The organism is Microbacterium foliorum (assembly GCF_003367705.1).
GTDB lineage: Bacteria > Actinomycetota > Actinomycetes > Actinomycetales > Microbacteriaceae > Microbacterium > Microbacterium foliorum.
The window spans coordinates 2,268,988-2,326,658 of sequence record NZ_CP031425.1 but is presented as its reverse complement, the minus strand read 5'-3'; the positions used below and the strand labels follow the sequence as shown (position 1 = coordinate 2,326,658).

Annotated in this window: 51 protein-coding genes, 1 tRNA gene, 3 rRNA genes and 1 pseudogene (1 of these 56 running past the window's edge); 38 read left to right on the top strand and 18 right to left on the bottom strand. The window is 66.4% G+C overall.

Annotated elements, in window-relative coordinates:
- From DXT68_RS10965 to DXT68_RS10950, 4 genes are all read left to right on the top strand, one after another.
- On the top strand, positions 1-371 hold the 3' portion of the coding sequence (locus tag DXT68_RS10965) for a SatD family protein (protein ID WP_045252698.1). Its footprint begins 274 nt before the window's first position; 371 of the gene's 645 nt are visible here — the last part of the coding sequence; its start codon lies beyond the left edge, outside the window; its stop codon occupies positions 369-371.
- Positions 368-1,228, top strand: a complete 861-nt coding sequence (locus DXT68_RS10960; protein ID WP_045252699.1) for a hypothetical protein — start codon at positions 368-370, stop codon at positions 1,226-1,228. The genes DXT68_RS10965 and DXT68_RS10960 overlap by 4 nt, the downstream gene beginning before the upstream one ends.
- A gap of 65 nt (positions 1,229-1,293) precedes the next feature.
- On the top strand, positions 1,294-2,595 hold the full coding sequence (gene tyrS / locus DXT68_RS10955; protein ID WP_082068771.1) for a tyrosine--tRNA ligase: 1,302 nt from the start codon (positions 1,294-1,296) through the stop codon (positions 2,593-2,595).
- A gap of 91 nt (positions 2,596-2,686) precedes the next feature.
- Positions 2,687-3,484 carry a DUF4184 family protein gene (locus tag DXT68_RS10950; RefSeq protein WP_045252700.1) on the top strand — a complete coding sequence of 266 codons (798 nt, stop codon included), beginning with the start codon at positions 2,687-2,689 and terminating at the stop codon, positions 3,482-3,484.
- Here DXT68_RS10950 and DXT68_RS10945 read toward each other — a convergent pair.
- A complete protein-coding gene (locus DXT68_RS10945) occupies positions 3,469-4,812 on the bottom strand; it encodes a CoA transferase (RefSeq protein ID WP_244268080.1) in 1,344 nt (447 codons plus the stop codon). The two genes, DXT68_RS10950 and DXT68_RS10945, sit on opposite strands and share 16 nt — an antisense overlap.
- A 598-nt stretch (positions 4,813-5,410) precedes the next feature.
- Between DXT68_RS10945 and DXT68_RS10940 the strand changes: the two genes are divergently transcribed.
- From DXT68_RS10940 to DXT68_RS10825, 25 genes are all read left to right on the top strand, one after another.
- A 16S ribosomal RNA gene (locus DXT68_RS10940) occupies positions 5,411-6,935 on the top strand.
- 405 nt (positions 6,936-7,340) lie between these two features.
- Positions 7,341-10,445: ribosomal RNA gene (locus DXT68_RS10935) — 23S ribosomal RNA — on the top strand.
- A 105-nt stretch (positions 10,446-10,550) separates the two neighbouring features.
- Positions 10,551-10,667 (top strand): 5S ribosomal RNA (gene rrf, locus DXT68_RS10930).
- Together the 16S, 23S and 5S rRNA genes form the textbook arrangement of a ribosomal RNA operon.
- Positions 10,668-10,908: 241 nt before the next feature.
- Positions 10,909-12,048 (top strand): hypothetical protein, encoded by a 1,140-nt coding sequence (locus DXT68_RS10925; RefSeq protein WP_162829119.1) that lies wholly within the window; start codon positions 10,909-10,911, stop codon positions 12,046-12,048.
- A complete protein-coding gene (locus DXT68_RS10920) occupies positions 11,952-12,956 on the top strand; it encodes a hypothetical protein (protein ID WP_082068772.1) in 1,005 nt (334 codons plus the stop codon). The genes DXT68_RS10925 and DXT68_RS10920 overlap by 97 nt, the downstream gene beginning before the upstream one ends.
- A 2-nt stretch (positions 12,957-12,958) precedes the next feature.
- A complete protein-coding gene (locus DXT68_RS10915; RefSeq protein ID WP_045252707.1) occupies positions 12,959-13,996 on the top strand; it encodes an HAD-IIA family hydrolase in 1,038 nt (345 codons plus the stop codon).
- Positions 13,997-14,052: 56 nt separating this feature from the next.
- A complete protein-coding gene (locus DXT68_RS17085) occupies positions 14,053-14,229 on the top strand; it encodes a hypothetical protein (protein WP_167541575.1) in 177 nt (58 codons plus the stop codon).
- On the top strand, positions 14,226-15,023 hold the full coding sequence (locus tag DXT68_RS10910) for a TlyA family RNA methyltransferase (protein WP_045252708.1): 798 nt from the start codon (positions 14,226-14,228) through the stop codon (positions 15,021-15,023). The genes DXT68_RS17085 and DXT68_RS10910 overlap by 4 nt, the downstream gene beginning before the upstream one ends.
- Complete coding sequence (locus DXT68_RS10905) at positions 15,020-15,934, top strand: NAD kinase (RefSeq protein ID WP_045252709.1); 915 nt, start codon at positions 15,020-15,022, stop codon at positions 15,932-15,934. The genes DXT68_RS10910 and DXT68_RS10905 overlap by 4 nt, the downstream gene beginning before the upstream one ends.
- Positions 15,931-17,622: a DNA repair protein RecN gene (gene recN, locus DXT68_RS10900; protein ID WP_045252710.1), complete on the top strand. Its 1,692-nt coding sequence runs from the start codon at positions 15,931-15,933 to the stop codon at positions 17,620-17,622. The genes DXT68_RS10905 and recN overlap by 4 nt, the downstream gene beginning before the upstream one ends.
- Positions 17,623-17,639: 17 nt before the next feature.
- Positions 17,640-19,337: a CTP synthase gene (pyrG, locus tag DXT68_RS10895; RefSeq protein WP_045252711.1), complete on the top strand. Its 1,698-nt coding sequence runs from the start codon at positions 17,640-17,642 to the stop codon at positions 19,335-19,337.
- A gap of 13 nt (positions 19,338-19,350) precedes the next feature.
- A complete protein-coding gene (locus DXT68_RS10890) occupies positions 19,351-19,929 on the top strand; it encodes an NUDIX domain-containing protein (protein WP_052677582.1) in 579 nt (192 codons plus the stop codon).
- Between the two features lie 2 nt (positions 19,930-19,931).
- Positions 19,932-20,834 (top strand): site-specific tyrosine recombinase XerD, encoded by a 903-nt coding sequence (gene xerD, locus DXT68_RS10885; RefSeq protein WP_045252713.1) that lies wholly within the window; start codon positions 19,932-19,934, stop codon positions 20,832-20,834.
- Positions 20,835-20,965: 131 nt separating this feature from the next.
- Entirely contained in the window at positions 20,966-21,982 is a 1,017-nt protein-coding gene (locus tag DXT68_RS10880) for a hypothetical protein (protein ID WP_045252714.1), read from the top strand.
- Position 21,983: 1 nt separating this feature from the next.
- Entirely contained in the window at positions 21,984-23,603 is a 1,620-nt protein-coding gene (locus DXT68_RS10875; protein WP_052677578.1) for an efflux RND transporter periplasmic adaptor subunit, read from the top strand.
- 11 nt (positions 23,604-23,614) lie between these two features.
- A complete protein-coding gene (locus DXT68_RS10870) occupies positions 23,615-24,331 on the top strand; it encodes an ABC transporter ATP-binding protein (protein ID WP_045252733.1) in 717 nt (238 codons plus the stop codon).
- Positions 24,331-25,677, top strand: coding sequence for an ABC transporter permease (locus tag DXT68_RS10865; protein WP_082068773.1), 1,347 nt, complete (start codon positions 24,331-24,333; stop codon positions 25,675-25,677). Before DXT68_RS10870 ends, DXT68_RS10865 begins: the two co-directional genes overlap by 1 nt.
- Before the next feature lie 143 nt (positions 25,678-25,820).
- Positions 25,821-26,654, top strand: a complete 834-nt coding sequence (locus tag DXT68_RS10860; protein WP_045252735.1) for a ParA family protein — start codon at positions 25,821-25,823, stop codon at positions 26,652-26,654.
- Positions 26,638-27,459 carry a segregation and condensation protein A gene (locus DXT68_RS10855; protein WP_045252715.1) on the top strand — a complete coding sequence of 274 codons (822 nt, stop codon included), beginning with the start codon at positions 26,638-26,640 and terminating at the stop codon, positions 27,457-27,459. Before DXT68_RS10860 ends, DXT68_RS10855 begins: the two co-directional genes overlap by 17 nt.
- A complete protein-coding gene (gene scpB, locus DXT68_RS10850; protein WP_045252716.1) occupies positions 27,449-28,051 on the top strand; it encodes an SMC-Scp complex subunit ScpB in 603 nt (200 codons plus the stop codon). Before DXT68_RS10855 ends, scpB begins: the two co-directional genes overlap by 11 nt.
- A complete protein-coding gene (locus DXT68_RS10845) occupies positions 28,048-28,836 on the top strand; it encodes a pseudouridine synthase (RefSeq protein ID WP_045252717.1) in 789 nt (262 codons plus the stop codon). The genes scpB and DXT68_RS10845 overlap by 4 nt, the downstream gene beginning before the upstream one ends.
- Positions 28,833-29,978 carry a prephenate dehydrogenase gene (locus DXT68_RS10840; protein WP_045252718.1) on the top strand — a complete coding sequence of 382 codons (1,146 nt, stop codon included), beginning with the start codon at positions 28,833-28,835 and terminating at the stop codon, positions 29,976-29,978. The genes DXT68_RS10845 and DXT68_RS10840 overlap by 4 nt, the downstream gene beginning before the upstream one ends.
- On the top strand, positions 29,971-30,645 hold the full coding sequence (gene cmk / locus DXT68_RS10835; protein WP_045252719.1) for a (d)CMP kinase: 675 nt from the start codon (positions 29,971-29,973) through the stop codon (positions 30,643-30,645). The genes DXT68_RS10840 and cmk overlap by 8 nt, the downstream gene beginning before the upstream one ends.
- Positions 30,638-32,176 carry a ribosome biogenesis GTPase Der gene (gene der, locus DXT68_RS10830; RefSeq protein WP_045252720.1) on the top strand — a complete coding sequence of 513 codons (1,539 nt, stop codon included), beginning with the start codon at positions 30,638-30,640 and terminating at the stop codon, positions 32,174-32,176. Before cmk ends, der begins: the two co-directional genes overlap by 8 nt.
- Positions 32,177-32,351: 175 nt before the next feature.
- On the top strand, positions 32,352-33,287 hold the full coding sequence (locus tag DXT68_RS10825) for an NUDIX domain-containing protein (RefSeq protein WP_045252721.1): 936 nt from the start codon (positions 32,352-32,354) through the stop codon (positions 33,285-33,287).
- Between the two features lie 27 nt (positions 33,288-33,314).
- Here DXT68_RS10825 and DXT68_RS10820 read toward each other — a convergent pair whose 3' ends face one another.
- Both DXT68_RS10820 and DXT68_RS10815 read right to left on the bottom strand, forming a co-directional pair.
- Positions 33,315-33,701: an RNA-binding S4 domain-containing protein gene (locus DXT68_RS10820; RefSeq protein WP_045252722.1), complete on the bottom strand. Its 387-nt coding sequence runs from the start codon at positions 33,699-33,701 to the stop codon at positions 33,315-33,317.
- Between the two features lie 64 nt (positions 33,702-33,765).
- Positions 33,766-34,221 carry a hypothetical protein gene (locus DXT68_RS10815; protein ID WP_045252723.1) on the bottom strand — a complete coding sequence of 152 codons (456 nt, stop codon included), beginning with the start codon at positions 34,219-34,221 and terminating at the stop codon, positions 33,766-33,768.
- 214 nt (positions 34,222-34,435) lie between these two features.
- Here DXT68_RS10815 and DXT68_RS10810 point away from each other — a divergent pair.
- Positions 34,436-34,509: transfer RNA gene (locus DXT68_RS10810), tRNA-Pro, on the top strand.
- Positions 34,510-34,697: 188 nt separating this feature from the next.
- On the opposite strand, the gene DXT68_RS10805 is transcribed toward DXT68_RS10810, so the two are convergent.
- From DXT68_RS10805 to DXT68_RS10775, 7 genes and pseudogenes are all read right to left on the bottom strand, one after another.
- Positions 34,698-35,870: a tyrosine-type recombinase/integrase gene (locus DXT68_RS10805; RefSeq protein ID WP_341853345.1), complete on the bottom strand. Its 1,173-nt coding sequence runs from the start codon at positions 35,868-35,870 to the stop codon at positions 34,698-34,700.
- A 40-nt stretch (positions 35,871-35,910) separates the two neighbouring features.
- Positions 35,911-36,120 carry a helix-turn-helix transcriptional regulator gene (locus DXT68_RS10800; RefSeq protein ID WP_045252725.1) on the bottom strand — a complete coding sequence of 70 codons (210 nt, stop codon included), beginning with the start codon at positions 36,118-36,120 and terminating at the stop codon, positions 35,911-35,913.
- Complete coding sequence (locus DXT68_RS10795; protein ID WP_052677579.1) at positions 36,117-36,803, bottom strand: hypothetical protein; 687 nt, start codon at positions 36,801-36,803, stop codon at positions 36,117-36,119. The genes DXT68_RS10800 and DXT68_RS10795 overlap by 4 nt, the downstream gene beginning before the upstream one ends.
- A gap of 126 nt (positions 36,804-36,929) precedes the next feature.
- Entirely contained in the window at positions 36,930-37,421 is a 492-nt protein-coding gene (locus DXT68_RS10790; RefSeq protein ID WP_045252737.1) for a single-stranded DNA-binding protein, read from the bottom strand.
- Between the two features lie 89 nt (positions 37,422-37,510).
- Positions 37,511-39,276: pseudogene (locus DXT68_RS10785) on the bottom strand (type IV secretory system conjugative DNA transfer family protein).
- 84 nt (positions 39,277-39,360) lie between these two features.
- Positions 39,361-39,837 (bottom strand): hypothetical protein, encoded by a 477-nt coding sequence (locus DXT68_RS10780; RefSeq protein ID WP_156149230.1) that lies wholly within the window; start codon positions 39,835-39,837, stop codon positions 39,361-39,363.
- Positions 39,838-39,902: 65 nt separating this feature from the next.
- Positions 39,903-40,232: a hypothetical protein gene (locus tag DXT68_RS10775; RefSeq protein ID WP_045252727.1), complete on the bottom strand. Its 330-nt coding sequence runs from the start codon at positions 40,230-40,232 to the stop codon at positions 39,903-39,905.
- Between the two features lie 230 nt (positions 40,233-40,462).
- Between DXT68_RS10775 and DXT68_RS10770 the strand changes: the two genes are divergently transcribed.
- Together DXT68_RS10770 and DXT68_RS10765 are read left to right on the top strand one after the other, a co-directional pair.
- On the top strand, positions 40,463-41,359 hold the full coding sequence (locus tag DXT68_RS10770) for an NADP-dependent oxidoreductase (protein ID WP_082068774.1): 897 nt from the start codon (positions 40,463-40,465) through the stop codon (positions 41,357-41,359).
- 147 nt (positions 41,360-41,506) lie between these two features.
- Positions 41,507-41,980: a MerR family transcriptional regulator gene (locus DXT68_RS10765; RefSeq protein ID WP_082068775.1), complete on the top strand. Its 474-nt coding sequence runs from the start codon at positions 41,507-41,509 to the stop codon at positions 41,978-41,980.
- On the opposite strand, the gene DXT68_RS10760 is transcribed toward DXT68_RS10765, so the two are convergent.
- From DXT68_RS10760 to trpS, 8 genes are all read right to left on the bottom strand, one after another.
- Positions 41,967-42,749: an SDR family oxidoreductase gene (locus DXT68_RS10760; protein ID WP_045252729.1), complete on the bottom strand. Its 783-nt coding sequence runs from the start codon at positions 42,747-42,749 to the stop codon at positions 41,967-41,969. The genes DXT68_RS10765 and DXT68_RS10760 overlap by 14 nt on opposite strands.
- A 47-nt stretch (positions 42,750-42,796) precedes the next feature.
- Positions 42,797-43,912, bottom strand: coding sequence for an alcohol dehydrogenase catalytic domain-containing protein (locus tag DXT68_RS10755; protein WP_045252730.1), 1,116 nt, complete (start codon positions 43,910-43,912; stop codon positions 42,797-42,799).
- A 518-nt stretch (positions 43,913-44,430) separates the two neighbouring features.
- Complete coding sequence (locus DXT68_RS10745) at positions 44,431-45,636, bottom strand: MFS transporter (RefSeq protein ID WP_045252731.1); 1,206 nt, start codon at positions 45,634-45,636, stop codon at positions 44,431-44,433.
- A gap of 512 nt (positions 45,637-46,148) precedes the next feature.
- Positions 46,149-47,437, bottom strand: a protein-coding gene (locus DXT68_RS10735; RefSeq protein WP_115760493.1) for an IS3 family transposase whose coding sequence is annotated in 2 segments (ribosomal slippage) — positions 46,149-47,164 and positions 47,164-47,437 — 1,290 coding nt in all. Because the reading frame shifts where the segments join, the coding sequence is not laid out codon by codon here.
- Positions 47,438-47,875: 438 nt separating this feature from the next.
- Positions 47,876-48,409, bottom strand: coding sequence for a hypothetical protein (locus DXT68_RS10730; RefSeq protein ID WP_045253691.1), 534 nt, complete (start codon positions 48,407-48,409; stop codon positions 47,876-47,878).
- A 38-nt stretch (positions 48,410-48,447) separates the two neighbouring features.
- Complete coding sequence (locus DXT68_RS10725; protein WP_045253692.1) at positions 48,448-49,284, bottom strand: leucine-rich repeat domain-containing protein; 837 nt, start codon at positions 49,282-49,284, stop codon at positions 48,448-48,450.
- Between the two features lie 277 nt (positions 49,285-49,561).
- Positions 49,562-50,842, bottom strand: a complete 1,281-nt coding sequence (locus DXT68_RS10720) for a heparan-alpha-glucosaminide N-acetyltransferase domain-containing protein (RefSeq protein WP_244268161.1) — start codon at positions 50,840-50,842, stop codon at positions 49,562-49,564.
- A 291-nt stretch (positions 50,843-51,133) separates the two neighbouring features.
- The gene (gene trpS, locus DXT68_RS10715; protein WP_045253693.1) at positions 51,134-52,168 is read right to left on the bottom strand and encodes a tryptophan--tRNA ligase; all 1,035 of its coding nucleotides are present in this window, start codon (positions 52,166-52,168) and stop codon (positions 51,134-51,136) included.
- A 244-nt stretch (positions 52,169-52,412) separates the two neighbouring features.
- Between trpS and DXT68_RS10710 the strand changes: the two genes are divergently transcribed.
- The 6 genes from DXT68_RS10710 to DXT68_RS17080 all read left to right on the top strand — a co-directional run bounded on the left by DXT68_RS10710 (position 52,413) and on the right by DXT68_RS17080 (position 57,646).
- A complete protein-coding gene (locus DXT68_RS10710; protein ID WP_045253694.1) occupies positions 52,413-52,961 on the top strand; it encodes a hypothetical protein in 549 nt (182 codons plus the stop codon).
- A gap of 733 nt (positions 52,962-53,694) precedes the next feature.
- Positions 53,695-55,983: an Ig-like domain-containing protein gene (locus DXT68_RS10705; RefSeq protein WP_045253695.1), complete on the top strand. Its 2,289-nt coding sequence runs from the start codon at positions 53,695-53,697 to the stop codon at positions 55,981-55,983.
- Between the two features lie 171 nt (positions 55,984-56,154).
- Positions 56,155-56,580, top strand: coding sequence for a hypothetical protein (locus DXT68_RS10700; RefSeq protein ID WP_045253696.1), 426 nt, complete (start codon positions 56,155-56,157; stop codon positions 56,578-56,580).
- A gap of 50 nt (positions 56,581-56,630) precedes the next feature.
- Entirely contained in the window at positions 56,631-56,930 is a 300-nt protein-coding gene (locus tag DXT68_RS10695) for a DUF7882 family protein (protein WP_045253697.1), read from the top strand.
- 95 nt (positions 56,931-57,025) lie between these two features.
- Positions 57,026-57,370, top strand: coding sequence for a hypothetical protein (locus DXT68_RS10690; protein WP_045253698.1), 345 nt, complete (start codon positions 57,026-57,028; stop codon positions 57,368-57,370).
- A 105-nt stretch (positions 57,371-57,475) separates the two neighbouring features.
- Positions 57,476-57,646, top strand: coding sequence for a hypothetical protein (locus DXT68_RS17080; RefSeq protein WP_167541590.1), 171 nt, complete (start codon positions 57,476-57,478; stop codon positions 57,644-57,646).
- Positions 57,647-57,671: the final 25 nt, after the last annotated feature.

Genomic DNA, 57,671 nt, shown 5'->3' with positions numbered 1-57,671 from the left:
CCGTGCACGGTGAGCTCGCCGACGGGCCGGGCTGGTATGCCGCACGCGCCGCGATCGAGATCGTGCATGCGCGAGAAGGTCGCGCCGTGCCGCGCACCCGCACCTGGATTGTCGGAGCCCCCGGGCAGGATGAGGTCATGGAGAGCACGATCGCGGCATCGAACGCCTACCTCCTCGTCCGCGACGAACTGGTCGGGGTGATGAACGAGCGGGAGCGACGGCTGACGTACGGGCGTCTGCTGGGGCGGTCGCAGCACGATCTCGCCGCCGAGGAGGGCATCTCGCAGCCCAGCGTCTCCAAGTCGCTGCGCAACGCCGGAAGCGCCGCACTCCTCGAGGGACTGGCCGCGCTCCGGGGAGGCACCGCATGATCCTCGCCGGATTCGTCCTGCTCGCTGTGGGCGCCGCCGATCTCGTGCGGCAGTTCGCACCCCGTCGGTGGATCGGCTACCTCGCGGCCGGCATCATCCTGCTGCTGCTCGGCAGCGTGAGCGACGCGCTGCTGCCGATGATCGCAGGGCTCGTCATCGGCGCCCTGTGGGTCTGGAGCATGCCGTCCGAGCGGCCCGCTCCTCTCGGTTTCTGGCCTGCCGTCCTGCTCGCGCTCGTCGCCGTCGGATCCGTGGTGTGGTTCCCGGCGCGCGTCGATTCCGGGATGATCGGAGCGGTCTGGAGCCTGCGTTCGCCGTTCGGCGACATCCCCTTCGATCTCGCGATGCTCTCCCTCGGAGCGGGCGTGTTCCTTCTCGAATCCTCGAATCTCGTCGTGCGCGCCGCGCTCGACGGCGAACATACGTGGCGACCCATCGATCGCGGTGCGAGCACCGACCCGACCGCCGTGGGCAGCGCGGTCGCACCGGCCGGCGACGGGCAGTCGGTCGCGGGGGTGGCCACGGATGACGCTCGGCCCGACACGGCCACGCCCCTCTCCGCCCCGATCCTCGGTGCGCCGGCAGAGGCGACGCCGACCCGCGACCCGCGCGCGGGGTTCCAGGGCGGGCGACTGATCGGCCCGCTCGAGCGCATCCTGGTGATGATCCTCACGCTGGCGGCCGCTTATCCGATCCTCGCCGCGATGCTCGCGGCCAAGGGCATCGTCCGATTCCCCGAGATCTCCCGCGACGGTGAGACCGGAGCGCGCGCCGAGTACTTCCTCGTCGGCAGCCTCGTCAGCTGGGTCATCGGGCTGAGCGCCGCATTCCTGGTGTGGTGGGCCGCGCACAGCTGACGCAGCGCGCGATCCGTCCGTGGGGCGGCGAAGCGACGGCATCCGCCGCTGATAGCCTGGTGCGCGTGTCGAATACCGATCTGACGACCGCCCCACCGGCGATCGACCCCACGTTCGAGAACGTGTGGGACGAACTGCTGTGGCGCGGGCTCGTCCATGTGTCCACTGACCAGGAGGCGCTGCGCGCCCTTCTCGCCGGGGACCCGATCACGTATTACTGCGGCTTCGACCCGACCGCACCCAGCCTGCACCTCGGCAATCTGGTGCAGCTGCTGACGCTGCGACGGATCCAGCTCGCCGGGCACAGACCGCTCGGTCTCGTCGGCGGCTCGACGGGTCTGATCGGCGACCCTCGGCCCACGGCGGAGCGCACGCTCAACACGCGCGAGACCGTCGAAGAGTGGGTGGGGCGACTGCGCGCGCAGGTCGAGCGCTACCTCAGCTTCGAGGGCGACAACGCCGCCCGTATCGTCAACAACCTCGACTGGACGGCGCCGCTGTCGGCGATCGACTTCCTGCGCGAGATCGGCAAGCACTACCGCGTGGGCACGATGCTCAAGAAGGATGCGGTCGCGGCGCGGCTGAGTTCGGATGAAGGCATCAGCTACACGGAGTTCAGCTACCAGATCCTGCAGGGCATGGACTTCCTCGAGCTGTACCGCCAGTACGACTGCGTGCTGCAGACGGGCGGGTCCGATCAGTGGGGAAACCTGACCAGCGGCACCGACCTCATCCGTCGGTCCGAAGGCGTCGCTGCGCATGCGATCGGCACGCCGCTGATCACCAACAGCGACGGCACCAAGTTCGGCAAGAGCGAGGGCAATGCGATCTGGCTCGACCCGGAGATGTGCAGTCCGTACCGGATGTACCAGTTCTGGCTCAGCACGGCGGACGCCGATGTGATCGAGCGCCTCAAGGTGTTCACATTCCTCACCCGCGCGGAGATCGAGGAGTACGAGGCGCTCGTGGAGTCCGAGCCCTTCCGGCGTGCCGCGCAGAAACGTCTGGCGCTCGAGGTCGTCGCCACCGTGCACGGCATCGATGCGACAGCCGCCGTGATCGCGGCATCCGAAGCGCTGTTCGGCCAGGGCGACCTGACCGCGCTCGATGCCTCGACGCTGCGCACCGCGCTCGAAGAGCTCCCGCACGCCACGGCCGAGGCCGGCTCGTCCGTCGTCGACGCGCTCGTCGCGACGGGGCTGGTCTCGAGCACGTCCGAGGCGCGACGCGCGATCGGTCAGGGGGGAGTCTCTCTCGACGGCGAACGCGTGCAGGACGACACGGTCACGGTGCGAGGAACCCTCCCGGGTGGGGTGTCGGTGCTCCGCCGGGGCAAGAAGACCCTCGCCGGTATCTTCCTCGCCTGACGGCCGACCGCTCGCCTGACGGCGGCCGACCGAGCGGCTTTCGGTCGGTCGCCGTCGTGCATCATCCCGCCGATTCGACAGGAGACAGCCGATGCCGTTCACCCCGAGCCACGCGGTGGTCGCTCTGCCGTTCGTCCGCACACCGCTCGTGCCCGCGGCGATCGCGATCGGAGCGATGACGCCGGATCTGCCGTTGTTCCTTCGCGGAGTGGGCCTGCGCTACTCGTTCACCCACACTTTCGAGAACGTGCTGTGGACCGCGCTGGTCGCCTTCGTGCTGTTCCTCCTGTGGCGGGTGCTGCTGCGTCCGGCCGTGGGCGAGCTCTCTCCGCTGCCTCTGGCGCGACGGCTGCCGGCGGAGTGGCAGCAGACCGGCATCACCGCTGCGAGATCGGCGGTCGGTGTCGGCGAGCCGCGTCGGGCATACCCGGTGCTGCTCGCGGTGTCGCTGATCCTCGGGGTCCTGAGCCACATCGTCTGGGATCTCTTCACCCACGAAGGACGGTGGGGTGTCGAGATCCTCCCCGCGCTGGGCACGATGTGGGGGCCGCTGACGGGGTTCAAGTGGCTTCAGCACGGATCCAGCGCGGCGGGTCTGCTGATCCTCGGCGTCTGGGCGTGGCGACGACTGCGCGACGCCTCGCCCCGCGTCATCTCCGAGCGGGCAGTGCCCGCGGGCGTGCGCCTCGCCTGGTGGTCGTCGTTGCCGGTGATTCTTCTCGCCGCGATCATCATCGGGTACCTCGCCTACGGGCCTTTCACCGCGGAGTTCACCGCCCAGCATCTCGCTTATCGCGTGCTGCCACCGGCCTGCGCGCTGTGGGGTGCGCTCACGCTGGCCCTGTGCCTGACGATCCCGCTGCTCCGCCGACGTCACCAGACGGGCTGATCGGAACCCCAGAGGTGCGGGGCGGCGAACTCCGCGCCGGGAAGAGCGGGTCGTGCCGTCGACACCCGATGTCCGCCCACCTCGAATGCGGCGGTGTGTGCAGAGAGATCGATCTCCGGCTCCACCGCGGGGCGTCGGTTCCGCGGCAGTCCGAGCAGCTCGGCCGCGATGCGCCGCAGGGATGTGCGCACGACCCACGAGTCGCCGTCGCGCCGTTCCCGGTCGAGCAGGTTGATCACCGCCGCGGCGAGCAGGTAGCCGGCGCTGTGATCCAGAGCCTGGGCCGGTAGAGCGCCAGGACGCTCGCCGTCCGCTGATTCGATCATGGCGATGCCGGACTCGGCCTGCACCAGACTGTCGAATCCCGCCCGATGCGGCTCGTCGTCGCCCCACGCGCTGAGCTGGGCGATGACGAGACCCGGATGCCGAGCCACCAGGTCCGACGGCGAGAGACCGAGCCGCTCGAGTGCGGCGGGTCGGTATCCCAGGACCACGACGTCTGCCGCGGCGAGCAGCTCCTCGAATCGTCCGCTGCGTGCATCGAGCACCGCGGACCGTTTGCCGTGACCGGTGTCCAGGTGCTGCCACTCAGGTTCGGCGAGGTGGGGCGGGTCGATGCGCAGCACGTCGGCGCCGAGCAGCGCGAGGGTGCGCGTGCAGACCGGCCCGGCGATCACGCGAGTGAGATCCAGCACCCGGACGCCGGCGAGCGGCATCGACACGATGCGGCCGGATCCGCGGCGACGGTGAGTGTCGGGACTCGAGCGGGGCGTGGGGGAGGGCATGTGCTCGACGGCGAGCAGGGGAGCGGTGCGCCGTCGCTCGTCATCGCGCGGATCCTCCTCGCGTACCGGCACGGCGAGCCCGCGCGCGACGGTGATCCGGTCGACCGCTTCGTGAGAGGTGAGGGCGAGGAGCGCGGCGCGGACGCTGTGCGCATCGGCGTCCGTCCCCAGCCCGAGCCCGTCGCGCAGTCGACGGGCGTGGTGCGGGTAGTTGCCGTGGGTGCGGACCCAGCCGTCCGCGGTGCGCCAGAAGCCCGAGTACACCGACCACACGTCCGGCGGCGTTCCATCGACGGTGAGCACGCGATCACTCCGGTACGCGACGGCGACCCGTTCGGGGTCCGGCAGGCCGCCGATGTCCGCGACCAGCCCGCACGCGCGAACACTGGCCCACGCGAGATCTCCTACGGCGAGACGCGAGGGGAGGGGAACGACACCCGGGATGACGTCGCCGTCATCGTGCCCGCTCTCGGCGATGCCGAGGTCCGCGCGTACACGTCGAAGGATCGAGGCGGCGGGGGAGACGGAGGGGGTTCGAATCACGGTGCGATCGTACCCGTGCGGGTCCTCGGCGGGAATAAGTACCCGTGGCCTGGGCAAAGCACGCCCACAACGGCACGCGACACGCCCGGCGGGCGGGCGGGATTTGCCGGAACCCCGGAATCCACGTAACTTATTACTTGTTCGCCCCACAGGGAAGCGGAGAGGCCGAGAGCTTCACCCCCCTCAAGCGGAGAACCACCTCCCACATCCTCTCACTTGTGAGAACAGGCGCGTGCGTCTAGGATGGGAGTTTCCACCCCTTCTGCGGCTGTCCACAGCTGCGCAGCGGATCTCAGATCTGCACGGCGCGCTGATTTGACAAGCGGGATCGGGTGGCTAAGATAGAGAAGTTGCCCTTCGGGCCTGGTTGTGATGACTGGGTCGTGGGAGCATCCGATCCTTGAGAACTCAACAGCGTGCACTTGTCAAATGCCAAATTATCCTCGTCTAGCTTCGGCTGGGTGAGAATTCCTTTGGATCAAAGACCAACTCCTTTCGGGGGGTTGGCATTCGGATGAAGTCAGCAATGAATTTGTCTCTTTGGTCAGCATCAAACTCGCTGCGTCACCGTTTTCCCGGTGGGGTATGCATTTCTTTTTTTACGGAGAGTTTGATCCTGGCTCAGGATGAACGCTGGCGGCGTGCTTAACACATGCAAGTCGAACGGTGAACACGGAGCTTGCTCTGTGGGATCAGTGGCGAACGGGTGAGTAACACGTGAGCAACCTGCCCCTGACTCTGGGATAAGCGCTGGAAACGGCGTCTAATACTGGATACGAGTAGCGGCCGCATGGTCAGTTACTGGAAAGATTTATTGGTTGGGGATGGGCTCGCGGCCTATCAGCTTGTTGGTGAGGTAATGGCTCACCAAGGCGTCGACGGGTAGCCGGCCTGAGAGGGTGACCGGCCACACTGGGACTGAGACACGGCCCAGACTCCTACGGGAGGCAGCAGTGGGGAATATTGCACAATGGGCGGAAGCCTGATGCAGCAACGCCGCGTGAGGGATGACGGCCTTCGGGTTGTAAACCTCTTTTAGCAGGGAAGAAGCGAAAGTGACGGTACCTGCAGAAAAAGCACCGGCTAACTACGTGCCAGCAGCCGCGGTAATACGTAGGGTGCAAGCGTTATCCGGAATTATTGGGCGTAAAGAGCTCGTAGGCGGTTTGTCGCGTCTGCTGTGAAATCCGGAGGCTCAACCTCCGGCCTGCAGTGGGTACGGGCAGACTAGAGTGCGGTAGGGGAGATTGGAATTCCTGGTGTAGCGGTGGAATGCGCAGATATCAGGAGGAACACCGATGGCGAAGGCAGATCTCTGGGCCGTTACTGACGCTGAGGAGCGAAAGGGTGGGGAGCAAACAGGCTTAGATACCCTGGTAGTCCACCCCGTAAACGTTGGGAACTAGTTGTGGGGTCCATTCCACGGATTCCGTGACGCAGCTAACGCATTAAGTTCCCCGCCTGGGGAGTACGGCCGCAAGGCTAAAACTCAAAGGAATTGACGGGGACCCGCACAAGCGGCGGAGCATGCGGATTAATTCGATGCAACGCGAAGAACCTTACCAAGGCTTGACATATACGAGAACGGGCCAGAAATGGTCAACTCTTTGGACACTCGTAAACAGGTGGTGCATGGTTGTCGTCAGCTCGTGTCGTGAGATGTTGGGTTAAGTCCCGCAACGAGCGCAACCCTCGTTCTATGTTGCCAGCACGTAATGGTGGGAACTCATGGGATACTGCCGGGGTCAACTCGGAGGAAGGTGGGGATGACGTCAAATCATCATGCCCCTTATGTCTTGGGCTTCACGCATGCTACAATGGCCGGTACAAAGGGCTGCAATACCGCGAGGTGGAGCGAATCCCAAAAAGCCGGTCCCAGTTCGGATTGAGGTCTGCAACTCGACCTCATGAAGTCGGAGTCGCTAGTAATCGCAGATCAGCAACGCTGCGGTGAATACGTTCCCGGGTCTTGTACACACCGCCCGTCAAGTCATGAAAGTCGGTAACACCTGAAGCCGGTGGCCTAACCCTTGTGGAGGGAGCCGTCGAAGGTGGGATCGGTAATTAGGACTAAGTCGTAACAAGGTAGCCGTACCGGAAGGTGCGGCTGGATCACCTCCTTTCTAAGGAGCATCTGACTCTTCGGAGTCCAGAACCCAGATCAGAGCGTTCGTCTCTGCTGGGAGCTCATGGGTGGAACATTTGACATGGTGCGAAGGATGAGGGCTTCTCTTAGTACACCGCTTGCGGTGGGAACGGGGAGGGTTTCGGATGTCGCACCTGCACGCTGTTGGGTCCTGAGGGACCGGATGCGATCTTCGGATCGTTTTTCGTACCTCTGGGCCTCTTCTGGTTTCCCCTGTGGGGGTTGCTGGTAGGGGTACCGCCCGTACTTTGAGAACTACACAGTGGACGCGAGCATCTTGCAGCCGGCTTCGGTCGGTTGCACAAGATGATCTTAAAGATCATTAGTCAATTTCATGTGGATCCTTCGGGGTTCACGTCGATTCTGATTCAAACTCATGTGATTTCAAGTCTTTAAGAGCAAACGGTGGATGCCTTGGCATCTGGAGCCGAAGAAGGACGTAGCAATCTGCGATAAGCCTCGGGGAACTGATAAGCAAGTTTTGATCCGAGGGTGTCCGAATGGGGAAACCCCGCTGGGCGGCGTGCCGACCTAGTGACTCCCGCCTGAATATATAGGGCGGGTAGAGGGAACGTGGGGAAGTGAAACATCTCAGTACCCACAGGAAGAGAAAGCAACCGCGATTCCGTTAGTAGTGGCGAGCGAAACCGGAACAGGCTAAACCTAGCGTGTGTGATAGCCGGCAGGCGTTGCACGTTGGGGGTTGTGGGACTTTTCAGTCATCTCTGCCGAGATGGCGGCGTTACACGATGGTATAGACGAACGGTCTTGAAAGGCCGGTCATAGAGGGTGCCAACCCCGTAGTCGAAATGCCAACCGTGGCGCGAAGAGTATCCCAAGTAGCACGGGGCCCGTGAAATCCCGTGTGAATCTGTCAGGACCACCTGATAAGCCTAAATACTCCCAGATGACCGATAGCGGACAAGTACCGTGAGGGAAAGGTGAAAAGTACCCCGGGAGGGGAGTGAAATAGTACCTGAAACCGTTTGCTTACAAACCGTTGGAGCAGCCTTAGTAGCTGTGACAGCGTGCCTTTTGAAGAATGAGCCTGCGAGTTAGCGATATGTGGCGAGGTTAACCCGTGTGGGGTAGCCGTAGCGAAAGCGAGTCTGAATAGGGCGATTCAGTCGCATGTCCTAGACCCGAAGCGAAGTGATCTATCCATGGCCAGGTTGAAGCGACGGTAAGACGTCGTGGAGGACCGAACCCACTTAGGTTGAAAACTGAGGGGATGAGCTGTGGATAGGGGTGAAAGGCCAATCAAACTTCGTGATAGCTGGTTCTCTCCGAAATGCATTTAGGTGCAGCGTTGCGTGTTTCTTGCCGGAGGTAGAGCTACTGGATGGCCGATGGGCCCTACAAGGTTACTGACGTCAGCCAAACTCCGAATGCCGGTAAGTGAGAGCGCAGCAGTGAGACTGTGGGGGATAAGCTTCATAGTCGAGAGGGAAACAACCCAGACCACCAACTAAGGTCCCAAAGCGCGTGCTAAGTGGGAAAGGATGTGGAGTTGCCTTGACAACCAGGAGGTTGGCTTAGAAGCAGCCACCCTTGAAAGAGTGCGTAATAGCTCACTGGTCAAGTGATTCCGCGCCGACAATGTAACGGGGCTCAAGCACGCCACCGAAGTTGTGGCATTGACATTATTGGTAGGCCTTCGTGGTCCAGCCGTGTTGATGGGTAGGAGAGCGTCGTGTGGCCAGCGAAGCGGCGGTGTAAACCAGCCGTGGAGGCTACACGAGTGAGAATGCAGGCATGAGTAGCGAAAGACGTGTGAGAAACACGTCCTCCGAAAGACCAAGGGTTCCAGGGTCAAGCTAATCTTCCCTGGGTAAGTCGGGACCTAAGGCGAGGCCGACAGGCGTAGTCGATGGACAACGGGTTGATATTCCCGTACCGGCGAAGAACCGCCCAAGCTAATCCAGTAGTGCTAAGTGTCTGAATCCCAGTGACTGATCCCTTCGGGGTGACGCTCTGGGCCTAGCGCACGACCCCATTCTGGTGCGGTTAGCGTATTAACAGGTGTGACGCAGGAAGGTAGTCCAAGCCAGGCGATGGTTGTCCTGGTGCAAGTGCGTAGGCCGAACGGTAGGCAAATCCGCCGTTCACGTAGGCTGAGACACGATGCGGATAAAAAGTGGATGATCCTATGCTGCCAAGAAAAGCATCGACGCGAGGTTCTAGCCGCCCGTACCCCAAACCGACTCAGGTGGTCAGGTAGAGAATACCAAGGAGATCGAGAGAATCGTGGTTAAGGAACTCGGCAAAATGCCCCCGTAACTTCGGGAGAAGGGGGGCCATCCGCGTATAGGGACTTGCTCCCAAAAGCGTGTGGTGGCCGCAGAGACTAGTGGGTAGCGACTGTTTACTAAAAACACAGGTCCGTGCCAAGTCGCAAGACGATGTATACGGACTGACGCCTGCCCGGTGCTGGAAGGTTAAGAGGACCGGTTAGCCGCAAGGCGAAGCTGAGAATTTAAGCCCCAGTAAACGGCGGTGGTAACTATAACCATCCTAAGGTAGCGAAATTCCTTGTCGGGTAAGTTCCGACCTGCACGAATGGCGTAACGACTTCCCAACTGTCTCAACCGCGAACTCGGCGAAATTGCATTACGAGTAAAGATGCTCGTTACGCGCAGCAGGACGGAAAGACCCCGTGACCTTTACTACAGCTTGGTATTGGTGTTCGGTGTGGCTTGTGTAGGATAGGTGGGAGACTGTGAAGCATGGACGCTAGTTCGTGTGGAGTCATTGTTGAAATACCACTCTGGTCACTCTGGATATCTAACTTCGAACCGTAATCCGGTTCAGGGACAGTGCCTGGTGGGTAGTTTAACTGGGGCGGTTGCCTCCCAAAAAGTAACGGAGGCGCCCAAAGGTTCCCTCAACCTGGTTGGCAATCAGGTGTCGAGTGTAAGTGCACAAGGGAGCTTGACTGTGAGACTGACAGGTCGAGCAGGGACGAAAGTCGGGACTAGTGATCCGGCAGTGGCTTGTGGAAGCGCTGTCGCTCAACGGATAAAAGGTACCTCGGGGATAACAGGCTGATCTTGCCCAAGAGTCCATATCGACGGCATGGTTTGGCACCTCGATGTCGGCTCGTCGCATCCTGGGGCTGGAGTAGGTCCCAAGGGTTGGGCTGTTCGCCCATTAAAGCGGTACGCGAGCTGGGTTTAGAACGTCGTGAGACAGTTCGGTCCCTATCCGCTGCGCGCGTAGGAAATTTGAGAGGATCTGACCCTAGTACGAGAGGACCGGGTTGGACGAACCTCTGGTGTGTCAGTTGTTCCGCCAGGAGCACCGCTGATTAGCTACGTTCGGGATGGATAACCGCTGAAAGCATCTAAGCGGGAAGCCGGCCTCAAGATGAGATTTCCATACCTTCGGGTGAGAGGCTCCCAGCCAGACTACTGGGTTGATAGGCCAGATGTGGAAGTGCAGCAATGCATGCAGCTGACTGGTACTAATAAGCCGATGACTTGATAACACACCGTTTGTTGGTGCTACGCGTCCACTGAGTGGTTCTCGATGTACGGTCGAGAACCGCATGACAATGACTTTGTTATGTGTTTGATTGAAACATCTATAGTGTTTCGGCGGCCATAGCGTGAGGGAAACGCCCGGTTACATTCCGAACCCGGAAGCTAAGCCTCACAGCGCCGATGGTACTGCAGGGGGGACCCTGTGGGAGAGTAGGACACCGCCGGACTTCTTTTAAGCAAGTGGCCACCCATCGTTGGGTGGCCATTTTGCGTTAACACGATCGAGAACAGGGAGCATCATGCCGGAAGAGGAACAGCGCCGTCCGCGTCGCAATGACGACAATGGTTCGCGCGATAGTCGATCTTCCGGAGGTCGTTCCGACGGCCGCAGCGGCGGCCCCCGTCGCGAGGATGGATACTCCCGCGATAACCGTGATGGCGGTGCCCCTCGTTCGGGTGGGTACAACCGTGACAGTCGTGATGGTGGTGCTCCCCGTTCGGGTGGGTATAACCGTGATGGCGGCGCCCCGCGCACGGGCGGCTACAACCGTGACAACCGCGATGGTGGTGCTCCCCGTTCGGGTGGGTACAACCGTGACAGCCGTGATGGCGGCGCTTCTCGTTCCGCTGGCTACAGCCGTGACAGCCGTGACAGCCGTGATGGCGGCGCTCCCCGTTCGGGTGGGTACAGCCGTGACAGTCGTGACGGTGGTGCTCCCCGTTCGGGCGGCTACGACCGTGACAACCGCGATGGCGGTGCTCCTCGTTCGGGTGGCTACAACCGCGATGGTGGCGCTCCCCGTTCCGGCGGCTACAACCGCGACAACCGTGATGGCGGTGCTCCTCGTTCGGGTGGGTATAACCGCGATAGCCGTGATGGCGGTGCTCCTCGTTCCGGTGGGTACAGCCGTGACAGCCGTGATGGGGGCGCTCCCCGTTCGGGTGGCTACAACCGCGATGGTGGCGCTCCCCGTTCCGGCGGCTACAACCGCGACAACCGTGATGGCGGTGCTCCTCGTTCGGGTGGGTATAACCGCGATAGCCGTGATGGCGGTGCTCCTCGTTCCGGTGGGTACAGCCGTGACAGCCGTGATGGGGGCGCTCCCCGTTCGGGCGGCTACAACCGCGACAACCGCGACAGCCGTGACGGTGGTGCTCCGCGTTCGGGTGGATACAACCGTGATGCTGGTGCTCCGCGTACGGGTGGATACAACCGTGATGCTGGTGCTCCGCGTTCGGGTGGATACAACCGTGATGCTGGTGCTCCCCGTTCCGGTGGCTACAGCCGTGACAACCGTGACAGCCGTGATGGGGGCGCTCCCCGTTCGGGTGGGTACAACCGCGAGAACCGTGACGGTGGCGCTCCGCGTTCGGGTGGGTACAACCGTGACAGCCGTGATGGGGGCGCTCCGCGCTCCGGTGGCTACAACCGAGATGACCGCGCTCCTCGCCAGGATCGCGATTCCGGTCGTTCGTATCCGCAGCGCGGGGGAGCGGACCGCGAGCGCCCGGTGCAGGCGTCGGGCGATCGTCCGCGATTCAACGACCCGCACATTCCCGATGAGGTCACCGCGCGCGATCTGCACACCTCGGCCCGCAATGAGCTGAAGACCCTCAGCAAGGAGAATGCGGACCTGGTCGCTCGGCACCTGGCGATGGCATCACGTCTGATCGACGAAGACCCTGCGCTGGCGCACGAGCATGCTCTGGCTGCGTCCCGTCGAGCCGGTCGCATCGCGATCGTTCGAGAGACTCTCGGCATCACGGCATATGCGACCGAGGACTTCGCTCTCGCTCTGCGGGAGCTGCGCACCTACCGACGCATCTCGGGCAAGGACGATCAGATCGCCCTCATGGTCGACAGCGAACGAGGCATCGGCCGCCCCGATCGCGCACTCGAGACGGGTCGCGCGGTCGATCGCGCGGCTCTCACCACACCGGTCCGCGTCTCTCTCGCCATCGCGATGTCGGGGGCGCGCCTCGATCAGGGCGACCTCGAGCTCGCACTCGGCGAACTGGAGATCCCCGAGCTCGATCCTGACCGCGCGTTCGAATGGAGCCCCGCTCTGTTCGCTGCTCGTGCAGCGGTTCTCGAAGACCTCGGGCGCACCGACGAGGCCGAGTTCTGGGCGCATCGCGCCGAGGTCGCCGCCGAGGCACTGGGTGTCGACGAGGCCGGCGATGAGGAGATCATCATCGAGGACGGTCTCATCGAAGGCGACTTCGATGAGGATCAGGCTCTCGACGCAGACGCAGACGCAGACGCAGACGCAGACGCAGACGCCGACGCACACGCCGACGCACACGCCGACGCAGACGCAGAGGCGAAGAGCGACGCCGACGAGGCAGGCGTCATCGACTCCGAGCCGACGGTCGAGGACGAGGTCCGTGAGCTGCTCGACGAGGACGATGACGAGTCCGATGACGAGTCCGAGACGCCCGTCGAGGCCGACTCCGCCCGCGGTGCATCCCCGACAGACTCGAGCGACGATTCCGCGCGGTCCGAGGAGGTCTAGCAGTGGGGCTGTTCTCGCGGAACGTGCCGTCCCGGACTCCGCTCGATGGCGTCGACACGGTTCTGGCCGACCTCGACGGCGTCGTGTACGCGGGACCGGGCGCGCTGCCGCACGCGGTGGAGAGCCTGAACGCTGCGGCGCGAACAGCTCGACTCGGCTACATCACGAACAACGCGTCGCGCACCGATGCATCCGTCGCCGAGCATCTGTCGAGCCTCGGCCTCACGGTGGCGCCCGCAGACGTGATCACGAGCCCGCAGGCGGCGATGCGTCTGCTGGCGGGACTCGTGCCGGCTCCGGCGACTCTGCTGATCGTCGGAGGAGCCGGGCTGGTCGACGAGGCCGAGAAGGCGGGGTACACCGTCACCCGCAGCGCCGAGGACTCTCCGGATGCCGTGGTGCAGGGTTTTGCACCCGAGGTGGCATGGACCGACCTCGCCGAGGCCGCGTTCGCGCTCAAGCTCCCGGAGGACGAAGGGGGGATCCCCTGGATCGCCACCAATACCGACTGGACGATCCCGAGGGAGCGCGGTGTCGCCCCGGGCAACGGCACGCTGGTGTCTGCCGTGCATACGGCCATCGGTCGCCTCGCGACGGTGGCGGGCAAACCCGAGACGCCGATCTTCGACGAAGCGACCGAACGCTTCGGCGCGAAGAGGCCGCTGTTCATCGGCGATCGCCTCGACACCGACATCCTCGGTGCGGTGCGGGCCGGCATCGCGTCCGCCCTGGTGCTCACCGGCATCGACCGCCCCAAGCACGTGCTCGCGGCGCCCGAGGGATCGCGGCCCACCTTCATCCTCAGCGATCTGCGTGAGCTGCACGAACCGTACCCGGAGGCCACCGTGAAGGACGGCATCCACTCGGTCAACGGCGCCTCCGTGCGCGTGGTCGGGGCGGACGTCGAGATCCTCTCCGAGGGAGACCGCCAGATCGATCTGCTGCGAGCCGGTGCGGCCGCGATCTGGGCGTCCGGCACTCCCGTGTTCGTGCTGCGGGTGCCGGAGCGTCTGTACGACGATCCGTTCCACCGTCCCTGACCCGTCGCTCGGCCAGGCTCCGACCGCGAGTCCCTCGCTCCACGTACAGTAGAGACGTGAGCGATGAGACGACCGATGCGCCGACGGACGGCCTGTGGAGTCGCCTGCGCCTGATCGAAGGACAGCCGCTCGCGGCCAGGGCCGACGCGTACTCCGGGCTGCACGACGAGCTCTCCCGGCGACTCGAGAGCGGCGCGCGACTCGATCAGCGCGACGCACCGGGCACCCGATGACCCGACTCGACGCCGCCCTCGCACTCCGAGGACTCGCTCGTTCGCGCACCCATGCCGCGTCGCTGATCGCCGACGGCCTGGTCAGCGTCGCCGGGCGCCCCGTCATCAAGGCGTCCACGCCCGTGTCGGATGGGGCCGACATCTCCGTGGCCGGCGCCGACCACTACGTCGGGCGGGCCGCCCACAAGCTGATCGCCGCGCTCGACGGCTTCGCGATCCCGGTCGACGGACGTCTGGCCCTCGACATGGGCGCGTCCACGGGCGGGTTCACCCAGGTGCTGAGGGAACGCGGGGCACGACGAGTGCTCTCGGTCGACGTCGGGCATGATCAGATGGCACCGTCGATCGCCGCCGACCCCGGCGTCGTCGTGGTCGAGGGCTACAACGTCCGTCATATGACGACCGACAACCTCCGGAGCGTCACCGGAGAAGACGGCACGCTCGATCTCATCGTGGGTGACCTCTCGTTCATCTCCCTCGAACTCGTCCTCCCGGCGGTCGCCGGGGTCGCCGCACCCACCACCGACATCGTCCTGCTCGTCAAGCCGCAGTTCGAGGTCGGCCGCACGGCCGTGCGCGGCGGCCTTGTCACCGACCCCGCGACCCGGGCGGATGCCGTCGCCCGCACAGCCTGGAGCGCGTGGGATGCGGGACTCGGGATGCTCGGCATCCTGCCCTCTCCGATCCTCGGCACACACGGCAACACGGAGTACCTGCTGCATCTCGCTCCGGGGCGAGGCAGCGATCCGTCAGAATGGTCGGACCGCATCAACACATTGGCAGGGAGACGATGAACGAACGCAACATCCTGATCGTCGCCCACGCGGGACGCGAGGACACCGTCGCGGCAGCCCGGCGGGTCGTCGACTCGCTGCGCGATGCGGGGGTCCGCCCGGTGCTGGCCGCCGACGACAGCCTGGATCTGCGCGCCGTCGACTCCCACTTCGCCGACATCGACGTGCTCGGTGACACCGTCCAGCAGGAGGACCTCGAGCTCGCGGTGGTCCTCGGCGGCGACGGGACGATCCTGCGCGCCGCGGAACTCGTGCGAGGCTGCACGGCGCCGGTGCTCGGCATCAACATGGGCCACGTGGGCTTCCTTGCGGAGATCGACCGCGATGACATGGACGCCGCGATGCGCAAGGTCATCGACCGCGACTACGGCGTCGAAGAACGCCTCGCACTGTCGGTGCGGGTGAAGGACGCCGACGGCGTCGTCGTGTACGAGACGTTCGCGCTCAATGAGGCGACCGTCGAGAAGGCGAGTCGTGAGCGCATGATCGAGGTCGTGCTCGAGATCGACGGGCTGCCGCTGTCGAGCTTCGGATGCGATGGCATGGTCGTCTCGACCCCCACCGGGTCGACCGCGTACAACTTCTCGGCGGGAGGCCCCGTGATCTGGCCCAGCGTCGAGGCCATCGCGGTCGTGCCGCTCTCGGCCCACGCGCTGTTCGCCAAGCCGCTCGTCGTCAGCCCCGACGCGGCCGTCGCCATCGAGATGCTCGAAGGGACCTCGGGGTCGGGAATCCTCTGGTGCGACGGGCGCCGTTCCCACGACCTCCCTCCGGGTGCGCGCGTCGTGGTGCGTCGCTCCTCGCGGCCGGTACGCCTGGCCCGCCTGCATCCCACCGAGTTCACCAACAGGCTCGTGCGCAAGTTCCAGCTGCCCGTCGCCGGATGGCGCGGTCAGGGGGTCGTGTCGTGATCGAGGAGATGCGGATGCAGGGGCTCGGCGTGATCGCCGATGCCGTTCTGCCGCTCGGCGCCGGGTTCACGGCGATCACCGGCGAGACCGGAGCGGGAAAGACCATGGTCGTGACCGGTCTGGGCCTGCTGCTCGGGCAGCGTGCGGACTCGGGCGCCGTCCGAGCGGGTGCCGGGCAGGCATCCGTCGCCGGTGTGTGGATCGTGCCGTCTGCCGGCGAAGTGGCAGACATCGTGGCGGACGCCGGGGGAGAGCTCGAACCGGCCGGTGCCGGGGCCGCCGAGCTGTACGTCTCCCGCACCCTGAGCGCCGAGGGGCGCAGCCGGGCGAGCGTGGGCGGACGCGCAGCCCCCGCCGGGGTGCTGTCGGCCCTCGCCGAGGAGCTCGTGGTCGTGCACGGTCAGTCGGAGCAGCTGCGGCTGCGCTCCGCATCCGCTCAGCGCGACGCTCTCGACCGTTTCGGAGGCGCGGACATCGCCGTGCCGCTGCAGGCCTACGCAGAGGCGTTCGAGCGCTGGCGTGCGCTGGATGCCGAGATCATCGACATCACCGAGAATCGCGATCGTCGGGCCGAAGAGGCGACCCGCCTGAGGGACGCCCTGGCGCTCATCGAGGCCGCGGCGCCCGAGCCCGGCGAAGACGTCGAGCTGTCGGCACGGGCCGAGCGGCTGGCGAACGCCGAGGAGCTGCGCCTCGCCGCATCGCTCGCCCACACTGCGCTGTCGAGCGAAGAGGGCGAGCCGGATGCGTCTGCGCTCGTCGCCGAGGCGAGACGCGCCCTCGAGCGCGTCTCGGATGCCTCGCTCACCGACATCTCGGCCGCGTTGGCCGACATCGGCTATCGCATCGCAGACGTCGCGGGGCAGCTGTCGGCGTACCTCGCCGACCTCGACGAGTCCGGTCCGCACGAACTCGCCGCGGTCGAGGAGCGCCGGGCGGCTCTGGGCACTCTCATCCGGGCGCACGGCTCGCTCGACGACGCGCTCGAGCTCTGGCGCACCGGATCGGCGCGACTGGCCGAACTCGACGACGACGGCGAGCGGGTCGACCGACTCGAGGCCGAGCGCGATGCGGCACGCGCCGACCTCGATGCTCGCGCCGAGACGCTGACGGCCGCCCGCACGGCCGCCGCCGCGCGCCTCGGCGTCGCTGTGAGCGAAGAGCTGCATGCGCTCGCGATGCCCGATGCGACGCTGCAGGTCGCCGTCACCCCCGGCGCAGAGAGCACGCATGGTCATGACGATGTGGCCATCCTGCTGGCTCCGCACCCCGGCGCCGAGCCCCGCTCGGTGGCTAAGGGCGCATCGGGCGGAGAGCTGTCGCGAGTGATGCTCGCGATCGAGGTCGTCATCGCCGCGACCGACCCCGTTCCCACGTTCGTCTTCGACGAGGTGGATGCCGGCATCGGAGGCGCCGCGGCGATCGAGGTCGGGCGACGACTCGCCCGACTGGCAGAGAAGTCTCAGGTCATCGCCGTCACCCACCTCGCCCAGGTCGCCGCCTTCGCGACGAACCATCTGTCGGTCGTGAAGTCGCACGACGGGGCCGTCACCGCGTCGAGTGTGCGTCGATTGGAGGGACCGGAGCGCGAGGCCGAGATGGCTCGACTGCTGTCGGGACTCACCGATTCGGATGCCGCGATCACCCATGCCCGGGAACTTCTCACCCTCGGGGCCTCCACCGACTGATAGGATCGAAGCCCGTGATGAACTCTTCTTCTGCGGGGCCCAAGAACGACACGACCAAGCACATCTTTGTGACGGGTGGTGTCGTTTCGTCTTTGGGCAAGGGGCTCACCGCCGCCAGCCTGGGCAACCTTCTGACCGCGCGCGGACTCCGCGTCGTGATGCAGAAGCTCGACCCGTATCTGAACGTCGATCCCGGCACGATGAATCCCTTCCAGCACGGTGAGGTGTTCGTCACCGACGACGGTGCAGAGACCGATCTCGACATCGGACACTACGAGCGTTTCCTCGACATCAACCTGTCCCAGGCGGCCAACGTCACCACCGGTCAGATCTACTCGCAGGTCATCGCGCGCGAGCGGCGCGGCGAATACCTCGGCGACACCGTGCAGGTCATTCCGCACATCACCGACGAGATCAAGCGCCGCATGCGTCTGCAGGCGACCGAGGACCCCCGCCCCGACGTCATCATCACCGAGGTCGGCGGCACGGTCGGCGACATCGAGTCGCAGCCCTTCCTCGAGGCCGCTCGTCAGCTGCGCCACGAGCTCGGTCGCGACAGCGTGTTCTTCGTGCACGTCTCGCTCGTGCCTTTCATGGGCGCGTCCGGCGAGCAGAAGACGAAGCCGACCCAGCACTCGGTCGCAGCCCTCCGCCAGGTCGGCATCCAGCCCGACGCACTGGTGCTCCGCAGCGACCGGCCGGTGAGCGAGAGCAACCGGAACAAGATCGCCCTGATGTGCGACGTCGACGCCGAGGGCGTTATCAACACCGTCGACCTGCCGAGCATCTACGACATCCCGTCGACGCTCAACGACCAGGGACTCGACTCCTACATCGTCCGTCGTCTCGGCCTCGACCAGAAGGCTGCGGACGAGGTCGACTGGTCGCGCTGGAGCAAGGTGCTGCACGCGGTCCACAACCCCAAGCACGAGGTGACGATCGGCCTGGTCGGCAAGTACATCGACCTTCCCGACGCGTACCTCTCGGTGACCGAGGCGCTCAAGGCCGGCGGCTTCGCGCAGGAGACCAAGGTCAACATCCGCTGGATCCCCTCCGACCGCTGCGAGACGCCCGAGGGCGCGCGCGAGCAGCTCGCCGCGCTCGACGGCATATGCGTCCCCGGAGGGTTCGGGATCCGCGGCATCGAGGGCAAGCTGGGTGCGCTGAAGTTCGCCCGTGAGCAGGGGATCCCCACGCTCGGGCTCTGCCTCGGTCTGCAGTGCATGGTCATCGAGTACGCGCGGGACGTCGCCGGCATCGTCGACGCCTCCTCGAGCGAGTTCGACCCCGACACCACGGAGCCCGTGATCGCCACGATGGCGGAGCAGATCGAGATCCTCGACGGCGGTGACCTGGGCGGCACGATGCGCCTCGGGCTCTACCGGGCGGCTCTCGCCGAGGGATCCCTGGCTCGGGAGGTGTACGGCGCTCCGGAGGCCTCCGAGCGTCACCGTCACCGCTACGAGGTCAACAACGCCTACCGCGACCGTCTCTCCGACGCGGGCCTGGTGTTCTCCGGGCTCAACCCGGAGCTCGACCTCGTCGAATACGTCGAGCTCCCGCGCGACGTGCACCCGTACTACATCGCCACGCAGGCGCACCCCGAGCTGCGCTCGCGTCCGACCGACCCGCACCCGCTGTTCCGGGGCCTGGTGGGCGCGGCGATCGATCGGCACCGCTCGAGCGAGCTGTTCGACGTCGAAGCCGATGCCTGAGTCGACGAAGCCGATGCCTGAGTCGCCCGAGTTGCGCGACGAGCCCTTCCAGCCGGAGGTGCTCACGAGCGAGCTCGCGTTCGAGGGCGTCGTCTGGGACGTGCGCGATGATCGGGTGCGCTACGGCGACGGGGAGATCCGTCGCCAGTATGTGGCGCACACGGGGGCGGTGGCCATTCTCGCTCTCGATGACGACGGACGGGTGCTGCTCATCCAGCAGTACCGGCATCCGATCCGCCATCGCGACTGGGAGCTGCCGGCCGGTCTGCTCGACGTGCCGGGCGAGGATCCGCTCGAGGCCGCCAGGCGGGAGCTCGCCGAGGAGGCCGATCTCGTCGCCGCGCACTGGGAGCCGCTGGTCTCGTCGTGGACGACGCCCGGCGGCAACGACGAGGTCATCCACCTCTTCCTCGCCACAGGGATGTCCGCCGCGCCCACCGCGCATGATCGCGAGGACGAAGAGGCCGACATCCGCGTCGAGTGGATTCCGCTCGACGATGCGGTCTCCGCCGTGCTCGACGGACGCATGCGCAACGGCATCCTGACGATCGGCGTCCTCGCCGCCGCGCAGAGGCTGCGCGACCGGAGCTGAGCATGCGGCTCGATCGGGCGTTGGACGCCTATCTGCGTCACGTCACGATCGAGCGCGGACTCAGCGAGCACTCGATCGCGGCATACCGGCGGGACCTCACGGCGTACGTCGAATGGCTGGACGCAGAGGGCATCGCCGACACCTCGACGATCACGGCCGCGGTGGTCGGGCGCTTCATCGCCGACCGCTCGAGTGCCGACCCGGCGCCTGCCGCCTCGAGTCTCGCGCGTCTGCAGTCCTCGGTGCGCGGGTGGCATCGCTTCCTCGCCAGGGAGGGTATCGAGGTCGACGATCCGAGCGGCCGACTGCGTCCTCCGAAAGCACCGCAGCGTCTGCCGAAGGCCCTGACCATCGATCAGGTCGAGCGGCTGCTCGGCGCCCCGTCGGCTGAGGATCCGCTCGGCATCCGCGACCGGGCCCTGCTCGAGCTGCTCTACGCGACGGGAGCGCGAGTCTCCGAAGCGGTCGGCCTCGATGTCGACGACCTCGCGCACGGAGACGTCCTGCGGCTGCGCGGCAAGGGGTCGAAGGAGCGCATCGTGCCCGTCGGATCCTTCGCCCGGGCCGCCGTCGACGCGTATCTCACCAGGGTGCGCCCGGGACTCGCCGCCAAGGGGCGCGCCTCCGCTCGTCTGTTCCTCGGGGCGAGGGGCGCACCGCTGTCCCGCCAGAGCGCCTGGCTCGTCATCCGCGAGGCCGCCGAGAACGCGCACATCACGGCCGAGGTCTCTCCGCACACGCTGCGCCACTCGTTCGCGACCCATCTGCTGCAGGGCGGCGCCGACGTCCGCGTCGTGCAGGAGCTTCTCGGGCATGCCTCGGTCGCGACGACCCAGATCTACACCCACGTGTCGGTGGACACCCTGCGGGACATCTATGCGACGTCGCACCCACGCGCGCGCTGATCATAGCGGTGTGCCGCCCCGGTCGACGACCAGTTTTTGTCATCCTTTTGGGGGACGCGAGAAATTCCCCTTTCTCCCTAGGCTTACGGGAGACCTCGGATCACTCGGGTCGATCGACGAAGGAGTACGACATGCGTTCCACCGGACCTCTCGCGGCCCTCGCCGCCACCGCCCTGGCTGTGACGCTAGTGGGGTGCTCCACGGCCTCCGATGAGGGGCTCACCTACGAGGACTCCCCGCTGAGCACCTACCTCGCGTCCGCATACGGCGGCGACATGTCGCAGGAGGAGCAGCAGAAGCAGTACGAGGAGCGGCAGCGTGAGCAAGAGGAGCTGATGGCCGAGTGCATGGCCAAGGAGGGGTTCGAGTACACGCCGAACACCGACAACGGCGGCATGGTCTTCTCGGGTGACGACGTCGTCTGGGAGCCCGAGAAGAAGGACTGGGTCGAGAAGTACGGCTACGGGATCGTCAACAGTCCCTACAGCGAGGAGATGGGCGAGCAGACCGGGGAGGAGTACGTCGACCCCAACCAGGAGTACGTCGAGTCGCTCTCGGAGTCCGAGCAGACCGCGTTCTACGAGACCGCCTACGGTGCCGGCCCCACCGAGGAGGAGATGTCCGAGGACGGCAGCTACGAGTACAGCTGGGAGTCCGCGGGATGCCAGGGCTGGGCGCAGCACGAGCTCGAAGGCGACGACCCGTGGCAGTCGGATGAATTCGCCGACCTCCGCGACAAGATGAACGAGCTTTACACGTCGACGCAGGATTCCCCCGAGCTCAAGGAGCTCAACGCGGCGTGGGCCTCGTGCATGGACGACGCGGGTGAGCCCGGATTCTCTGCGCAGCTCGAAGCGCAGCAGTCGATCTCTGAGGAGCAGTCCGCCCTCTACGACGCCGCCTACGGCGACGGCTCGACCCCGGTCGACACCGAGTCACCCGACTTCGTCGACCCCAACGAGAGCCCCGAGATGGCGGCGCTCGGCGAGCGCGAGATCGAGCTCGCCCTCGCGGACCTCGAATGCCGCACCAAGACGTCGTACGCCGACGAATCGCTGAAGATCCAGTTCGCTCTCGAGGAGAAGTTCATCGCCGACAACAAGGCCGACCTCGAGGCCTTCAAGGCCGCCGCCGAGCAGAACAGCTGAAATGACGCGCGACGAGACACCCACGACACCACTCACAGAAGGCCCGTCGATCGCTGATGGACGCGCCCCCGCGCAGGCGACGGGAGTCGACGAGCTGATCCCGACGGACGAAGCGCTCCTCGACGAGGCGGACGACAGCGTCGACACCTCCCGCGTCAGCGGCTGGCGACGCATCCTCCGTGGCAATCGCACCCTCTGGATCGTCGCGCTCTGCGCGGTGCTCAGCCTGGTCGTGGGGCTGCTGGTCGGACGCTTCCTGATCTCGCCCGCCGAGGCCGGCGAGACTCCGGACCCGGGGCTGGTCACCGTGCCGGTCGAGTTCGGTCCTCTGAGCAACGACGTGACCCTGCGGGCCGATGTCGGATACGCGGATGCGGTCGATGTGACGATCGACACCACCGGGGGAGGCAGCGTCGTGACCGGCGCGGTGCCCGAGGTCGGAGCGACGCTCGACCCCCTCTCGATCGCGCTGGAGATCGAAGGCCGTCCGGTCATCGTCCTGCCGGGTGAGCTTCCCGCCTACCGCACGCTGCGCATCGGCGTCTCGGGCCCCGACGTGCTGCAGCTCAAGCAGTCTCTGGTCAGCATCGGGATCGATGCCGGCGATGTCACCTCGAACCTGTTCGACCAGGCCACCGCGAATGCCGTCGGACAGCTCTATGCGCAGGCGGGCTACCCTGCGCCGTCGCCCGAGGAGGGCGCGGAGGAGACGGTCCGCTCCGCGGAGGAGGGGGTGCGCGCCGCCGAGGACGGCGTGCAGCAGGCGCAGCAGGCGCTGAACCTCGCCGGTGCCGGCCCGAGCAAGCTCGAGAGCTGGCAGGCCGACGTCAACGTCGCCGCCGCTGAGCAGGCGCTGGCCGCAGCGAGGGCCGGAGCCGAAGGCACCAGTGTCCAGGAGGCGGAGTGGGCCCTGCAGACGGCGCGTCTCGAGCGCGACCAGCTGTGGGCGGCGAAGAACACCGGGGCGGAGAGCGCCGCGCTGGAATCGGCTCGCGCTCAGGTCGACTCGGCCGCGCAGACGCTCGAGACGGCGCGTCAGAGCGTTCTCCCGTTCCTGCCCTCGAGTGAGGTGCTGTTCCTCACGGAGCTGCCCCGCCGCGTCGACGCGGTCAACGTCTCGCGAGGCACCTCGATCTCGGGTGCGGTCATGACCGTGTCGGGAGCGACGGTGCGGCTCACGGGCGCCGCCGCCGAGGCGGACGCGCGTCTGCTCAAGGCGGGAGGCGAGGGCACGTTCGAACTGCCCGACGGCACCGAGCACCGGGCCGTCATCGTCGAACTCAACCCCGGCAAGGACAACAAGGCGCGATGGGAGGTGCTCTTCGAGCCCGACCCGCTCACGCCCGAGCAGATCACGCAGCTGCAGGGAGCGAACGTCCGCGTGCGCATCGCGGTCGGCGCCACCGAGGGCGATGTGCTGTCGGTGCCGTTGGCCGCGCTGACCGCTGGCCCCGGCGGGGAGTCGCGCATCGAGGTGGCGGAGTCGGATCCTCGCAAGGGGGACGACACCGAGACGCGGATCGTCGTGGTGGAGACGGGGCTCGCGGCGAAGGGTGCCGTGGAGGTCACGCCGGTGGACGGCGAACTCGACGAGGGCGACCTCGTGGTGGTCGGGAAGTGACCGACGCGGGGATCACCGCCGAGCTCGATCCCGAGGTCGGGGGAGGGGTCGCCGTCGCGCCACCGCTCGTCGAGCTCCGCGATGTGACGCGGTCCTTCCCCGGCCCGCCCGAGGTGCAGGCGCTCAAGGCGGCGACGCTGTCGATCGAGTCCGGCGACTACCTCTCGATCGTGGGGCCGAGCGGTTCGGGCAAGTCGACCATGCTCAATCTGCTCGGACTCCTCGACCGTCCGAGCGTCGGGGAGTACCGCCTCGCGGGATCGCTCACGGGTGACCTCACCGAGGACGAGCGCGCGGCCGTGCGTGCCCGGTTCATCGGGTTCGTGTTCCAGTCGTTCCACCTGCTCCCGCGGCGCACCGTCCTCGACAACGTGCTGCTGCCGATGCTGTACAGCGGCGTGCCCCGTCGCGAACGCGAAGCCAGAGCGCGCGAGGCGCTGTCCCGCGTCGGACTCTCGCACCGTGTCGACTTCTTCCCGAACTCGCTCTCGGGCGGAGAGCGACAGCGTGTGGCGGTCGCCCGCGCGGTCGTGAGCGGGCCCAGGCTGCTGCTGGCGGACGAGCCGACGGGAAACCTCGACCACCGGACATCCGGAGAGGTCATGGCGCTGTTCGAAGAGCTCAACGCCGACGGACTCACGCTGATCGTCATCACCCATGATCAGGACGTGGCCCGGCGCGCCCGCCGCCGCATCCAGATCTCCGACGGCCGATTGACGGAGCTGTGATGCGCGCGCTGCGGTGGCGACGCGGACAGCGCTCTCGGGAGGAGGCGACCACCGAGCAGGAGAACGGCGGTGCTGCAGCGGCCGGCGACACGGCGGCAGCCCCTCTCGTCCCGGCGATCACGCACGCGGACCGCTTCACCTTCCAGGACCTCGTCGCCGAGGCGACCGCGGACATCGGATCGCGCCCGGCGCGCCTCGTGATGACGATCATGGGAACGGTGCTCGGGATCGCTTCACTCGTCGCCACGCTCGGATTCGCGCAGACGGCGGCCGGCCAGATCGCCAGCCAGTTCGACGGAGCGGCGGCGACGCGGGTCGTGGTGACCGCGGCGACCGCGCAGTCGGGGGCGAAGAACACCACGGTCGCCGCCGGGCGGCTGCCCTGGGATGCTCCGGAACGCGTCGCACTGCTGGCCGGTGTCGAGAGCGCGGCGCTGCTGGGCGAGGTCGAACTCGCCGAGGGGGAGACGGTGACGGCTGTGCCCGTCAACGACCCCTCGGCGCCGGCGGTCGCCTCGCCGCGGCTGTTCTCCGCCTCCCCGGAGCTCGTCGACGCCGAGGAGGGCGAGCTGGTCACCGGGCGGTTCTTCGACCAGGGGCATGATGACCGGGCCGATCGGGTGGCGGTGCTCGGCGCACGCGCGGCCGAGCGCATGGGCATCAACCGGGTCGACTCGCAGCCCTCGGTCTTCGTCGCCGGCATCGCATATGCCGTGGTCGGAATAGTCGACGGCATGGAGAGGCGCAGCGAGCTCTCGGATGCGGTGATCATCCCGATCGGATCCGCGAGGGCGGACTTCGGGCTGCTCGCGCCGTCCGATCTCGACATCCGCATCGTCGTCGGTGCGGGCCCCCAGGTCGCCGAGCAGGCCGTTCTCGCGCTGCAGCCCGATGACCCGGACAGCCTGGAGGCGAACGCCCCCTCGGGCTCCTCCGACCTCAGCCAGAGCGTGCAGTCCGATGTCAACGTCGTCTTCCTGATCCTCGGTGTGATCGCTCTGCTGGCGGGAGGCCTCGGGATCGCGAACGTCACCCTGCTCTCGGTCATGGAACGCATCGGCGAGATCGGTCTGCGTCGAGCGCTCGGAGCGACCCGTCGGCAGATCGGCTCGCAATTCATGGTGGAGTCCATCGTCATCGGATTCATCGGCGGCCTGATCGGCGCGGCCCTCGGCGTGCTCGCCGTGATCGTGGTCGCCGTCGTGCAGGGGTGGACTCCGGTCGCCGATCCGCTCGTCGCCGTGGCGGGCGCCCTGCTCGGCGCCGTCGTCGGGTGGGGGTCCGGATGGTATCCGGCCCGGCGTGCGGCGAGGATCGAGCCGGTGGAGGCGCTCCGGGGCGGCTGAACGCGTGCGGCTGCTGCCGCGCGCCGGGGCACGTGTCGACAGGGCTCCCGCTAGACTCGTTCAAGCACGACGGAGCAGGAGAATCGGTGGCTGAGAACGCGGCGAAGTCCAGGGTGAAGACGTCGAAGACCGACGACACCCCCATGGGACCCACCGGGCGTCCCTATCACGGCTTCGCGACCCCCGAACCGCTGGCGTCGCACGGCCCGGCGCGCATCATCGCGCTCTGCAATCAGAAGGGCGGCGTCGGCAAGACGACCACCTCGATCAACCTCGCCGCTGCGCTGGCGGAGTACGGACGCAAGGTGCTCGCCGTCGACTTCGACCCGCAGGGGGCGCTGTCGGCCGGTCTCGGCATCCAGACGCACGACGTGCCGACCGTCTACGACCTGCTGCTCGACACCAAGCGCGACGCACACGACGCGATCGTCCACTCCGGTGTCGCGGGACTCGATGTGATGCCCGCGAACATCGACCTGTCGGCGGCGGAGGTGCACCTCGTCAACGAGGTCGCGCGTGAGACGATCCTCGCCCGTGTCCTGCGTCAGGTGGCGGGGGAGTACGACGTCATCCTCGTCGACTGCCAGCCCTCGCTGGGGCTGCTCACCGTGAACGCCCTCACCGCCGCGCACGGTGTCATCATCCCGCTCGAGTGCGAGTTCTTCGCTCTGCGCGGCGTCGCCCTGCTCATCGAGACGATCGACAAGGTGCGCGATCGACTCAACCCGTCGATCACGATGGACGGCCTTCTGGCCACGATGTACGACCCGCGCACGCTGCACTCGCGTGAGGTGCTGCAGCGCGTCGTCGAGGCCTTCGGCGACGATGTGCTGGAGACCGTCATCGGTCGCACCGTGAAGTTCCCGGATGCGTCGGTCTCGGGTGTGCCCATCACCGAGTTCGCTCCGGAGCACGCCGCCGCCCAGGCCTACCTGCGGCTGGCGCGGGAGCTGGTCGCCCGTGGCGCTGTCGCCTGACGAGAGCCTCGCACCTGACGACACGACGGGATTCCGGGTCTCGCTGTCGAACTTCGACGGCCCCTTCGATCTTCTGCTGAATCTCATCTCGAAGCACGAGATGGACATCACCGAGGTGTCGCTGAGCGCGGTCACCAATGAGTTCATCGCCTACCTCCGCGAGCTCGACGACGACGAGGAGCTCGACCAGGCGTCGGAGTTCCTGGTGGTCGCGGCCACGCTGCTCGACATGAAGGTGGCAGGCCTGCTCCCGCAGGGCGAGCTGGTGGATGCCGAGGCGGTGGCGCTGCTCGAAGCCCGTGACCTGCTCTTCGCACGGCTGCTGCAGTACCGGGCGTTCAAGGAGGTCTCGGCGTGGTTCGCCCGCTGCCTCCAGCGCGAGGACCGGCGGCATGTCCGCGCGGTGCGGCTGGACGAGAAGCACCGTCGCAAGACCCCGGAGCTGGTGTGGTCGCTGAGCGTCGACGACTTCGCCGCGCTGGCGCTGCTGGCGTTCGCGCCCAAGGAGATCCCGCACGTCGGGCTCGACCATCTGCACGCCCCGCTCGTCAGCATCCGCGAGCAGGCGGCGATCGTGGTGACCCTGCTGCGTGCCGCAGAGACGGTGAGCTTCCGCGAGCTGGTCGCCGGGGTGAGCGAGCCGGGGATCGTCGTCGCCCGCTTCATCTCCGTTCTGGAGCTGTACCGGCACGCCGCACTCTCGTTCGAGCAGCTCGAGCCGCTCGGCGAACTGACACTGCGCTGGGCGGCCGATTCGTGGTCGGACGAGACACTCGCGACCCTGGGAGCCGATTATGACCGATGATGTGACCGGAACCGTGGCGGATCCGGCGGCGACGGAGTCTCCGCTGGCGGAGCGGATCGAGGCGATCCTGCTCATCATCGACGAGCCGATCGGACTGATCGCACTGGCGGCGGCCGTGGGTTCGCCCGTGGCAGCGGTGCGTCAGACGATCGAGACGCTGGTCGACGACTACGACGGCAGAGGGGCCGGCCCGCGCCGCGGGTTCGAGCTGCGCGAGGTCGGGGGCGGGTGGCGGCTCTACGTGCGCGACGACCACGACGACCTCGTGGCCGAGTTCATCGGCGGCCAGGCGCCTGCACGCCTCTCGCAGGCGGCGCTCGAGACGCTCGCGGTGATCGCCTACAAGCAGCCGGTGACGCGCAGCCAGGTGGCCTCGATCCGCGCGGTGAACGTGGACTCGGTGGTGCGCACGCTGCTGGCCCGCGGCCTGATCACCGAGATGTTCGCGGACTCCGAGACCGGTGCGATCAACTACGGCACCACGGATGCGCTCCTGCAGCATCTGGGCATCAACTCGCTCGACGAGCTGCCCCCCATATCTCCTCTGCTCGACGACGGTGCAGACGGCTTCGACGAAGGGACCATCCGATGAGCGACTCCGAGGCACCCGAGGGCGTCCGCCTGCAGAAAGTCCTGGCTGCGGCCGGGGTCGCGTCCCGACGGGTCGTGGAGCAGTACATCGTCGAGGGGCGGATCAAGGTCAACGGCGAGACCGTGACCGAGCTCGGGCGTCGGATCGACCCCGAGACCGACCTCGTCGACGTCGACGGCACCGCCGTGCAGCTCGATGTGTCGAAGCGCTACGTGATCCTCAACAAGCCCACGGGCGTGGTCAGCAGCATGCGCGACGAGAGCGGACGTCCGGACCTGCGCCGATTCACCGACGACTACGAGGAGCGGCTCTACAACGTCGGGCGCCTGGATGCCGAGACCAGCGGCCTGCTGGTGCTGACCAACGACGGGGAGCTCGCGCACGTTCTCGCGCACCCCTCGTTCGGGGTCACGAAGGTCTACATCGCGAAGGTCGACGGAGCGGTGACGGCTCAGACGATCTCGCGGCTCACCAAGGGCATCGACCTCGACGACGGGTTCATCGCGGCCGACAAGGCGCGCCTGCTCGACACCTCGCGAGGGTCGAGCCTGGTCGAGCTGACGCTGCACTCCGGGCGCAATCGCATCGTGCGGCGCATGCTGGCCGCGGTCGGGCATCCGGTCACCGAACTCGTGCGTCGGCAGTTCGGTCCGCTGCACCTGGGAACGCTCCCGGTCGGGAAGAGCCGTGAACTGACTAAAATCGAACTGGGCGCGCTCTTGACTCTGTCGCGCCGTGATTCCGGTGTCGCCGCGGCGCCAGGCGAGCAGCAGGAGAACGAGTGACCGATACGACGAGTGCGCCCACGGGGGCTCGGAGTTCCGTCGCGCCGCGCACCGCGGCGAGGCTCTCCGGCACCGTGCGCGTTGTCGGCGCCGGCCTGCTCGGCTCGAGCATCGGCCATGCGCTCCGCGCGAAGGGCGTCGATGTCGTCCTCGCCGACACGTCGCCCGCGCAGCTGCGCCTCGCCGTCGACTACGGTGCGGGCCGTGCCGCCGCCGACGATGACGCCCCCGTGCTCGTCGTGGTCGCCGTCCCCCCGGATGTCACCGCAGACGTGATCGAGGCGGAGCTGACCCGTTTTCCGCGTGCGGTCGTCACCGATGTGGCAAGCGTCAAGCTGGAGCCGTTCCGCAGCCTGCAGCAGCGCGGCGTCGACCTCACCCGTTACATCGGATCGCATCCCCTCGCCGGCCGAGAGCGCGGCGGCGCGATCTCGGCACGCGCCGACCTGTTCATCGGTCGTCCCTGGGTCGTCTGCCGCGACGCGGACACCCGCGCGACGGACCTCGCGCTCGTCGAGGCGCTCGCGCTCGATGTCGGCGCCATGCCTCTCGAGATGACTCCCGAGGAGCACGACCGTTCCGTCGCGCTGACCTCGCACGTGCCGCAGGTGGTCGCGAGTCTGCTCGCCGGGCGACTCGCCGTGGCCGACGAAGGCGCTCTGCGGCTCTCCGGTCAGGGCGTGCGCGACACCACGCGCATCGCGGCATCCGCGCCCGAGCTGTGGGTGCAGATCCTCGGTGCGAACGCCGAGCCGGTCGTCGAGATCCTCGACGCGCTGGCAGCGGATCTCCGTGAGGTGTCGGAGGCGTTGCGTGCGCCGGAGGCGCCGGGCGCCCGGCGTGTGGTCGCCGAGACGATCAGGCAGGGCAACGACGGCGTCGAACGGCTGCCGGGCAAGCACGGACAGAACCAGAGGTTCGAGTCTCTCGTCGTCATGATCGACGACACCGCGGGGCAGCTCGGCCGGCTGTTCGGGGAGCTCGGCGAGCTCGGCGTGAACGTCGAGGACCTCCGCCTCGAGCACTCGCCCGGTGCGCAGTTCGGTCTCGCTGAGATCAGCGTCGACCCCGCTGCGCTGCACGGCGCGATCACCGGACTCCAGGAACGCGGCTGGCGGATTGCAGGTACGACCAATGACTGATTTCATCGCGATCGACGGACCCGCAGGTTCCGGCAAGTCCAGCGTGTCCAAGGCCGTGGCCCGCACGCTCGGATTCGGCTACCTCGACACCGGCTCCGCCTATCGCGCGCTCGCCTGGCACGTCCTCGATCGAGGTGCGGACACGGCGGATGCCGGCGCCGTCCTCGCCGCGGTCGCCGAATTCCCGGTGCGTCTCGGACTCGACCCCGATGACCGTGCCGTGCACGTCGGAGACGTCGACGTCACCGAGGCCATCCGCGAGCCGGCGGTCTCGGGCGCGGTGAGCGGTGTCGCCCGGGTGCCCGAGGTGCGAGAGCAGGTCAACCGTCTGTTCCGTTCCCTCGTCGCCGAGGCGCCGTACCCCGCGGTCGTCGTCGAGGGCCGTGACATCACCACGGTGGTCGCTCCGGACGCGCCTGTGCGCATCCTCCTGACGGCAGCCCCCGAGGTGCGCGCCGCGCGCCGCGCGGGCGAGCTCGCAGGGGAGAACGCCGAGGCCGTGGCCGCCGCACTGCACAAGCGAGACGCATCAGACAGCGCCGTCGTCGATTTCCTCAACGCCGCAGAGGGCGTGGAGGTCGTCGACTCGACGGAGCTCGATTTCCCACAGACCATCGACGCCGTTCTCTCGGTGATCGAACGAATCCGAGGAGTACACCATGGCTGACGACGAATACGACCCTTCGACAGGCTCAGGGACCGATGTCGATCGGCTCGCCGAGAAGATGGAGTCGCTCGACGAGCAGCTTGCCGAGGCGCGTGCCGAGACGCTGCGCGCCGGCCTCGCCGACTACGACCTGGACGATGAGGATGCCGCGCTCCTCGCCGGGATCACGATGGGCGAGGACGGCATCCAGTTCTTCCCCGCCCTGCCCGTCGTCGCGATCGTCGGTCGACCGAACGTCGGCAAGTCCGCGCTGGTGAACCGCATCCTCGGACGCCGTGAGGCCGTCGTCGAGGACACCCCCGGCGTGACGCGCGACCGTGTCACGTACAAGGCGGAGTGGGCGGACCGCCGGTTCTCGCTCGTCGACACCGGCGGATGGGAGCCCGACGCCCGTGGCATCGACCGCTCCGTCGCCGCGCAGGCGGAGGTCGCGATCGACCTCGCAGACGTGGTGCTCTTCGTCGTCGACGCGATGGTCGGCGCGACGTCGACCGATGAGCACGTGGTCAAGCTGCTGCGCAAGAGCGGCAAGCCGGTGTTCCTCGTCGCGAACAAGATCGACGACGCCCGCCAGGAGCCCGAGGCCGCGGCTCTCTGGAACCTCGGACTCGGTGAGCCGCATCCGGTCTCGGCCATCCACGGCCGTGGCGTGGCGGACCTGCTCGATCAGCTGCTGAAGACCCTGCCCGACGTCTCGGCCGTCGCGAAGGCGGAGATCGGCGGACCTCGTCGTGTCGCGATCCTCGGTCGACCCAACGTCGGCAAGTCGTCGCTCCTGAACAAGGCGGCGGGCGAAGAGCGCGTGGTCGTCAACGACCTCGCCGGCACCACCCGCGACCCGGTCGACGAGGTCGTGGAGCTCGGTGGCAAGCTGTGGCGCCTGGTCGACACCGCCGGCATCCGTCGTCGCGTGCACATGGCGCAGGGCGCCGACTTCTACGCCTCGCTGCGTACCTCGGCGGCGCTCGAGAAGGCCGAAGTTGCCGTCGTGGTGCTCGACGTGTCGGAGACCATCAGCGAGCAGGACGTGCGGATCATCGACCTCGTGCTCGAGTCCGGTCGCTCGCTCGTGCTCGCGTTCAACAAGTGGGATCGACTGAACGACGACGACCTCGAGAACGCCGACCGTCGTCGGTACCTCGAGCGTGAGATCGAGCAGGACCTCGCCCACGTGGCGTGGGCCCCGCGTGTCAACATCTCCGCGAAGACGGGTCGCCACCTCGACAAGCTCGTGCCTGCGCTCGAGACCGCACTCGAGAACTGGGATCGACGCATCCCGACCGGCAAGTTCAACGCCTTCCTCGCCGAGCTCGTGGCCGAGCACCCGCATCCGCTGCGTGGCGGCAAGCAGCCGCGCATCCTGTTCGGCACCCAGGCGTCGACGCGCCCGCCGACGTTCGTGCTGTTCACCACCGGCTTCCTCGACCCGGGATACCGCCGATTCATCCAGCGCCGCCTGCGCGAGCTGTACGAATTCGACGGCACGCCGATCGTGATCAACATGCGCGTCCGCGAGAAGCGCCAGCGCTGAGTCGGTCCGGCGCGACGTCATCGCCTCCATACGACACTGTGCCCGCGCGGATCCGCGCGGGCACAGCCGTATGCAGGCGGCGCCCTCGGCGTCGTTCGGGGCGCCGCGTCGTGCGGTGTTCCGATGTGTGTCCTGCGCACGTGCCGATGCCCGGATGCTGTGACAGGCTGAAGAGATGACTGTCGTACCCCCGGAGGCCGGTGAGCCTCGTCGCCCTGCAGGGCCTCGTGACCCCGGCGATGTCTGGGTGGTCGCGCCGTCGGGGGAGAAGTACTGGGGGCGGTTCGGTGCGGCAGGACTGCTCGCCTACGACCCCGCCCGAGGCATCCTGCTCCAGCACCGTGTCGCATGGAGCCACTTCGGCGGCACGTGGGGTCTCCCCGGGGGAGCGATGCACGAGGGCGAGAGCGCGATCGTGGGCGCCGTGCGAGAGGCCCAGGAGGAAGCGGGAGTGCCTGACGGTGCCGTGCGTCCTCGCTTCACCAGCGTTCTCGACCTCGACGTGTGGTCGTACACGACGGTGATCGCCGATGTCGTGCGGCCGTTCGATCCGGTGATCAGCGACCCCGAGAGCGTGGCGCTCGACTGGGTGCCCGTGAGTGACGTGGATTCGCTTCCGCTGCATCCCGGGTTCGCGGGTGCGTGGCCGACGCTGCGCGCGCTTCTCGACGTGCGTCCCGCGCTCGTGGTCGATGCGGCGAATGTGGTCGGGGCGGTGCCGGACGGTTGGTGGAAGGACCGCGCGGGGGCCACGACTCGTCTCGCGTCGCGCCTCGACGGACTCGCCGTCCCCGCAGGAGAGCTGGGGATCGGCGGAACCGTCTGGTTCCCCGAGCTCGCTCTCGTCGTCGAAGGTCGTGCTCGCGGCGCCGAGGCTCCGGTGCCGGACGTCACCGCGGAGCTGCTGCCGGCCGCCGTCGTGTCCGTCGTCGAGGCCGCCGGTGCGGGCGACGACGCGATCGTGTCGGAGGTCGACCGTCGTGTCCGAGATGGTCAGCGCGTGATCGCGGTGACCAGCGATCGTGAGCTGCAGTCCCGAGTGCTCGCTGCGGGCGCAGCGGGCGTGCAGACTGCGGGGTGGCTGCTGCGTCTTCTCGACGGCACGCCCTGAGCGCCTCGAGCGGTCGTGCCGGCTGAGCTATCCGCCGAAGATGCCGTCGTCCGCGGACGCGCGAGCACGGAGCTTGTCGATGTCGCGGCGCTCCCGTTTCGTCGGACGCCCGGCGCCTCGGTCGCGTAGACCGAGCGCGGCCTGCGGCTCCCGCTCGGGGGTCCGGTCTTCGTACGCGAGGGCCGCGAGAGGCGCGCCGACCCGCTTGACGAGCAGCTGGCGCACGAAGAGGATGCGATCGAAGCCGGCGATCCTGATCCGCAGCTCGTCGCCGATCTTCACATGCTGCGCGGCCTTCACCTTCTCGCCGTTGACCCGTACATGCCCCGCGCGGCATGCGGTCGTCGCGGCCGAGCGGGTCTTGTAGACACGGATCGCCCAGAGCCAGCTGTCCACGCGCGCGGCGTCGGCCATCAGCGTGCTCGCCTTCGCCTGGGCGCTGCCATGGCGGCGCGGGGGAGCGCGGAGTCTGCGGCGCTCAGGATTCCACCGTGACCTGTGTGATCTGGCCGTCGGCACCGAGATGCACGGCGGGCCAGTACCCTTCGGGAAAGTGCTCGCCGCAGGTGTCGATCAGGTGCAGCACGATCGTGCCGTCGGCCGACGCCTCGAGCGTCTCGAGAGCGAGATCGGAAGCGGCATCGTCGAGCTCATGCTGCTCGGGTGTGCCGGTGCTGAACGCCACGACGACAGCATCCGATGCCAGACGGCGCAGCACCCCGAGCGCCGCGATCGTCTCATGCACATGCGGAAGCAGTGCACGTGCCTCGTCGACGGTCGTCCCCTCGATCATGAGGTCGAGCGGCAGCCCGTCGACGACGGTGCCGCCCGCATACCAGTCATGTTCGAGGACGGTGCCGTCGGCCAGCTCGGTCGTCGCGCGCGCGAGCGTTCCGAGTTCCGCGTCATCGATGGTCGGATGCTCGTCGCTCATGTCTCCACGCTAGTCGTCGAGCGGCAACATCACACGGGCCAGATGGAGACGTGCCCGAGCGTACGCTCGGTTCGCGGAGCGCACCGGAGTGGGGCTAAGATAGGGGAGTTGCCTGCGCGAGAGTGCAGAACAACGGGCTGTGGCGCAGCTTGGTAGCGCACTTGACTGGGGGTTAGGTGCGGTAACGACTCGGTACGGCTCGAAAATAGAACAACGGGATGTGGCGCAGCTTGGTAGCGCACTTGACTGGGGGTCAAGGGGTCGCAGGTTCAAATCCTGTCATCCCGACAGAAAAGCCCAGGTGAGAGCAGGTTTCTCACCTGGGCTTCGTCGTCTCCGTTGTCCTTTTCGGAGTGGTTTATGGAAGCACCCGACCGCGGGTGTTGATATCAGCCGAGATGCTCCAATCGCGGCTGTTGCGACGAGCCGGGACCTGGCCGGGACCTGAAGCCCGCCTTAGCCGCGATCGGCAGCCTTCATCGACGCCGCGGTGGCGTCGTTTGGGGGGACGGTTCGGGGGTCTCACGTTCGCGGTTCTCGTGTCCGTCGAGGAACGCGTTGGCGCGTGCGGCAGCGTCGGTGAGGTGCCTGGTGTCGGGGTGGAGATAGCCGCGGGTGGTCTCGATCGATTTGTGGCCGAGGATGCCTTGGAGAACGTGGAGGGGGATGCCGGCGTCGGCGAGCCAGGTTGCTCCGGTGTGCCGGAGGCCGTGCCGGGTGAGGCTCGTCAGGTCAAGATCGGTGACGAGCTGATCCCATTTCGTCGCGTCCCGCACGGAGGCGGTAGTAAGCACGCCACCGCGGGGTCCGGTCAGTAGCCGTTCGTCAGGCTCACGGTCTCCGGTGAGGCGCTCAAGCACGGGGGTGAGCGCTTGCAGGATCGGGACGTGCCGGATGTCTCGCCCCTTGGTTTGCTTGGTGACGAGGCCGCCTGCGCCTGGGTAGGTTTGGCGGCGGATCGTGACGATCCGTTGATCCCAGTCGATGTCGCCGACTTGAAGCCCTGAGATCTCGGAGCCGCGGGCGGCGAGGAGCGCGCAGAGCATCACGAAATCGGAATAGCTCTGATGCACCTCCCCACACCTATCCGCCAGCGCTGTGAGCGTCGCGAGATCTTTGAGCGCGTGCACGCGCGGTGACAGGTCATCCTCTTTCAAGCTGAGGGCCGATTTCCCGAGGGACCGTCGGGACCGGTTGCGGGCAGGGTTGCTGGGCAGGAGGTCGTCGCGGACGGCTTCGTCGAGGACACGGACGAGCGGCGCGATGGTGTTCTTGATGGTCGACGCGGAGTGCTGGGTCTCCCACTGGTCGATGGTGCGGTCGATCATCCCCGCCGTGATCTGTGACAGCGGTAAGTGCCCGAGCGCCGGGAGCACGCGGAGGCGGAGTCCGAGTCTGTAGCCGTCGACGGTGGACGTCGGGTCCAGGCCTCGCTGCCACCGGTCGCCGATCATCTCGACGTAGTCAGAGAAGAGGATGCGTTTGTCGATCCCGAGTTCGGCGGAGGCCTGCAGGTACTGGAAGAACTCCCCGGCGGCGTCCTCGTCGGGGACGACAAGCGCGCGGGTGACCCGTTTGCGGGTGTGGGGGTCGATCCAGCGGGCGCGAGCACGGATCCCCGAGGTGCGGTGTTCGAGGTCGGTGGTCACCTTCACCCCGATCGGCGGCACCGGGGGAGGTGCGGTCGGTTCAGGCGTGCTCATCGGCGCCGAGAGAGGCGAGCCAGTGCTCGACCTGTTCGATGCGGTACCGGGTCACGCCACCGATCCGGATGAACGGGGGTCCCTTCTTCTCGGCCCGCCACCTCGACAGTGTTGATTCCGAGACCCGCAAGAACGCCGCAATTTCGCGGCTATCCCGCAACGGTGACACGAGGATGTCGCCGGTCTGTTCGGTCATGACTGCTCGCTCCAATCGATGTTCACGATCTCCCGGATCGTCGCGTCCTGCTCCGCAGTCCTGGCCTTGACCTGCTCCTGGACGAACGCGAGGAAGTCCTCCGCGCGCTTCACGACGGGGCGTTCGGTGGTGTCGGGTTCTGTCCAGTCTTCGGCTTCGCCGCCGGGCCACGCTGTGATGCGGGTAGGGCGGTCGCGGTCAAGGCGCGTGCCGGAGATCGTGGCCCAGTCCCGCAACCGCTCACGCGCGACACTGAAATCGTGGTGCCAGGCGAGTGCTTGGTTTCCTTTGGCTTGTGGGTCGAAGCAGAACAGCCAGTGCTGGCGCAGGGCGGAGAGTTCCCAGAGGACTTCGGGGTGGCGGTGCCACATCGGCGGGACCACTTGTGCGGGGAGGCCGTAGGTGTGGCGGAGCCAGTCGACCCATCCGTTCAGCTCGAGAAGCTCGTGCTCGAGGTCGGTGGGTGGGAGGGTGCGCCAGTTGATCGGGCGTGCCACCGCGGTGAGTGACTTCGCCAAGTCCGCCGCGAAGGTCTGTTTCGCGAACTGCTTCGCTTTCTCAGCGACCTCTGCGGGGAGCCCGGACAGGTCAATCCCGTCGAAGTCTGGCCCCGGTACGGCCGGCCCCGCGCCCTGCGATTCGGTGTCGGGCAGGTCGGGTGGGGTGGGGTTGTTGGTGGTCATCAGAAAACTCCCGGAACGTGGCGCGGCGAGGCGAAGGAGGAGAGCCGCGAACGACGCGGCGAAGGAAGGAGGCGATTGCGGCGACCAGGCGGAGCTGGTGGCGTGACTGGTCGACGCACCCGCGGCTTATCGGGCGACCGCGCCGCGCTGCATGGACGCAGCGCTGGTCCCGGTGGGAGGTTCCGGGTCGAGTTGTGCTCCGCGTTCGGCGAGGGCCTGTTGCATTTGTTCGCGCGCCGGGGTCTCCTGCTGCGGGGTTTCTCGTCCGGGTGGGGTGCGGTCGACGGTGTAGCGGGTGATGTTGTTGTCGTGTCCGATCCGGGACGCGACGAACTGCTCTCGTTCGGTGCCGTCGCTGCCGGTGTAGGTGCGGGTCTCGCCCTCGGCGAGGAAGTTGTCACCCTTCTGGAACTGCTCGTGCGCGAGTTCCGCGGAGCGCCGGAACATCACCAAGTCCGTGAACGTCGGCTCCAACGGGGTGAACGTCCCGTCGTCTTCGACCCGGGCCTGGGGCTGCCCGATCCGGGCATAGAGGCGGGCATCGCCCTTGCTGGTGAACGTCAGCTCCGGGTCGGACGCGACGAACCCCGACAGGGATTCCTTCGTGCGGATGGTCATCGTGATATCTCCCAACATGTCCATGTCAATCCCGCAGCCGCGGGCTCACCAGACAGGTACGACCACGCCCCCGACCTACACGCCGGGTGCTACCGGGCACCGCCCTGGAGCAGCTGCTCGACCTCGCCCCGGTCCGTCCGGAGCTGTTTCGCATCCGCCCGGGATGGCCACGGGCGCAGGTTCGTGATGATGGGGCGGGCGGTGCGGAGCATCACCACACCCGTCCCGAAGGGGAGCGTGCGCAACACGTCGGGTGGGAGGATGGGAACCCGTCGGATCGACCGTTGCGATGAGTGCGCCCCATACGCGTCCGTCGTCATGCTGTCGGTGGTTTCGTCGCGGTCGCCGATGAGGGTGGAGAGGTCTTGGAGGTCTCGGCTGTTGGAGGCTCCGCCGAGGATGATTTTCACGATGGAGGCGTCCCAGATCGCGTTCGCCTGGTTCTCCCCCCACTTCTCCCGCGCTTGGGCTAGGGACTGTAGGACAGGAAGTGGGGTGATGCCGGTGCCGCCGCCTTCCGCCATCAACGTCGGCAGTGACGGCAGCGGGGCGAGGTTCCCGATCTCATCCAACGCCAGCAACAAAGGCGGATCCATGCGTGCGCCAGGTGATCGTGCAGCTATCTTCCGGGCAGTTTCAACGAGATCTTCAATGAACGCCGCCACCAACGCCGACGACGCCCCGGCGCCGGCACCGGTCGCCAGGAGGTAGAGGGTGCCGTTGCCGAGGAGAAATTCCTCCGGATCGAACTCCTCACCCGGCCCTGGGGAGACGGCGTCCAGGACGCGAGGGTCGGCGAGGGCAGAGAACGCGAGGGACACGCCCTGCCAGATCGAGTCGCGCGTGCGGGGGTCTGCTTGCACCATCGCATCCAAACTGTCTGCCCACCCTTCTGCAGCTCCCGGATGCGAGGACAGGATACGGACGGCGTCGGCAGCCAGAGTCGGGTTCAGCGCCCACTGGTAGAGGGTCTTCGCATCCTTCCCGTCGAGGGCAGCGGCATGGAGAAGGGCTTGGATCGCGGCGGTGGTCTTTCCTTCCCAGAACCCGGAGTCCTGGACCCCGCCGAATCCGGTGGCGGTGGTGAGGCCTTTCGCGCGGATCATCGCCGTCAGCGGGTCCTGGCAGCCCCGCACCGGTGACCACCGCATCCCGGCAGGGAGTCCTGGGGCGAGCTGCTGGGGGTCGAATACCGCGACCTTCCCCTTCTTCGAGCGTGCTTTCAGGGTGGCGGTGAGGTTGTCCGGGCGGGTGCTGGTGGTGATGACGGCACCGGGGGCGTCGAGGATCGCGTTGATCACCACATGGAGACCCTTCCCCGAGCGGGGAGGACCGATCAGCAGGATCGAGTCCTCGACCGTCGCCCAAACCTGTCCTCCCTTACCGGTGCCGAGGAGATACCCGACGTCGCTCGGGGCCGGGGTCCCTGTGAAGAAGGCCGCAACGTCGCGGCCTTCTTCACGAGTGCCTTCGGTGAGGCGGCCCGGGCGACCTCGGCGGCGGTGGCGGTGCCCGCGAGCCGGTGCGGGTCCGTCTTCGACCGGGCGTGGTGGACTGCTCGCACCACGCCGAACCCTGCCGCCCCGAGCGCACCGAGGAACAGGGCGACGATTGCCCAGTAGGCGAAGGGGTTCAGGCCTTCCGCACCAAGCGCCGCACCCGGGTCTTCGGGGGTGGCAAGGACGCTGATCCCGGAAGTGAAACCCTCGGACGGTTCGGGCAGCCCGGTGAGGAACGTGGCCACGGAGCCTGCCACTCGCAGGACCCCGGCGAACACCGCGGCGGTGCTGAGCGATCCGAGGGCAAGGTTGATGAAGAGGTCGTTGGCGGGTTTCGCCTGCACAGGACCAGACACAATGAACGCACCTTCCCGACCCCACCGAAGGGAAAGGGACGGGGTCAGGACGACAGGTACGACGACGAGAGGATGAGCTCGCGGTCAGTCGATCCGCTGCACCGAGGTGGTGCCGGAGATCCGCCCCAACAAGATCACCTCACCCGTCACACGAGGGGCCTCGCCGCGGTCGACGAGCGCACGGACGGCACCGGTGGAGCCAGCGGAGCTATGGCGGAGGATCAGGGCGACGGCGACGTCTTCACCGGGCACGAACCCGTCCGCGGAGAATTCCAGCAAGCTCGGTACCGCCACTGGTGCGGGTGCGTCGTCTTCCGACGGAGCGAACGGTGACCGCGGCTCCGGCGCAGGCGGGGTCAGGATGTCTGCGTGGACAGAGCCGTCCATCTCTCGCACCTCGACCCGCGTCGGTGATCCGAGGCTGGCGACGAGCTCCGTCACCGTGGCTGTGATCTCGTCTCGGCGGACCGGGATGGCGGCGAGGCGGTCACCGTTGACGGTCACGACGAGAGCGTCGGCGCTCACAGCCTCGAGAAGGATCTGCGGCAACACCGCAGGCACCGCCACCCCCGATTTCGAGGTTCCAGGGCGCGGCTGGGTGCGGGGCTGGCGAAGACGTCGAAGGGTCATGCCAGAAAGGTGCGACCCGGCCCCGAAGACCGCACACCTTCGTCGGTGATGGGGTCAGCGGTGAGGGCTTCTTCCCGGGCGATGAGCTCGCCCAGTGCATCCGCCCACCCACCCGTGATCTGCAGCAGCGTCTCGTAGTCCGCGGAGGCGACCTGACCCTTCGAGAGTGTCACCCACGGCTCGCTCCCATCCGGTTGCGGGAGCCGAGCTTCGGATGCCCATGTCCAGGACACCGGGACTCGGTCGTCGTCGGACCAGTCGACCCCGGGCGGGTACTGCTCCTCGATCGCGAACCGCAGCGAGGAGCTGTGTAAGGGATACAGCACGAATGCTAGGTCCTGACACGATGTCAGGGCCTAGCATCCGATGAGTGCACGACAGTCTTGCTCGTTCCCGTCCTTCGGCTTTGCCAGGTGGGCTAACGCCTCCCTCTCTAGACTTGCCGCTCTACGCGCGCTCTCGTCAAGAACTGCTCGGATACGAGGTCTAACGGCTGATCGCCAGCCAAATGAATTGATACTCAAACCCTCAATGACAAGGAAACCCTTCCGTGAGTATGCGAATTGCCTATTACGAATACGGCGGCCCCGAAGTTCTTCAGATCGAAGACGAAACCGTTCCAGAGCCCGGCGTCGACGAGCTCATTGTGCGCAATGAAGTCATTGGAGTGAACCCAATCGACTGGAAGATGATCGCAGGAGTGTTCCGTCATCAGGAACCGCATCCTTCTCCTGGCGTCCCTGGATGGGCAAGCGTGGGTACCGTCGAACAGGTCGGCGCGGCCGTGCAGCATTTCCAGCCAGGCCAGAAGGTGATCATCGGTAGTCGTGCAGGAAGCTATAGAGAACGTCAAGTGGTAAATTCTCGCTACGTGGTGGCGCTCCCGCCTGGCTTGGCCATCGATCAGGCGGCGGGTCTGCCATCGTCGGCGGTCGCAGGTTACTCGATCATCCATCAGCTTGGCATCGCAGCAGACGACGTTCTCCTCATTCATGGTGCCGCCGGAAGTGTCGGGTCCGCTGCTGCACAAATCGCCATCGCAGAAGGCGCTACCGTAATAGGTTCGGCCTCTACGAAGAATCACGAGTTTCTGCGCTCCCTCGGGGTCACACCCGTCGAGTACGGCCCAAACCTTCTTGCAGATGTTCGCAACATTGCAGATCCCACCGCAGTGGCGGACGCCGTCGGCGGGCAAGGGCCTGCCGAGGCTACGAGTGCTCTTCTTGGTTCGCATCCGCGGTCTGTTACCGCGTGGGGGACCCGATACTCCCAAGCCGCTGGCATCCCTGGCCTTCGGCATCCCGACGACGAACTCGAGCGAGTCGTCAAATATGCGCTCGACGGCGCACTCACGGTACGGATAGCTGATGACTACGTTTTCGAGGACGTCAAGCGTGCTTTGGAGGCGAGCATGACGATGCATGCTTCGGGAAAGATCCTCTTGCGCTTGTAGTTCCCACGCTTGGAGGCCTTTTGGGGAATCTGTACCCGTTGATGTGGCACATCTATCCGATGAGCATTGCGGCGATCGGTTCCCAACCTGGTGCCTACGGTCGTGCGTCAACTGTCGCCGACCGGGCCCCGGGCCTAGCATGGTGGAATGGCGCAGCAACGATCCCTCCGACCGCGACCCCAGGTCGCCACGGTCGAGGAGGTACGTGTGCCTGAGCAGGATCTGGGTACGGCCTGGGCCGCTGAGAGTGACGAGCACTGCCTGTCCATCGGTGAGATGGTCGAGCGCACAGGGGTCAGCGAGCGACTGCTCCGGTACTACGAGGACAAGGGGCTGCTGCACCCAGAGCGAACCAGCCGTGGTCACCGCATGTACGCGCCGACCGATATCCCCCGCGCCAACCTGATTCGGTTCCTGATCCGTGGCGGGTTCCAGACGACGCAGATTCGGTTCCTGTTCGACTGCATTGCGCACCATATTGACGTTCGCCCGCTCTGCGGAGAACTATTGGTTGACCTTCAAAGCGAGGTTGATCGTATCAATGAAGAACTCCAGGATCTCACGAGAACGCGAGATTACATCGCCAGTCTTCTCCGAGGCCCCGATTCTAGGGAATCTTGACCGAGCGCACGTTAGCGTCGGCGGCGATCAACTCGAGTCCTCCATCGATGACGAACGTCTGTCCGGTGATGTAGCTCGCCGAGGCCGAGCATAGATAGGTGATCAGTTCCCCGACCTCGCGCGGGTCGCCGGGCCGTGCTACGGGAAGCGCGGGGCGGCCAGTGGTGCTCGCCGTGTAGTTCGGGTCCGTGCTGTTCATCGGTGTGGCTGTTTCGCCCGGCGCGACAGCGTTGACCGTGATGCCGAATTCACCCAGTTCGAGGGCCATGCTCTGTGTGAGCATCCCCAGCCCCGCCTTCGCCACGCAGTACGAGCTCCCGCCGGTGATCGGGATGCGTTCGTGAACACTCGTGACGTTCACGATCCGCCCCGCGAGGCCCGCTTCGATCATCGTCTTTGTCACCGTTTGGGCGAGTAGGAACGGGCTGGTGAGATCCACACTTAGGACGTGGTTCCACGCGTCGAGGTTCTCCTCGACGAAGGCCTTCCGGCGATTGACCCCGGCGTTGTTGACCAAGACGCTGATGGCACCGTGGCGATCCATGATGTGTCGCGCGGTGTCGGCGACCTGCTCAGGTCGGTCCATCTGAATCTGCTCGGCTTCAGCTCGCGTGCCGTACTGCTCCCGAATCTCGGCGACCGTGTTCTCGGCCGCTTCCTTGTTGTGCCCGTAGCCCACGATGACCTGGTGGCCGGAACGTGCGAGGGAGAGTGCGGTCTGGCGGCCGATGCCGGAGCTGGCTCCGGTGACGAACGCGAGTGATTCCATGTGGTGCTCCAAATTTCTGTGTGACGGACGGAGTTATTGAGATGGGCTTATGCCGTGATGAGGTCGGGATTCATCGCGATGACCAGGCGCATGATCGTTTCGCCGTCGATGTGCCGACTTTGCCGGGCGACCATGCGGTTCATGATGTCGACAGAGGAGTCCATGTCGACGACGTGCGAGATGAGGGGGGACACCTGCGCGGGATTGCTCGTCAGGTCGGCGGCGGCGCGGGTCAGGTGCTGACTCATGACGCCACGGTTGCCCGTGAACGCGATGGTGTGCCCATTGGATTCGGTGTTCGTGCGGCGCGGTGGCCAGGGGCCGCCGGTGTTCGCCGCCCGAATCCCGGCCAGGTCGATACCAGGCAGTGTGTTCGCGACGGCATCGGGTGCAACGCCCCCGGTCACGTGCACCGCGCGCAGGCGGGTGCCGGCGGCTTCATGGATGCGGTCCACCGAGGCGGGTGTGCGGTCCCGATGGGTCGCGATGAGGCATCCCACGGAGCTGTTGTTGTCGAGGTGCTCCTCGAGCTTTGCTTCCATGCAGTTGTGGATGAGGTCGTCATCCCATGTCTCATCGGTCCATCGGTATCCGGCGCTGGTGGCGTGCGCGACGATGATCTTCGCCCATGTGTCGTTGTCGGCGGCGCGGCGGGCCGCGAGGTTACCGATGAGACCGTCGCCGAGCACCACCAGGGTCTCGGCGTCCGCGAGCCGGAGGCAGGCGAGTGCGTAGTCGACCACCGCCAGGGGTTCGATCAAGGTCGCGATCGACGAGCTCATGCCCTCGTCGATCGGCACGACGAGTCCGGCTTCGACGGCCCGTCGTGGAATCACGACGCGTTGCTGGAAGAGGCCGTCGATGTTGTGGCCGAGGAGGAACGAGGGGTCTTGCGGGTTCGTCGGGTTCACGGTGACGCGTTGTCCAAGGTGAAACCGTCCGGAACTGTCTGCGCCGGCGACGATCCGGCACGCGCCTTCGTGGCCGAGGACCGGGGAAGGATCGTTGCGGATGCCGCGGAGCATCTGGTGATCGGTGCCGCACAGGCTCACGGCTTCCGGGGCCAGCAGCAGGTCTCCGGGGGCGATCTCGGGTAGCCGGCGTTCGATGACGGCGCTGGCGCCGGCATGCCGGATGATCGCGCGGTAGGTGTTATCTCCCATGGGTGAGTGTCTTCGCTCTCTTGATGAGTAGGTAGCCTTGCGCGAGAAGTTGCGCGCCACGCAGATTGCTTATTCGGTCGTCGCTGGACAGCACTTTGAGCCCGGAGTCCCATGTCTGTGGGGCGAGCGCGGAGTAGCCGGATCCGGAGGCCAGGTGCTGACGGAGGGCCCGGTCATAGTGGTCCGGCATCGACTCAGCGACCCCGCCGCCGATGCCGAGGACGCCGAGCCAGGGTTGCGTCGTCCAGAGGGTCCGGAGCAACTCGGCGATCGGCTCCGTCGCTACGTCCAGTAGACGTTGGGCGTGCTCATCCTGCTCGTCGAGCGCCTGGATGAACCACTCGGTGGTGAAGCCTCGGATACCAAGTCGTTCCGCGGTTCTGTGAATGCCGGGGCCGGAGCTGACAGAGGCGATGTGGTCCTGACCTCCACACTCGCAGGGTAGCCCGACGGTGAGGTTGTCGTGGCGCCGCGCCAGGCCGGTCGGTTAAGTGGGTAGCAGCGCGGTGGGCGGGCCGTCAGCGCGTCCGCGTTTTCCGGTATGCGGCGACGACGCCAAGGGCTGCGCATACAGCCAGGGCGGCGGGGATGGCTGCCACGATGGGCAGTCCGCTGAGCGCATTCCCGCCGTTGGTATAGATTCCGCCGAGCACGCCTGCGAGGGCAATGCCCACGTTGAACGCGGAACTGTTGACCGCAAGGGCCAGATTCGGAGAGACGTCTCTGGAAGACTGCGCGATCCAGGTGTTGAGAGCGGGGAAAGTCGAGAAGTACGCGAAGCCGAGAAAAATGATCGAGGCCACGGTGACGTATCCGTGTGCCGGGAACAGTGCGAGGCCGATGAGCGCCACGAGTGTGGCCGATACGGTGCCGAAAAGAGCGTACGCAACGTTCTTGTTGGCGACCGCGCCTCCGACGGTGTTTCCGATGATGCTTCCGACTCCGTAGGCGAACATCACCCAGGTAATCGACCAGGTGGGGAAGCCAACGCTTGTGGTCAAGAACGGCGCGATGTATACGACGAGGGTGAGGGCGGCCATCGCGGCAAGCGCTGTCGTCACCACACCCAGCACCACCTTCGGACGACCGAGCGCCCGCAGGCTTTCCGCGCGCTCGGGTATCTCAGACGCCATCTGTGACCGAGGGAAGGCTCGGAGCATAACCACGAGGCTGAACGCGGTCAGCAATGCGATGAAGACGAAAGACAGTCGCCAGTCAAATGCTTGACTGATGGCGACTCCGATCGGGACGCCAAGAACGGTCGCGACCGACAGGCCCAAAGTGATCCTCGCGGCCGCGGATGCCTGGCGATCCACAGGCGCGATCCTCATGGCCGTGGTCATGAATACAACCATGATGGTGGTGTGCACGAGGCCGGTAATGACTCGTGACGCAAACATGATCGCGTAGGTCGAGCTGATCGCGGCGAGTACCGATCCTGCAAGATACAGCCCGAGAGAGCCGATAAGCACTTTGCGGGGGTTCAGCCTGTCCACGACGAGTGTCAGTATCGGTCCAGCGACGACCACTGTAGCAGCATACGCAGTAACGAGCATCCCGCCGGTCCCCTCGGTGACTTCGAGGGAACTGCTGAGCTCGGGGAGGATACCGGCAATAACGTTCTCACTGGTGCCGAGTGCGAAAGCACCGATAACGAATGCGAGCGAAAGGACTGTCCTGCTCGTGCGCGTTGTCGGTTGGTCGATGGTGGATGTATCAGGCATACGAAGAACGCTAGATCCTGACATCATGTGAGGTGTTAGCTCGGATGGGCCAAAAGCTACGAAATGTGGCGCGAATCACCTTTTGTACCCCGACCTCGATCTTTCGTGGACCTGTTGAGTTCGCTCGATTGAGCGTTGGTGTGCCTGTGTGCGCCCGCTTCTGGCACGCGAGTGTGACAGAGCGCTGAAGTGTGGCGCGTCTCCAGGTCCTCGGTTCGTGACCGTCAATGGGATTGGTCGGCTCAACCACTGCGCGCAGGGCGGGTGCGGAGCCGGTTGAACGCGGTGAGGACGATTGTCGCCCAGCGGGACCAGTGGCTCAGGTGCAGGGTGATCCGGCGGCCGTGGCGGGCAATGGCGGCGGGGATTGTGAAGATTCGGTGTCGAACGCGTTTAGAGTCCACCGACCTACTTCGTGTTCGGGGTGGGTGAGGAGGCCTGCGCAGGCGGTGATCTCGGATGCGAGGGCGACGAAATGTGCTCGGTGAACCGTCCCGGGTCTTGTGCCGCTCCTATGCGGGGATCGGCTCCGCTTTTAGAGCCGCGTAGTAGGTCGCCTCGTAGTCATTGGGGCTGACCATGCCGAGGCTACCGTGGAGCCTGCGGTGGTTGTACCAGTCGACCCATCCGGCGGTCGCGAACTCGACGTCCGCGATCGTCTTGTACGGGCCCTCGTGGAATACGGTCGTTCGGACGCACTCGGCTTTGTAGAGACCGTTGATGGTCTCCATGAGCGCGTTGTCGTAGGCGTCGCCGACGGTCCCGATCGAGGGGACGATGCCCTCGAGCGCAAGGTGCTCAGTGAGCCGAATCGACGTGTACTGGGAGCCGGCGTCCGAATGATGAATGAGCTGGTCCGGCGCGACTGGGTGGCCTTGACGGTCGCGCTCCCAGAGCGCCATGCGCAGCGGCGTCATGACGAGATCGACCTGCTTTCCGGTCTGCGCGTGCCAGGCGACAATGCGCTGCGAGAACACGTCGAGGATGAACGCGACATACACCCACCCTGCCCAGGTGCGCAGGTAGGTGAAGTCCGTCACCCAGGTGTGATCGGGACGCGGCGCGGTGAAGTTTCGGTTCAGGAGGTCGCCGGCTCGGATACCGTCCTTGGCCTGGATCGTGGTGCGGACCGCTTTCGCACGCGTGATGCCCTCAAGGCCCAGAGAGCGCATGGCTCGGTCGACCGATCCGCGGGACGCGTCAGGCACGGCGGAGCGTCGGATCAGCGCCGTCATCTTCTTCCGCCCATACAAGCCTTCTGGGGTGAGCTTGCGGCTGATAGAGCCGACTGCGTCCGTGGTCGTCGTCCATGCGGCGGCGCGGACCGCGTCCTCGACGATGGCGTCTGTGATGGTTCGAGGCGAGACTCGACCTTGCCTCCAGGCTCGGTAGGTACGCGCGGCGACCTGCACACCCTGCTCTCGCAGGACCTGCACGATCGACTCGACCGCGAGCCCCTCGGACCTCATCTGGTCGATGAAGGCCATGATCAGCGGTTGCGGGGGTCGAGTTCCCCCGCGAAGAAAGTCGTCGCGGCTTTCAGCACCGCGACGTCGTCCCGGAGTCGCTTGTTCTCGGCGCGCAGCCGGCGGATCTCTGCGTGCTCCTCGCTGGTCTGACCGTCACGGTCACCCGCGTCGATCTCGGCTTGGAGCACCCACCGCCGCAACGATTCCGCACCGACGCCCTCTTGCCTCGCCACAGCAGCAATCGCTTTCGCTCGCGACGGGTACTCGCTGCCGTGGTCACGCACGAGCCGCACTGCTCGTTCCCGCAGCGCGGGATCAATCTTCTTTGGCATAACGCCATCCTTTCAACTCGAAAGGAAACGGCACCAAACCTGGGACGGTTCACGCAGCTACTCGATCTCACCTGACCGGACGTACCCGATCGTCGAGCATCGTCCGAACGCTTCCTTCGCAAACCCCACGTAAACCAGAAGGATCTGCGGATGGCTACCAAGAGCCGGGACCTGGCCGGGACCTGATGCATGCAAACCATGCAATTCATGACGTGAAACAGGGTCGTTTGAGGGGCGGAGAACCCCGGAAATTCAAGGATTTGACCCGAACCGTCTACCTGGGGGTCAGGGGGTCGCAGGTTCAAATCCTGTCAGCCCACCAGAGAAAGGCCCGGAAACTCGCAAGATTCTCCGGGCCTTCTGCATGTCTGCGAAACGCCAGCCCCTCCAAAGCCCCTCCGAAGTCGTGCGACCACAGTCGGTCCGCAGCCCCGAGGGTCAGTGGCCCGGCCCCGTGTCAGGGATGCTGATCGCATCGAACAGCAGTCCGTCGATGACGTGGTCGAGTCGGGCCGGCCACGAGATGATGTGCGTCAGCAGATCGTCGAAATGCGAGAAGACGACGACCGCTTCTTCGAACTCGGGCTCCGCTCCGTGGACGACTGCTCCATCGTCTCGCACGGCCAGATACTCGTATCCGTTGCGCACGGAGAGCAGCAGGGGGAGGTGGCGCGTCCAGAAACGGGAGATCGCGGCCGCCTCGTCATCCGTTGTCGCAGCCTGGAGGCTCAGCTGTTCGTACTCGTTCCACGCGAACGCACCGTCCGCGCCCGTCGAGTAATCGTCGCGGGACAAGAACCACACCGTCTCATCTACATTCGCGAGCAGTGAGAACGAGGACGCCCAGCGGATCACCGTGTCGGGTGCTGTGCGCAGCGGGAAGGGAGCACCGTCGCCCGTGGACGTAGGCGGCTCATAGGTCCACCCGGCGTGTTGCAAGCATCCGGTGGCCGTTCGGAAGAGCTCCGTCATGGTCCCCAGGCTACCGAGCAGTCTCTCTGGGCACGCGGTCACCAGGTCGCGCCCGTGTTGACCCATTCCAGTGTCGACAGCTTCGTCTCGATCGTCTCGAGGCCGATGGTCCCGCATCCGACCAGGGTGAGCCTGCGCAGTCGGGGCAGGTCGTTGATGGCGGCGATGCCGGTGATCTTCTTGCAGTACTGGATGTTCACGATCTCGAGTCGCGCGAGCGCAGCAAGCTCCGAGATGTCACCCAGAGAGGTGAGGTTCTTCAGGCGCAACGACTCCAACCCGGGGAGCACGCGGATCCCGGTGAGGCTCGTCAGCGTGCGCCCACCGATCAGCCCGAGGCGGCGAAGCCCGACGGGTTCGACGAGACGGAAGATCTGCTCGTCCGTCGGCACATTCAACAGGTTCAGCTCTTCCAGCGGCAGTTCGAGCGCCTGCCGCACATTGTTCAGAGATCTCTGCGGGTAGAGGGAGAGCGTGCGGAGCCCGGGGAAGTGCTCGTTCTTGAAGCGGAAGGGTTCGCCGACGTAGAGGGACTTCAGATTCGGCACCACCACATTCGGCCACACCAGGGTCCGATCGCCGATGTGCACCGAGAGCTCTTCGAGATTCTCGGGGAGGTCGCCCTGCCGCAGTTCCGTGACGACGGTGGGGAGGACCCTCCCCGGGCCGATGCTCAGAGACTTCAGATTCGGCATCGCGCTGATGATCTCGGGGAGGCGGTCTATGGGACCGTCGAGGGGAGACCACAGGTGCACATCGGTGACGCGTGACAGCTGCTCGGTGCCGTAGGGCTGGTCGTAGAACACGAGGTCTCTGTCCGCGAAGTCGAACTGGTCCTGGTGCGCACTGTGCAACACCATGGTCCGCGTGCTCATGAGGCCCCCATCCGTTCACCTGTGACGTCGCGGGCTGTCGTCCGCGCCACGCGACTCAGACTATCGGCGCGTGTCAGATCAGCGGTGCGTACTGTCGTCCGAAGGTGAGACGAGGGCGTGCGGAATTAGGATCGGGTCATAAAGGATGCCGTCGACTGGGGCGCCGCGCTGCAGGCCACCGACATGGCGGATCAGCTGGCTTTCTGGTCGAGCATTCGGCCCTCCCCGGCCCCCGAGCGAACCTCGATCTTGTCTCCGCTGTGGCCCGCGCTGCGGATCAGGTACTGGTGTCGCGACTCGAGGCGAGCGACGACGAGTCCTTCCGCGCAGCTCTCTCGCCCGTCGGCTGAGGATGAGGGCCTGCAGCGGTGACGCCACCGAAGGATCTTGCCACGGCCCCGGAGATCCCGCTGACACAGGCCTCGAGAGGACCGCGTCGCTTCAGCGCGGCCAGCAGCGCACCGACAGCGACTGCCCCCAGCACATGGCAGGCGACGATGGCAGGACCGAGGTACCACCAGGGAATGGTCGTCGGAGGGGGAGTGGCCATCAGTAAGACGTTCACCGCTGCGGAGGCCGCGAGTACATGCAGCACGTAAACAGTGAGTGGTGCGGCACCCGCTGCTCGAACCGGCTCCAGGATGCGAAGCGCAGGTTTCGGAAGCGCTCGGGCGAGCAACAGCATGGTTGCGATCACGACAAGCGCGATGCCCACTCCGCGCACGATGTCGAGAGTCGCCCCCGTGTGGGGCGTCTGCAGGGCGAGCGCCCACGGTGCGGGCGAGAAGGGGGCCCCGAAGCCCGGCCCTTCCACGACGGTGCCCATCATGTCGGTGGAAGCCCCGGGCATCGCTGCCACCATCGAGCTTCGCCCGAAGGCCTCGAAGATCAGAGAGCTGGTTCCCAGAGCGAACGCGGCCAGGAGGGTACCCAGTCCGGCCGTCCGCCCCAAGAAACGGAGCTCGGTGGCCGTTCCGACTGCGGCGACCAACCGCTTGGCGAAGGCCATGCCCACGAGCAGGTACACGAGCCACGTGACGACCGGGTACGTCCCGGTGAGGAAGACGGCTCGTAATGCGACCGTCGGATCCCCCCATTGCGTCCAATCGATGCCGCCACCCTCATCCATGACGCCGAGTACTGCTCGGAGATTCGCGTTCGCGATGGGGCCCACCAGCGCGAGGATGCTCGCGGAGACGAGCAGCCACTTCGGAGCGATCCGCAAGAACGGGATCGTACAGAGCATCGCCACTCCGAAGTACACCAGGACGACCACGACGTTTCCCGGTGCGAGTGCGAGCGTCATTCCGATCAGGATGACGAGGAGACCCCGAGCGAGCATCGCCCACCGGGCGGCTGCGACGTAGCCGCGCTCCAGATAGGAGCGGGTCGCGAAGACGACGCTGACCCCGCCAACGACCGCGAACAGGGTCGATGCGTTCCCCTCCACGACGCTCGTCAGCCAGGGCATGTAGCCGGGCTGGCCGCGCGTCGTCATGAGATGCGCGCAGAACATTCCGATGATGGCGAGGAAACGGGCGAAGTCGACGCCCACCATCCGAGTGATCTCTCCGCGGGAGCCGAGCTTCTCGTTCGTCCGCGACTGCGCCCGCCTCTCGCCTGCCGTCCTTGCTTCCGCAGTCGTAGCGGCGATGGTATTCAGCTCGTCTGGCACGAGGTCTCCGTTTCTCACAGCACCCGATGCGCCGTATCTTCAACGATCCACGGTCCCGCCCGCACGCGCGTCCCTCGCAGGGATGACCGGTGTCATCCCTGCGAGGGCTTTGTCGCACCGACGTCGAACCCTGGCGGTGGCATTCTCGTCATCGATCAGGTGCTGTCCACCGCGTCAATAGAGCATGCCCATCGCGGCTCGCACCTCGTGGAGGGTGTCGGCGGCGATGCTCTGCGCCCGCTCGTTCCCTTCGCGGAGCACCGCTGCCGCGTCGCCGACGGTGAGCTCTGCGCGGCGCGCACGGTGCTCGGCCAGGAAATCGTTCACGGCGTCGATGGTGAGGGTCTTCAGCCCCCCGGCTCCGGCGTCGCCCACCTCGTCCGCGAGCTCGCCGGGGTCGCGGCCCAGGATGATCGCGGCGGTCGTGAGCAGGCCGGACACCTCAGGACGGTTCTCGGGGTCGTAGGTGATCGAGCGCTCGGAGTCGGTACGCGCTCGCCGGATGACGGTGGCTGTCTCATCGGCCGTCATCCCCAGTGCGATCGCGTTGCCGTAGCTCTTGGACATCTTGCGGCCGTCGAGGCCCGGAAGCTCGGGTGCCTCGGTGATGAGCGCCGCCGGCTCCGGGAAGACCTCCCCGTAGCGCTCGTTGAAGCGGCGCGCGATCGTGCGAGTGACTTCGACGTGCGGCAGATTGTCTTTCCCTACGGGGACGAGAGTGCCCTTGCAGAAGAGGATGTCGGCGGCCTGGTGCACGGGGTAGGTGAGCAGCAGTCCGCTCAGCGCACGGCCGGATGCCGCCAGCTCGGCCTTCACCGTGGGGTTGCGGTGCAGCTCGGCCTCGGTGACGAGACTGAGGAAGGGGAGGAGGAGCTGGTTGAGTGCGGGAACGGCCGAGTGGGTGAAGATCGTCGACGACTGCGGATCGAGACCGGCGGCGAGGTAGTCGAGCACCGCCTCGTAGACGTTCTCGCGGATGTTCCCCGCGACGTCTCTGTCGGTGATGACCTGGTAGTCGGCCAGGATCACGAAGGTCTCCACCCCGAGCGACTGCAATCGGACACGCTCTCGCACCGTGCCGAAGTAGTGCCCGAGATGCAGGCGTCCCGTGGGGCGTTCTCCGGTCAGCACCCGGAACTGCTCGGGGTGCGCGGCGATCCGAGCGCGCAGCTCGGGCATGCGCTCGGCGGTGGCGGTGAATGAGTCCATGTCTGCTCCTGAATCGAGGAGCTGCACGGACGTGGGGTGCCGCCATGGTTCGCGGGCTGCCGTGCAGCCCGCGCGTGAATGCGTTACGGCTGCGGACGCAGCCACCACCACGACGCAACGGTGAAACGCATGCGCTCAGAGTAGCCGAACAGCCGCATCCGGCGCCTGAAGTCTCCTACTCCCGCTCCCGGCATGCGCAGACGGAACTGTGAACGCGCCCAGTTTCGGGGCGTAACGTCCGTGTATGAACACACAACTGAAGATCGCGGGGCAAAGCTCCGAACTGCTGGGTCTGGGGTCCATTCTCATCGGGTCGCTTCCTGCGACGCTGATGACGGGAGAAGCGCCGGATCGCTACACCGTGGAAGCGGTGTTCACGCGCAAGACGGATCGCGACGAAGTGGCCGCGATCCAGGGCAGCGCGACGCGTGCGTACCTGTCTGCCCACGGGTACTCGACCGTCGAGTTGCGTGTCGCCGATCGTCGTCTGGAGATCGCGAACACGAATCTCGAAGAGCTCCGGGACGGGCTCGCCGCCAGGATCGCGGAACGGCTGGCCGATATCTCTATCGGGATCACTGCGGCTCGAGAGGTCGCCGCTCACCGCTTCGAGGACGCATCGCAGCGGGAACAGGTACGCGCCGCAGCGGTGGCCGCCCTGGCCGGATCCGTATCGTTCGCACGACGCCCCCCTGCGGATGTCTCGGACGACGATGCACGGATAGAGGACTGGTTCGAGGAGGGCGGCTCGCTCCGCCCCTGGAACGTCGAAGACGGATGGAAGACGGGGTGACGTTAGGTATGGGGCTCTTGCCTCGCGGTTCATCGGTACCCGCTCGGCGAGAGTCCTTCAGCAGTCCGACCAGTACCAGGTGCGTCCGCCGTCATGCGGGACCCCAGCCCGCGGCGGGCGCACCGTTGCCCCGAACGCGGACCGTCCCGGTAGTTCTCGCGGCGCGGCGCCGAGCTGTCTGAGGTGGCGGCGTCGAACGACGCGACCGGCGTGAGGTCACTTTCGACATCAACGAGGGTACGCCGACCCGCCCCCATCCACTATGGGATATGCACCAGGGCATATGCGACGTACCATCGCGGACGAGAGCGCGCACCGACCATGGTCTGGGGCCGCGTCGGAGCCGCTGCGGTCGGGGGACTCTTCCTCAGCACGGTCACACACATGATCCGTTGAGAGAGAGTCCCTCCGCTGTTCCCTCCCAGGCCGAACCCTCATTCTGAGGTTGAGGCTTCTCGAAGATGAGTAGTCCGATGCGCTGGTGGCGAGCGAATCTCGCCCGGAGCTCGGCCCCGGCTTGGCACAACGTTGAGTGGCGAATCGCCTCGACGGCTCGGCTCCGCGGGACCGGGGGAGGGCCGCATGTTCGAGGCGGTAAACGTTATCTGTGAAAACCCTGGGAGAGAGGTTGTCTTTTCCTGAATATTGGTATGTTTGGCGGCGTTGTCCGTCTATCGACCCAGGGGATTCGAAAATAGTGAAAAATACGAAACGTCGGTGGCTTACAGGCGCCGTGGCGACCATCGGAGCAGGCGCTCTGGCACTCGGAGGGGCGGTCGTTCCGGCTGCGGCCGACGACGCACAGGATGGTCCGGTAGAGCTCCAGTCTTCCGCCTCCAAGTACGACCTCGCGGCCGCCCAGTCGGGCACCTCCGCAGAGGAGATCAAGAACCAGGAGGAAGCCGGTCTCATCAGCGTGACCGACAAGGGCTTCTTCTACTTCAACGACCAGATCCACGAGTCGCAGAGCCTTCGCACGCTCGCACTCCCCGCGGCTCCTGAAGGCGCTGCGATCCCCGGCACTCCTGCCGCCGGATCCCGCCCCGGGGCACCCGTGACGGTCTACCTCGACTTCGACGGCGAGACCCTCGAGGGCACGCACTGGAACACCGACTCCGGTATTGCGTCGCTGCCCTTCGCGCCCGCCGCTGCCGTCACCGACCGCGCGGCCGTCTGGGCTGCTGTGGCCGAGGACTACGCACCGTTCAACGTGAACGTCACGACCACGCGTCCGAGCGACGACGCTCTCTACAAGACGTCGCAGGACGACAACGTGTACGGCTCGCACGTGATCATCACCGACTCCTACGACGAGGTCCTCCCCGCTGCCGCAGGCAACGGTGGAATCGCCTGGCTCGGTGGCACGGGATCCGACTACCTCACCGGCGCACTCGTGTTCACCGAGGGAACCGGTGGCTCGCCGAAGGCGATCGCTGAGATCGCCGCCCACGAGTCCGGTCACAACTTCGGTCTCGAGCACGACGGCATCAGCGGTGCCGGCGGCGGCGAGTACTACGCCCCCGAGGACGGCGTGTGGGGAACGATCATGGGCGCCGCCTACTACGTTCCCGTCTCGCAGTGGTCGGCCGGCGCCTACGCCGGAGCCACGAACGACCAGGACGACCTCGCGACGATCACCGATCGCGCGGCAGGCGGCCCGCTCTTCGTCAACGCGACGCTCCCGGACGGATCCCCGTACACCGGAAACAGCGTGTGCCTGCCTGCCGGCAGCACGGCCAACCCGAGCGACCCGAAGCCTGGCGACGTCATCTTCGCCGTCGGTCCCAACGGAGACTGCAACCCGGCTGGCCCGCAGCTCACGCTGAACTTCACGTGGACTGACCGTGCCGACTACGCAGCGGACACCGTCGGCAACACGCCTGAGACCGCGCAGACGCTCGACAACGCAGCGGGCACCTTCGGGGCCGCTTCGGTCATCGAGAGCAACTCCGACGTCGATGTGTTCGCACTCACGACCGCAGGTGGCGCGCTCACTGCGAACGTCCAGGTCGCGAACATCTCGCCGAACCTCGACGCGAAGCTGAGCGTCGTCGACGCATCGGGCGCCGTTCTCGCGGAGAACAACCCCGAGTCCACGCGCACCTCGGACACCGTCGCGGCCGGCCTCAACGCCTCCGTCACGGTCCCGAACCTCGAGGCCGGGGTCTACTACCTCGCCGTCGAGGGCGTCGGAGCGGGCGACCCCGCGACGGCGACCGCGCTGAACGCCAACGGATACGACGCATACGGCAGCCTCGGCAACTACACCCTCTCGGGTGCAGCTGAGCCGTTCGCTTCTGCTCCGCTCGTGATCCTGACCCCGGAGGACGGCTCCGCTGTCACCGGTGGTGAGGAGATCGACGTCACCGGAACCGCGACTCCCGGCGCCACCGTCACTCTCTCGGTGGGCGGCGCTGCCGTCGACACCGTGACCGCTGACGGCGCGGGCGCATGGTCCGGCAACGTGACCGTGAACCAGTACGACGCAACGGAGATCGTGGCCGCACAGACGGTCGGCACCATCGCGATCCCCGGCACCACCTCGGTGACGGTCATCGCTCCGGCGGCACCGATCGCGGCTCCCGCGATCACGTCGCCGACGAACGGCGCGACCACCGATGACTCCACCCCGACCATCTCGGGTACTGGCGTCGCAGGTGCGACTGCCACCGTGACGGTGCGCAACGCTACCGGTGGCGAGCTCGTCGGTCAGACGACCGTCGCAGCAGACGGCGCCTGGTCGCTGACTCTCACCACGGCTCTCGCCAACGGAGAGTACGTCGTCTCTGCGGTGCAGGCTTCCGCCGGCGAGACGTCGGTGAGCAGCGCAGCCGTGACCTTCACGGTCGCCGCGGCCCCGCCCACCGGTAACAACAACAACGGCGGCGGCGACGGCAACCTCGCCACGACCGGTAGCGACTTCGACGCCGCTCCGTTCGTCGGTGGAGCAGCCCTGCTGCTGCTCATCGGTGCCGGCGTGCTGGTGTACGCCCGTCGTCGGAGCTCCTCCGTCGACGCATGACCGGAGTCAGGTCACGATCTCGGCTGAGGCCCCGATCGTGACCTGACCACCACGGGGTGGGGATCGAGCATCGATCCCCACCCCGTTTGGTTTTCTCGCTGTCAATTCGGTGAGACCGTTTCCCTTCTGAGCGGAACAGTGGTTCGCTGGAAGGGATGGAGGAGGGGACCCATGTCCGAGACAGCAGATCAGTCCAGCAGACGCCCTGTGCTCGCCGTCGCCGTGCTGGCGGTGGTGCTCGTGGTGATCGCCGTGATCGTCGGGATGCTCATGACCAATCCGGGTCCGGGCGGCACAGCCGTGCCATCCTCGGAGCTGACCGAGACTCCTGCAGCCACGACTGGCCCCTCCGGGTCCGACACTCCTGACGATGAAGGCGGAGACATGACACCTGGATCCACGTTCGGAGCCTTCCTGCCTGAGTCGATGGGTGGGGAAGAGGCGATCGACGAGCTCGGCGACCGCATCGCCGTCGTCGCCAAGCGGAACAACAAGACGGTCGAGGAGCTGAGCGATCTGCTTCTGCGCGACCGCAGTGCCCAGATCTCTCCCGAAGGGTTCATCGTCTACAAGGACAGCTTCGACAACGCGGAGTGATTCGACGTCGCACGTGTCGCGACTGCCCCGGATGACGTAATCTTGGCCACATGGGAAGACTCGAGTACAACAGTTCGCGGCCTCCGATCGAAGTGGAAGACGAGACTCTCGCCCACCTCAAGGTCGTGATCGCGACGAAGCTTCGTCGCCAGGAGAGCTTCATGATGACGTGGCCTGCAGGCGCGGCCGGCGCTGATCATCACAGCCGTCTCACTGTCTGGATGCACCCGAGCATCCCGCTCATCATCGAGATCGACACCGACAAGTCGCCCTCGCTCGATCCGCACCGCATCGAGCGGATGATGGGCAACCTGAACAGTCGCGGAGAGCTGATCCTCGACGACCTGTGAGCCGGACATGGGGTGAGTGTCGCGTCGACTAGGCATGTGGGTCGCGGCCTGTCAACCCGGCCGACGCTTCTCGCGAGCGGTGAGAGGCTGAGTGCATGAAACTCGTCTCCTACGCCGGACAGCAGCTCGTGACGACTGACGATGTCGCCGATGCGTTGGTGGAGCTCGCTGCCGCGATCGCCAGCGACGGTGATTCGCAAGCGCTGCACATCCCCATCGTCGTAGGTGGAGAGAAGGACTGCGCAGATCTCATCGTCGGCGTGGGCAACGACCTGCTGGTCGGTCCGCAATCCTCGAACGGAGATGATCCGGACTTCTCCGCGGAGGCGGAGCAACTGCGACAGCACCGGCTCTATCCTCGTCGGGGCGGCGATGACGGGGGCGAGGCGTCCGATGCGGATTCCGCCTTCTTCGACTACGGTCTCGACCACGAATTCTGAGGGGGGCGGCGGCGCAAAGCGTTCCGCGTCCTCGCTCCCGCGTCAACCCCCTCGCCTCGGCTGATCGACGGCGCGTAGCGTCGGCACCCAGAGGAAGGAGATGTGATGAGCGATCTGCAGAACACCCACGGCACGCCCGGCGCTGACGAGGAGGCGGACACCGCCTCCGGCGGTGCGCCCGACGACGAGTCGACGTCCACGAGCACCGACGAGATCATCGAGGACGAGACCACCGACGAAGACGGCAAGCCCCTCGAGAACCCGTCCGGAGGCTGAACGTCGTCAACGGATGCCGGAAGGC

Excerpts from the sequence above, each read along its gene's own strand:
- DXT68_RS10960 (WP_045252699.1), top strand. The coding sequence starts at position 368 with ATGATCCTCGCCGGATTCGTCCTGCTCGCTGTGGGCGCCGCCGATCTC.
- DXT68_RS10950 (WP_045252700.1), top strand. The coding sequence starts at position 2,687 with ATGCCGTTCACCCCGAGCCACGCGGTGGTCGCTCTGCCGTTCGTCCGC.
- DXT68_RS10910 (WP_045252708.1), top strand. The coding sequence starts at position 14,226 with ATGACCCGACTCGACGCCGCCCTCGCACTCCGAGGACTCGCTCGTTCG.
- DXT68_RS10905 (WP_045252709.1), top strand. The coding sequence starts at position 15,020 with ATGAACGAACGCAACATCCTGATCGTCGCCCACGCGGGACGCGAGGAC.
- pyrG (WP_045252711.1), top strand. The coding sequence starts at position 17,640 with ATGAACTCTTCTTCTGCGGGGCCCAAGAACGACACGACCAAGCACATC.
- DXT68_RS10890 (WP_052677582.1), top strand. The coding sequence starts at position 19,351 with ATGCCTGAGTCGCCCGAGTTGCGCGACGAGCCCTTCCAGCCGGAGGTG.
- xerD (WP_045252713.1), top strand. The coding sequence starts at position 19,932 with ATGCGGCTCGATCGGGCGTTGGACGCCTATCTGCGTCACGTCACGATC.
- DXT68_RS10880 (WP_045252714.1), top strand. The coding sequence starts at position 20,966 with ATGCGTTCCACCGGACCTCTCGCGGCCCTCGCCGCCACCGCCCTGGCT.
- DXT68_RS10875 (WP_052677578.1), top strand. The coding sequence starts at position 21,984 with ATGACGCGCGACGAGACACCCACGACACCACTCACAGAAGGCCCGTCG.
- DXT68_RS10865 (WP_082068773.1), top strand. The coding sequence starts at position 24,331 with ATGCGCGCGCTGCGGTGGCGACGCGGACAGCGCTCTCGGGAGGAGGCG.
- DXT68_RS10860 (WP_045252735.1), top strand. The coding sequence starts at position 25,821 with ATGGGACCCACCGGGCGTCCCTATCACGGCTTCGCGACCCCCGAACCG.
- scpB (WP_045252716.1), top strand. The coding sequence starts at position 27,449 with ATGACCGATGATGTGACCGGAACCGTGGCGGATCCGGCGGCGACGGAG.
- DXT68_RS10845 (WP_045252717.1), top strand. The coding sequence starts at position 28,048 with ATGAGCGACTCCGAGGCACCCGAGGGCGTCCGCCTGCAGAAAGTCCTG.
- cmk (WP_045252719.1), top strand. The coding sequence starts at position 29,971 with ATGACTGATTTCATCGCGATCGACGGACCCGCAGGTTCCGGCAAGTCC.
- der (WP_045252720.1), top strand. The coding sequence starts at position 30,638 with ATGGCTGACGACGAATACGACCCTTCGACAGGCTCAGGGACCGATGTC.
- DXT68_RS10825 (WP_045252721.1), top strand. The coding sequence starts at position 32,352 with ATGACTGTCGTACCCCCGGAGGCCGGTGAGCCTCGTCGCCCTGCAGGG.
- DXT68_RS10820 (WP_045252722.1), bottom strand. The coding sequence starts at position 33,701 with ATGGCCGACGCCGCGCGCGTGGACAGCTGGCTCTGGGCGATCCGTGTC.
- DXT68_RS10815 (WP_045252723.1), bottom strand. The coding sequence starts at position 34,221 with ATGAGCGACGAGCATCCGACCATCGATGACGCGGAACTCGGAACGCTC.
- DXT68_RS10800 (WP_045252725.1), bottom strand. The coding sequence starts at position 36,120 with ATGACCGAACAGACCGGCGACATCCTCGTGTCACCGTTGCGGGATAGC.
- DXT68_RS10795 (WP_052677579.1), bottom strand. The coding sequence starts at position 36,803 with ATGACCACCAACAACCCCACCCCACCCGACCTGCCCGACACCGAATCG.
- DXT68_RS10790 (WP_045252737.1), bottom strand. The coding sequence starts at position 37,421 with ATGACCATCCGCACGAAGGAATCCCTGTCGGGGTTCGTCGCGTCCGAC.
- DXT68_RS10770 (WP_082068774.1), top strand. The coding sequence starts at position 40,463 with ATGCGAATTGCCTATTACGAATACGGCGGCCCCGAAGTTCTTCAGATC.
- DXT68_RS10765 (WP_082068775.1), top strand. The coding sequence starts at position 41,507 with ATGGCGCAGCAACGATCCCTCCGACCGCGACCCCAGGTCGCCACGGTC.
- DXT68_RS10760 (WP_045252729.1), bottom strand. The coding sequence starts at position 42,749 with ATGGAATCACTCGCGTTCGTCACCGGAGCCAGCTCCGGCATCGGCCGC.
- DXT68_RS10755 (WP_045252730.1), bottom strand. The coding sequence starts at position 43,912 with ATGGGAGATAACACCTACCGCGCGATCATCCGGCATGCCGGCGCCAGC.
- DXT68_RS10745 (WP_045252731.1), bottom strand. The coding sequence starts at position 45,636 with ATGCCTGATACATCCACCATCGACCAACCGACAACGCGCACGAGCAGG.
- DXT68_RS10730 (WP_045253691.1), bottom strand. The coding sequence starts at position 48,409 with ATGACGGAGCTCTTCCGAACGGCCACCGGATGCTTGCAACACGCCGGG.
- DXT68_RS10725 (WP_045253692.1), bottom strand. The coding sequence starts at position 49,284 with ATGAGCACGCGGACCATGGTGTTGCACAGTGCGCACCAGGACCAGTTC.
- DXT68_RS10720 (WP_244268161.1), bottom strand. The coding sequence starts at position 50,842 with ATGGTGGGCGTCGACTTCGCCCGTTTCCTCGCCATCATCGGAATGTTC.
- trpS (WP_045253693.1), bottom strand. The coding sequence starts at position 52,168 with ATGGACTCATTCACCGCCACCGCCGAGCGCATGCCCGAGCTGCGCGCT.
- DXT68_RS10710 (WP_045253694.1), top strand. The coding sequence starts at position 52,413 with ATGAACACACAACTGAAGATCGCGGGGCAAAGCTCCGAACTGCTGGGT.
- DXT68_RS10700 (WP_045253696.1), top strand. The coding sequence starts at position 56,155 with ATGTCCGAGACAGCAGATCAGTCCAGCAGACGCCCTGTGCTCGCCGTC.
- DXT68_RS10695 (WP_045253697.1), top strand. The coding sequence starts at position 56,631 with ATGGGAAGACTCGAGTACAACAGTTCGCGGCCTCCGATCGAAGTGGAA.
- DXT68_RS10690 (WP_045253698.1), top strand. The coding sequence starts at position 57,026 with ATGAAACTCGTCTCCTACGCCGGACAGCAGCTCGTGACGACTGACGAT.
- DXT68_RS17080 (WP_167541590.1), top strand. The coding sequence starts at position 57,476 with ATGAGCGATCTGCAGAACACCCACGGCACGCCCGGCGCTGACGAGGAG.